Origin of the sequence: Prauserella salsuginis (assembly GCF_024648885.1) — a bacterium.
Lineage (GTDB): Bacteria > Actinomycetota > Actinomycetes > Mycobacteriales > Pseudonocardiaceae > Prauserella > Prauserella salsuginis.
Genome location: NZ_JANBBF010000009.1, coordinates 574,222 through 631,450, shown reverse-complemented (window position 1 = coordinate 631,450; position 57,229 = coordinate 574,222). Strand labels below are relative to the sequence as shown.

General features: G+C 68.7%; 53 protein-coding genes, 1 tRNA gene, 1 pseudogene and 1 riboswitch (2 of these 56 running past the window's edge). Of the genes and pseudogenes, 22 read left to right on the top strand and 33 right to left on the bottom strand.

Annotation, left to right across the window (positions count from 1 at the left end; translation table 11 throughout):
* On the top strand, positions 1-839 hold the 3' portion of the coding sequence (locus LY40_RS09670) for a DUF305 domain-containing protein (protein WP_183783623.1). 67 nt of this gene lie to the left of the window's left edge; 839 of the gene's 906 nt are visible here — the last part of the coding sequence; its start codon lies beyond the left edge, outside the window; the stop codon is at positions 837-839.
* Positions 840-862: 23 nt separating this feature from the next.
* Here the strand turns inward: LY40_RS09670 and LY40_RS09665 are convergent, their stop codons facing one another.
* Positions 863-1,783, bottom strand: coding sequence for a cation diffusion facilitator family transporter (locus tag LY40_RS09665; RefSeq protein ID WP_258936597.1), 921 nt, complete (start codon positions 1,781-1,783; stop codon positions 863-865).
* Between the two features lie 247 nt (positions 1,784-2,030).
* On the opposite strand from LY40_RS09665, the gene LY40_RS09660 reads away from it, so the two are divergent.
* The 3 genes from LY40_RS09660 (at position 2,031) to LY40_RS09650 (ending at position 4,887) form a co-directional block, all read left to right on the top strand.
* Positions 2,031-2,103: transfer RNA gene (locus LY40_RS09660), tRNA-Arg, on the top strand.
* Positions 2,104-2,377: 274 nt separating this feature from the next.
* Positions 2,378-3,133, top strand: coding sequence for a histidine utilization transcriptional repressor HutC (hutC, locus tag LY40_RS09655; RefSeq protein ID WP_258936596.1), 756 nt, complete (start codon positions 2,378-2,380; stop codon positions 3,131-3,133).
* Between the two features lie 338 nt (positions 3,134-3,471).
* Positions 3,472-4,887 carry an amino acid permease gene (locus LY40_RS09650; RefSeq protein WP_258936595.1) on the top strand — a complete coding sequence of 472 codons (1,416 nt, stop codon included), beginning with the start codon at positions 3,472-3,474 and terminating at the stop codon, positions 4,885-4,887.
* 101 nt (positions 4,888-4,988) lie between these two features.
* Here LY40_RS09650 and LY40_RS09645 read toward each other — a convergent pair whose 3' ends face one another.
* The 4 genes and pseudogenes from LY40_RS09645 to LY40_RS09630 form a co-directional block, all read right to left on the bottom strand.
* Complete coding sequence (locus tag LY40_RS09645) at positions 4,989-5,831, bottom strand: serine protease family protein (protein ID WP_183783617.1); 843 nt, start codon at positions 5,829-5,831, stop codon at positions 4,989-4,991.
* A gap of 627 nt (positions 5,832-6,458) precedes the next feature.
* A complete protein-coding gene (locus LY40_RS09640) occupies positions 6,459-6,830 on the bottom strand; it encodes a LapA family protein (protein ID WP_183783616.1) in 372 nt (123 codons plus the stop codon).
* Positions 6,831-7,141: 311 nt separating this feature from the next.
* On the bottom strand, positions 7,142-8,392 hold the full coding sequence (locus LY40_RS09635; RefSeq protein WP_258936594.1) for a glycosyltransferase family protein: 1,251 nt from the start codon (positions 8,390-8,392) through the stop codon (positions 7,142-7,144).
* A 213-nt stretch (positions 8,393-8,605) separates the two neighbouring features.
* Positions 8,606-8,779 (bottom strand): annotated as a pseudogene (locus LY40_RS09630) (response regulator transcription factor); the annotation flags it as partial.
* Positions 8,780-8,997: 218 nt separating this feature from the next.
* Here LY40_RS09630 and LY40_RS09625 point away from each other — a divergent pair.
* Complete coding sequence (locus LY40_RS09625) at positions 8,998-10,254, top strand: amidohydrolase (RefSeq protein WP_258936593.1); 1,257 nt, start codon at positions 8,998-9,000, stop codon at positions 10,252-10,254.
* 261 nt (positions 10,255-10,515) lie between these two features.
* Here LY40_RS09625 and LY40_RS09620 read toward each other — a convergent pair whose 3' ends face one another.
* From LY40_RS09620 to LY40_RS09605, 4 genes are read right to left on the bottom strand one after another with little or no spacing between them, the layout of a single operon-like run.
* Positions 10,516-11,271, bottom strand: coding sequence for a succinate dehydrogenase/fumarate reductase iron-sulfur subunit (locus LY40_RS09620; RefSeq protein WP_183783610.1), 756 nt, complete (start codon positions 11,269-11,271; stop codon positions 10,516-10,518).
* Between the two features lies 1 nt (position 11,272).
* Positions 11,273-13,186 carry a fumarate reductase/succinate dehydrogenase flavoprotein subunit gene (locus tag LY40_RS09615; RefSeq protein WP_183783608.1) on the bottom strand — a complete coding sequence of 638 codons (1,914 nt, stop codon included), beginning with the start codon at positions 13,184-13,186 and terminating at the stop codon, positions 11,273-11,275.
* Between the two features lie 24 nt (positions 13,187-13,210).
* Positions 13,211-14,020 (bottom strand): succinate dehydrogenase subunit SdhC, encoded by an 810-nt coding sequence (gene sdhC / locus LY40_RS09610; protein WP_258936758.1) that lies wholly within the window; start codon positions 14,018-14,020, stop codon positions 13,211-13,213.
* 19 nt (positions 14,021-14,039) lie between these two features.
* On the bottom strand, positions 14,040-14,342 hold the full coding sequence (locus tag LY40_RS09605) for an Rv0250c family protein (protein WP_183783604.1): 303 nt from the start codon (positions 14,340-14,342) through the stop codon (positions 14,040-14,042).
* A gap of 256 nt (positions 14,343-14,598) precedes the next feature.
* Here LY40_RS09605 and edd point away from each other — a divergent pair, with 256 nt between their 5' ends.
* Both edd and eda read left to right on the top strand, forming a co-directional pair.
* Positions 14,599-16,503, top strand: a complete 1,905-nt coding sequence (gene edd / locus LY40_RS09600; protein ID WP_258936592.1) for a phosphogluconate dehydratase — start codon at positions 14,599-14,601, stop codon at positions 16,501-16,503.
* Positions 16,500-17,126 (top strand): bifunctional 4-hydroxy-2-oxoglutarate aldolase/2-dehydro-3-deoxy-phosphogluconate aldolase, encoded by a 627-nt coding sequence (gene eda, locus LY40_RS09595; RefSeq protein ID WP_183783600.1) that lies wholly within the window; start codon positions 16,500-16,502, stop codon positions 17,124-17,126. The genes edd and eda overlap by 4 nt, the downstream gene beginning before the upstream one ends.
* Positions 17,127-17,240: 114 nt before the next feature.
* On the opposite strand, the gene LY40_RS09590 is transcribed toward eda, so the two are convergent.
* The 4 genes from LY40_RS09590 to LY40_RS09575 form a co-directional block, all read right to left on the bottom strand.
* Positions 17,241-18,602: an MFS transporter gene (locus tag LY40_RS09590; protein ID WP_258936591.1), complete on the bottom strand. Its 1,362-nt coding sequence runs from the start codon at positions 18,600-18,602 to the stop codon at positions 17,241-17,243.
* A 42-nt stretch (positions 18,603-18,644) separates the two neighbouring features.
* Entirely contained in the window at positions 18,645-19,865 is a 1,221-nt protein-coding gene (locus LY40_RS09585; RefSeq protein ID WP_183783597.1) for a cytochrome P450, read from the bottom strand.
* A 63-nt stretch (positions 19,866-19,928) separates the two neighbouring features.
* Positions 19,929-20,819 carry a PDR/VanB family oxidoreductase gene (locus LY40_RS09580; protein WP_183785581.1) on the bottom strand — a complete coding sequence of 297 codons (891 nt, stop codon included), beginning with the start codon at positions 20,817-20,819 and terminating at the stop codon, positions 19,929-19,931.
* Positions 20,820-20,998: 179 nt separating this feature from the next.
* Positions 20,999-21,754 carry an IclR family transcriptional regulator gene (locus tag LY40_RS09575; protein WP_258936590.1) on the bottom strand — a complete coding sequence of 252 codons (756 nt, stop codon included), beginning with the start codon at positions 21,752-21,754 and terminating at the stop codon, positions 20,999-21,001.
* Positions 21,755-21,783: 29 nt separating this feature from the next.
* Between LY40_RS09575 and LY40_RS09570 the strand changes: the two genes are divergently transcribed.
* Positions 21,784-22,509 carry a CPBP family intramembrane glutamic endopeptidase gene (locus LY40_RS09570; RefSeq protein WP_258936589.1) on the top strand — a complete coding sequence of 242 codons (726 nt, stop codon included), beginning with the start codon at positions 21,784-21,786 and terminating at the stop codon, positions 22,507-22,509.
* A 51-nt stretch (positions 22,510-22,560) separates the two neighbouring features.
* On the opposite strand, the gene LY40_RS09565 is transcribed toward LY40_RS09570, so the two are convergent.
* Positions 22,561-24,132, bottom strand: a complete 1,572-nt coding sequence (locus tag LY40_RS09565; RefSeq protein WP_258936588.1) for a PucR family transcriptional regulator — start codon at positions 24,130-24,132, stop codon at positions 22,561-22,563.
* Between the two features lie 160 nt (positions 24,133-24,292).
* Here LY40_RS09565 and LY40_RS09560 point away from each other — a divergent pair, with 160 nt between their 5' ends.
* The 6 genes from LY40_RS09560 to LY40_RS09535 all read left to right on the top strand — a co-directional run bounded on the left by LY40_RS09560 (position 24,293) and on the right by LY40_RS09535 (position 30,593).
* The gene (locus LY40_RS09560; protein ID WP_183783594.1) at positions 24,293-25,174 is read left to right on the top strand and encodes an FAD binding domain-containing protein; all 882 of its coding nucleotides are present in this window, start codon (positions 24,293-24,295) and stop codon (positions 25,172-25,174) included.
* A complete protein-coding gene (locus LY40_RS09555; RefSeq protein ID WP_183783593.1) occupies positions 25,165-25,635 on the top strand; it encodes a (2Fe-2S)-binding protein in 471 nt (156 codons plus the stop codon). The genes LY40_RS09560 and LY40_RS09555 overlap by 10 nt, the downstream gene beginning before the upstream one ends.
* Entirely contained in the window at positions 25,632-27,974 is a 2,343-nt protein-coding gene (locus LY40_RS09550) for a xanthine dehydrogenase family protein molybdopterin-binding subunit (protein ID WP_183783592.1), read from the top strand. The genes LY40_RS09555 and LY40_RS09550 overlap by 4 nt, the downstream gene beginning before the upstream one ends.
* 37 nt (positions 27,975-28,011) lie before the next feature.
* A complete protein-coding gene (locus LY40_RS09545; protein WP_183783590.1) occupies positions 28,012-28,506 on the top strand; it encodes a nucleoside deaminase in 495 nt (164 codons plus the stop codon).
* Between the two features lie 207 nt (positions 28,507-28,713).
* Positions 28,714-30,171, top strand: a complete 1,458-nt coding sequence (locus tag LY40_RS09540) for an NCS2 family permease (RefSeq protein WP_258936587.1) — start codon at positions 28,714-28,716, stop codon at positions 30,169-30,171.
* 44 nt (positions 30,172-30,215) lie between these two features.
* On the top strand, positions 30,216-30,593 hold the full coding sequence (locus LY40_RS09535; RefSeq protein WP_183783586.1) for an allophanate hydrolase-related protein: 378 nt from the start codon (positions 30,216-30,218) through the stop codon (positions 30,591-30,593).
* Between the two features lie 31 nt (positions 30,594-30,624).
* Here LY40_RS09535 and LY40_RS09530 read toward each other — a convergent pair whose 3' ends face one another.
* The gene (locus LY40_RS09530) at positions 30,625-31,425 is read right to left on the bottom strand and encodes a LysR family substrate-binding domain-containing protein (protein ID WP_258936586.1); all 801 of its coding nucleotides are present in this window, start codon (positions 31,423-31,425) and stop codon (positions 30,625-30,627) included.
* Positions 31,426-31,482: 57 nt separating this feature from the next.
* Between LY40_RS09530 and LY40_RS09525 the strand changes: the two genes are divergently transcribed.
* Complete coding sequence (locus tag LY40_RS09525) at positions 31,483-31,893, top strand: DUF5997 family protein (RefSeq protein WP_183783582.1); 411 nt, start codon at positions 31,483-31,485, stop codon at positions 31,891-31,893.
* 246 nt (positions 31,894-32,139) lie between these two features.
* Here the strand turns inward: LY40_RS09525 and LY40_RS09520 are convergent, their stop codons facing one another.
* The 3 genes from LY40_RS09520 to LY40_RS09510 all read right to left on the bottom strand — a co-directional run bounded on the left by LY40_RS09520 (position 32,140) and on the right by LY40_RS09510 (position 34,371).
* Positions 32,140-32,367: a DUF6480 family protein gene (locus tag LY40_RS09520; RefSeq protein ID WP_258936585.1), complete on the bottom strand. Its 228-nt coding sequence runs from the start codon at positions 32,365-32,367 to the stop codon at positions 32,140-32,142.
* A 295-nt stretch (positions 32,368-32,662) separates the two neighbouring features.
* Positions 32,663-33,289, bottom strand: coding sequence for an MBL fold metallo-hydrolase (locus LY40_RS09515; protein ID WP_183783579.1), 627 nt, complete (start codon positions 33,287-33,289; stop codon positions 32,663-32,665).
* Positions 33,286-34,371, bottom strand: coding sequence for an S-(hydroxymethyl)mycothiol dehydrogenase (locus LY40_RS09510; protein ID WP_183783577.1), 1,086 nt, complete (start codon positions 34,369-34,371; stop codon positions 33,286-33,288). The genes LY40_RS09515 and LY40_RS09510 overlap by 4 nt, the downstream gene beginning before the upstream one ends.
* A gap of 137 nt (positions 34,372-34,508) precedes the next feature.
* Between LY40_RS09510 and LY40_RS09505 the strand changes: the two genes are divergently transcribed.
* Together LY40_RS09505 and LY40_RS09500 are read left to right on the top strand one after the other, a co-directional pair.
* The gene (locus LY40_RS09505; RefSeq protein ID WP_183783575.1) at positions 34,509-35,780 is read left to right on the top strand and encodes a LuxR C-terminal-related transcriptional regulator; all 1,272 of its coding nucleotides are present in this window, start codon (positions 34,509-34,511) and stop codon (positions 35,778-35,780) included.
* Positions 35,781-35,848: 68 nt separating this feature from the next.
* Positions 35,849-36,295 carry a hypothetical protein gene (locus LY40_RS09500; protein WP_183783574.1) on the top strand — a complete coding sequence of 149 codons (447 nt, stop codon included), beginning with the start codon at positions 35,849-35,851 and terminating at the stop codon, positions 36,293-36,295.
* Positions 36,296-36,306: 11 nt separating this feature from the next.
* Here LY40_RS09500 and LY40_RS09495 read toward each other — a convergent pair whose 3' ends face one another.
* The 4 genes from LY40_RS09495 to LY40_RS09480 are packed head-to-tail and all read right to left on the bottom strand — an operon-like array spanning position 36,307 to position 40,331.
* The gene (locus LY40_RS09495) at positions 36,307-37,143 is read right to left on the bottom strand and encodes an ABC transporter ATP-binding protein (protein WP_258936584.1); all 837 of its coding nucleotides are present in this window, start codon (positions 37,141-37,143) and stop codon (positions 36,307-36,309) included.
* Entirely contained in the window at positions 37,140-38,189 is a 1,050-nt protein-coding gene (locus LY40_RS09490) for a FecCD family ABC transporter permease (protein WP_258936583.1), read from the bottom strand. Before LY40_RS09490 ends, LY40_RS09495 begins: the two co-directional genes overlap by 4 nt.
* Positions 38,186-39,337 (bottom strand): FecCD family ABC transporter permease, encoded by a 1,152-nt coding sequence (locus tag LY40_RS09485; protein ID WP_258936582.1) that lies wholly within the window; start codon positions 39,335-39,337, stop codon positions 38,186-38,188. The genes LY40_RS09490 and LY40_RS09485 overlap by 4 nt, the downstream gene beginning before the upstream one ends.
* A gap of 10 nt (positions 39,338-39,347) precedes the next feature.
* Positions 39,348-40,331, bottom strand: coding sequence for an ABC transporter substrate-binding protein (locus LY40_RS09480; protein ID WP_258936581.1), 984 nt, complete (start codon positions 40,329-40,331; stop codon positions 39,348-39,350).
* Between the two features lie 282 nt (positions 40,332-40,613).
* Positions 40,614-40,794, bottom strand: a riboswitch (cobalamin riboswitch).
* 128 nt (positions 40,795-40,922) lie between these two features.
* Here LY40_RS09480 and LY40_RS09475 point away from each other — a divergent pair.
* Together LY40_RS09475 and LY40_RS09470 are read left to right on the top strand one after the other, a co-directional pair.
* Positions 40,923-42,881 carry an aconitate hydratase gene (locus LY40_RS09475; RefSeq protein ID WP_258936580.1) on the top strand — a complete coding sequence of 653 codons (1,959 nt, stop codon included), beginning with the start codon at positions 40,923-40,925 and terminating at the stop codon, positions 42,879-42,881.
* A gap of 121 nt (positions 42,882-43,002) precedes the next feature.
* Positions 43,003-44,178, top strand: a complete 1,176-nt coding sequence (locus LY40_RS09470) for an AAA family ATPase (RefSeq protein WP_258936579.1) — start codon at positions 43,003-43,005, stop codon at positions 44,176-44,178.
* 208 nt (positions 44,179-44,386) lie between these two features.
* On the opposite strand, the gene LY40_RS09465 is transcribed toward LY40_RS09470, so the two are convergent.
* From LY40_RS09465 to LY40_RS09445, 5 genes are all read right to left on the bottom strand, one after another.
* On the bottom strand, positions 44,387-44,887 hold the full coding sequence (locus LY40_RS09465; protein WP_307876690.1) for an MmpS family transport accessory protein: 501 nt from the start codon (positions 44,885-44,887) through the stop codon (positions 44,387-44,389).
* Between the two features lie 274 nt (positions 44,888-45,161).
* Positions 45,162-45,710: an Rv1352/Rv1906c domain-containing protein gene (locus LY40_RS09460; RefSeq protein ID WP_258936577.1), complete on the bottom strand. Its 549-nt coding sequence runs from the start codon at positions 45,708-45,710 to the stop codon at positions 45,162-45,164.
* 328 nt (positions 45,711-46,038) lie between these two features.
* Positions 46,039-46,254 (bottom strand): hypothetical protein, encoded by a 216-nt coding sequence (locus tag LY40_RS09455; RefSeq protein ID WP_183783560.1) that lies wholly within the window; start codon positions 46,252-46,254, stop codon positions 46,039-46,041.
* Positions 46,255-46,745: 491 nt separating this feature from the next.
* Positions 46,746-47,294 carry an NUDIX domain-containing protein gene (locus LY40_RS09450; protein ID WP_258936576.1) on the bottom strand — a complete coding sequence of 183 codons (549 nt, stop codon included), beginning with the start codon at positions 47,292-47,294 and terminating at the stop codon, positions 46,746-46,748.
* Positions 47,295-47,728: 434 nt separating this feature from the next.
* Positions 47,729-48,664, bottom strand: coding sequence for a mechanosensitive ion channel family protein (locus tag LY40_RS09445; protein WP_183783553.1), 936 nt, complete (start codon positions 48,662-48,664; stop codon positions 47,729-47,731).
* 401 nt (positions 48,665-49,065) lie between these two features.
* Here LY40_RS09445 and LY40_RS09440 point away from each other — a divergent pair, with 401 nt between their 5' ends.
* The 3 genes from LY40_RS09440 to LY40_RS09430 are packed head-to-tail and all read left to right on the top strand — an operon-like array spanning position 49,066 to position 52,375.
* Positions 49,066-50,256, top strand: coding sequence for an iron-containing alcohol dehydrogenase (locus LY40_RS09440; RefSeq protein ID WP_183785573.1), 1,191 nt, complete (start codon positions 49,066-49,068; stop codon positions 50,254-50,256).
* A gap of 41 nt (positions 50,257-50,297) precedes the next feature.
* Complete coding sequence (locus tag LY40_RS09435) at positions 50,298-51,650, top strand: MadS family sensor histidine kinase (RefSeq protein ID WP_258936575.1); 1,353 nt, start codon at positions 50,298-50,300, stop codon at positions 51,648-51,650.
* A complete protein-coding gene (locus LY40_RS09430; RefSeq protein ID WP_258936574.1) occupies positions 51,647-52,375 on the top strand; it encodes a MadR family response regulator transcription factor in 729 nt (242 codons plus the stop codon). The genes LY40_RS09435 and LY40_RS09430 overlap by 4 nt, the downstream gene beginning before the upstream one ends.
* Positions 52,376-52,429: 54 nt before the next feature.
* Here the strand turns inward: LY40_RS09430 and LY40_RS09425 are convergent, their stop codons facing one another.
* From LY40_RS09425 to mftM, 6 genes are all read right to left on the bottom strand, one after another.
* The gene (locus LY40_RS09425) at positions 52,430-53,050 is read right to left on the bottom strand and encodes a hypothetical protein (RefSeq protein ID WP_258936573.1); all 621 of its coding nucleotides are present in this window, start codon (positions 53,048-53,050) and stop codon (positions 52,430-52,432) included.
* A gap of 9 nt (positions 53,051-53,059) precedes the next feature.
* Positions 53,060-54,130, bottom strand: a complete 1,071-nt coding sequence (locus LY40_RS09420) for a hypothetical protein (RefSeq protein ID WP_258936572.1) — start codon at positions 54,128-54,130, stop codon at positions 53,060-53,062.
* 184 nt (positions 54,131-54,314) lie between these two features.
* Positions 54,315-54,614 (bottom strand): hypothetical protein, encoded by a 300-nt coding sequence (locus LY40_RS09415; protein ID WP_183783546.1) that lies wholly within the window; start codon positions 54,612-54,614, stop codon positions 54,315-54,317.
* Positions 54,611-54,985 carry an SAV_915 family protein gene (locus LY40_RS09410; RefSeq protein WP_183783543.1) on the bottom strand — a complete coding sequence of 125 codons (375 nt, stop codon included), beginning with the start codon at positions 54,983-54,985 and terminating at the stop codon, positions 54,611-54,613. The genes LY40_RS09415 and LY40_RS09410 overlap by 4 nt, the downstream gene beginning before the upstream one ends.
* Positions 54,986-55,445: 460 nt before the next feature.
* Entirely contained in the window at positions 55,446-56,258 is an 813-nt protein-coding gene (locus LY40_RS09405) for an ATP-grasp domain-containing protein (protein ID WP_258936571.1), read from the bottom strand.
* Between the two features lie 143 nt (positions 56,259-56,401).
* Positions 56,402-57,229: the 3' portion of a mycofactocin oligosaccharide methyltransferase MftM gene (mftM, locus tag LY40_RS09400; RefSeq protein WP_258936570.1), read on the bottom strand. The gene runs 234 nt beyond the window's last position; only the last 828 of its 1,062 coding nucleotides appear in the window; its start codon lies beyond the right edge, outside the window — the gene reads right to left on this strand; it ends in the stop codon at positions 56,402-56,404.

Below are 57,229 nucleotides of genomic sequence, written 5' to 3'. Positions count from 1 at the left end.
AACCGCCCGCGGCGGCTGACGGTGAGCCGGAGTCCCCGGACGATTTCGGAACCGACGATTCGGCGTCGGACGATTGGGCCGCGAACGGTTCGGCGACCGCGGCAGCTCCCACGCGGCCGCCGCGGGAGCGCGAGTGGCCACGCTACGTGATCTTCGGTGCGGCGGCGCTGGCGTTGCTGCTGGTCGGCGCGACCGTGGGACTGCTGGTCGCCCGGGGCACCGACAGCGAGCCTGCGACGCGACCGGGGCCGGTGGACGTCGGGTTCGCGCAGGACATGTCGGTGCACCACCTGCAGGCCGTGACAATGGCGAACTGGGCGCGCGACCACAGCACGGATCCGGCGGTCAAACAGCTGGCGTTCGACATCGCGAGCACGCAGAACGAGCAGGTCGGCCGTATGAAGGGCTGGCTGATGCTCTGGGGCAAGCCGGAGGAGCCCGCGGGCGAGTACATGACGTGGATGTCCGAGCCGATGGGGCACGACCACGGCGGGGAGAGCGAGACGGCCTCGTCCGAGTCGGAGACGACCGAGCGGACGCCGTCGGGACCGTCGGGCGGCCAGGTCGGCGGCAGCAGGGCCATGCCGGGCATGGCTACCGAGCAGGAGCTGTCGAAACTGCGCTCGCTCGAGGGTGAGCGGCTGGACGTGTACTTCCTGCAGCTGATGCTGCGCCATCACCAGGGCGGCGTGGACATGGCCAAGTACGCGCGTGAACACGCGCGGCTCAGCGCGGTGAGCACGCTGGCCACGAGCATGCTGGCGTCGCAGTTGCCCGAGTCGGACACGATGCGGCAGATGCTGGCGCAGCGGGACGCGAAGCCGCTGCCGTTCTCGTGACGCTCTGACCCCGGCCCAACGACTCACCAGCTGAGTTCTTCGCAGCGCTGGGCGTGTTCGCGGGGTTCGACCTGCAGGGTGGCGTGCTCGATGCCGTAGCGGGTCGTCAGCAGGTCCTGGGCGGCGGCGAGGACGGCGGAGGTGTCGCCGTCGGGGCTGATCGTCAGGTGCGCGGAGGCGACTTCCATGCCGGACGTGAGCGTCCAGACATGCAGGTCGTGGACGTCGTCGACGCTGTCGAGCGCGGCGAGGTCTGCTTCGAGGGCGGCGACGTCGACACCTCGGGGCGCGTGCTGGAAGAGGATGCGCAGCGAGCGGGCGGCGAGCACGGCCGTGCGCGGGAGGATCCACACGCCGATGGCGACGCCCGCGACGGGGTCGGCGTAGCGCCATCCGGTCAGGAGTGTGAGCGCGGCGCTGACCAGTACGGCGACGGAGCCGACGAGGTCGGCGAGCACTTCGAGGTAGGCGCCCCGGATGTTGAGGCTTTCCTTGGCGCCCGAACGCAGGAGCATGAACGCGACGATGTTGGCGATCAGTCCGGCCGCGCCGGCGAGCAATACGGGAACGCCGGGCACCTCGGGGGCACCGCCGATGCGGTCGATCGCTTCGTAGATGACGTAGCCGCCGACACCGAACAGCAGGAACGCGTTGGCGAGCGCGGCGAGCACCTCTGCGCGGTAGAGACCGAAGGTGCGGGTGTACGTCGGGCCGCTCCGGCGGGCGAGCATGGCGGCGGCGAGCGCCATGCCGAGTCCGAGGACGTCGGTGAACATGTGCGCGGCGTCGGAGATGAGGGCCAGCGAGGCGGTCGCGAAGCCGACGACGAATTCGAGCACCATGAACGCGCCGCTGATCGCCAGGGCGGCGGTGAGCCTGCCCTGATGGGCGCCGGAGGCCGAGAGGTCGGCGTGCCCGTGACCATGGCCGTGTCCGTGGCCCATGTAGTCCCTCTCTCGTCGGCGGTTCTCCCGCGGATGCTGTCGCAGGCAGCGTTGTCGGCGGCGGTTGCGGCCACGCGCGGACGAACATATAGCGACATGCGCATGATTGCAATACAGGTAACCCTAACCTGCGGGCGCCGGGGACAGTACCGTGTCGCGGCGGACCTCACATGCCGGCGAACGGGGACCACGCGCACGGGCCGTGACGGGTATGCGATAGGCTTCTGACGTCACCGCGAGGTGGCGGGCCCTCGTAGCTCAGTGGATAGAGCACTGCCCTCCGGAGGCAGGTGTCGCAGGTTCGAATCCTGCCGAGGGCGCCCGATCAAGACATGCAGAAACGGCCCGTGACCAGCAGAAATGCCGGACGCGGGCCGTTCGCTTGTTACCCGGCCCAACCCGGCGAACCCCGGGCCTCTACGGGCAGCCGTGGACAATGTGTGGACAGAGCCTCGCCGCCTCGCCGCCTCGGAGACGACTACGCCGTGCGACTGCGGGAGCGATCCGCCGCCCCGCCTTCACCGGTGCGCGCTGTGTCCCGGATAAACTGTTCGTCTGATCCAGGCGTGATCGACGAACGGGATGGTGATCGGCGTGGCCATCGACGCTCTCGATTTCGCAGCGCTGTTCGGTGCGATCCGCCCCGATTCGGGCCCCGCGTACCGGCGCCTCAAGGATGTCATCACCGAGCAGATCGGCACCGGCCGGTGGCCGGAGGGCGAGATGCTGCCCTCGGAGAACCAGCTCGTGCATTCGCTGGGACTCTCGCGCATGACCATCAACCGGGCACTGCGGGAGCTCAGCACCGAAGGTGTTCTGGTGCGGATGCCGGGCGTGGGGACCTTCGTGGCCGAGCGCAAGAGCAGCTCTGCGCTCTACGGCGTGCGCAACATCGCCGAGGAGGTGAGCCGGCGCGGACGCCAGCACCGCACGGACGTGGTGTTCGTCCGGGAGGAAGCCGCCGACCTGCGAACGCACCGCCTGTTCGGCATCGCCGTGGGCAGTCCGATCTTCCACTCGTTGGTCGTCCACTTCGAGGACGACATCGCCATTCAGCTGGAGGACCGCCACGCCCACCCGGAGATCGCCCCGGAGTACCTCCAGCAGGACTTCACCCAGCGCACGCCGAACGACTACCTCTCGCGGATAGCTCCGATGGGCAAGGGCGAGCACATCGTGGAGGCCGTGCTGGGCACCGCCGAGGATTGCGAGCTGCTGGGCATCGACGAATCCGCGCCCTGCTTGCTGATCTACCGACGAACCTGGTCGGAGGGGCAGCTCGTCAGCGCGGCGCGGCTCCTGCACCCCGGATCACGCTTCCGGTTGGAAGGCACCTTCGACGGCGTCTGATCGCTGCGCTCGCGCACCCGCGGCTGCGAGCAGCACCCGGAGGCTGCAGGTCAGCTTCGCTGCCCGTCACACCTGGCCGACGCACTTCGGGCCATGCTCCCGCAGTGCCGCCACCAGGTAGTGCTCCGCGCGGCGGCCGGCACGCGCCGCACGGCCGGCGACGTCTCCGATCCTTACCCACGGATCTCATGTCACCCTCTTGACTGATTGTATATACAGCACTATACCTATCGGTCGTTGTGAGCGCGTCGCACGGCACACGCCGACGGGACCGCTCCGGATGCTCGCGAACCCAGCCGCCAGCGAAGGGAACAAGGAAGTTCCCGAGGGAGGACAAGGTGAAAGAACGCACGGCGGCGCTGAGTCGAGGTCTCAACGCACGACACATCCGCTTCATCGCCCTCGGCTCGGCGATCGGCACCGGGCTGTTCTACGGATCGTCCGAATCCATCAGCCAGGCGGGCCCCTCGGTGCTGCTGGCCTACCTGATCGGTGGCGCCGCGGTGTTCATGGTGCTGCGCGCACTCGGCGAGATGGCCGTCGACGACCCGGTTCCCGGGTCGTTCGGCGAGTACGCGAGCAGACACCTCGGCCGACTGCCCGGCTTCCTGACCGGGTGGACCTACACGTTCGAAATGATCATCGTGTGCATCGCCGACGTCACGGCATTGGCCGTCTACATGGGATTCTGGTTCCCTGACGTGCCGCGGTGGATCTGGGTGCTGGCCACGTTGTTCATCATCGGCGCGGCCAACCTGCTCAGCGTCAAGGTGTTCGGCGAGCTCGAGTTCTGGTTCTCGATCGCCAAGGTCGCGGCGATCATCGCGATGATCCTCGGCGGGATCGCCCTCCTGGTCTTCGGGTTCACCGGGGACCACGAGGCCGGTGTGAGCAACCTCTGGTCACACGGCGGGTTCTTCCCGATGGGCGTCGAGGGATTCGTGCTGTCGTTCGCGGTCGTGATGTTCGCCTTCGGCGGCACCGAGATCATCGGAGTCAGCGCAGGGGAGGCCGAAGAGCCGCACAAGACCATCCCCCGTGCGGTCAACACCGTCCCGGTGCGCGTGCTGCTGTTCCACGTGCTGACCCTCGCGGTGATCATGTCTATCGCACCGTGGCAGTCGATCGGCTCCTCGGGCAGCCCCTTCGTGCAGATCTTCGAAGGAATCGGGCTGAGCTCCGCGGCCGCGGTGCTCAACGTCGTGGTGATCACCGCAGCGCTGTCGGCCATCAACAGCGACATCTTCGGCGCAGGGCGGATGCTCTACGGGATGGCCCAGCGCGGACAGGCCCCACAGGCGATGCGCCGCGTCTCGCGCAACGGCGTGCCCTGGATGACCGTCGTCATCATGACCGCCGCCCTCCTGGTCGGCGTGGTGCTCAACTACGCCATGCCCGAAAGCGTCTTCGCGATCATCGCCTCCATCGCCACCTTCGCCACCGTGTGGGTGTGGCTGATGATCGTGCTCTCGCAGTACCGGGCGCGGCGGACGATGAACGCCGACCGGGCGGCCTCACTGCGCTTCCCCGCGCCCCTGTGGCCCTACGGCCAGATCATCACGATCACCTTCCTGATCTTCGTGTTCGTGGTGCTGGCCTTCTCGGCGGAAACACGGATTGCGCTCTACGTGGGAGCGGTATGGCTCGGCCTGCTCTCGGTGCTGTACCTGCTCCGCGTCCGCAAGAACGCCGAAGGCTACGAGACCGCGGGCGAGCACGGGATCGAAGCGCACTCCGAGGTCCCCGCTCGTTGATCGACTCCGGTGGTCGGCACGCACGTCCCCGCCCACCACCGGAGTCTCGCCCCGTCGCAACCGACACGGGTACCGAGCCGGTGCGCCGGACCTGCGTCGCCTCAGGGCAGCGGACCGCGGAACGGCTCGGTGCCGGCGACCAACTCGACACCGCCGTACGCGGAGTGATTCTGCAGATAGGCCAGCTCACGGCCCAGGTCGCCGACTCCGTTGCTGCCCGCAGTGGGCAGTACGGTCAATGTGGAGAGCACGCCGAGGGCCTGGCCCTGGTCGTCGAGGAAGGCGCTGCCGGAGTCGCCGGGAATGCCCGGCGTCGCCGTGTAGGCCTGATGGCTCCACCCGCCACCGCTGTCGCCGATGCTGGTGCCCTGCTTCGGGCTCAACTGGGTGATGCCACCGCGGAGACTGGAGTTGCCGTACGACAACACGGTGTCGCCCGCCGCGGTGCCCTCGGTGTTGAGTCCCGCCGGGCCACCCCAGAACGGAACCGAAGGGTTGACCCGGTCCACATCGGCCGGATCAATGCGGACGAGCGCGAAGTCGTTGTAGGCACAGGTATCGGGATCGGTCTCGCCGCTCTCCTGCATGGCCAGCCAGGAGTTGTACACCATCGTGCCCGGCTCGCTGGCGCCCTCGATCTCGACCTTCGTCCCCAACGGCAACGACCCGGACTCGCACCCGTCGGTCGCCGTACTCCCGCCCGTGCCCGAGCAGTGGGCGGCCTGACCGAGGAACACGTCGACGCCGTCCCTGAAGACGAAGTTCGCCGTGCACTGCGCCCCCTCGGTGTAGGTCATGACGCCGGGGTGCACCGTTGCGCTGTCGGCAGGAGCCCACGCCGACACGGCCGGAGCCGCAGCCACGGTCCCGCTGGAGGCGATCAGGGCAGCGGAGAAGACGCCGCCTGCGAGCCAAGCGGTTCTCCGGGAGACGAGTCGTCGCATGAGACCCTCCACGGCCGTCGAGATAAGCTACTCGTAAGTAAAATAAGACGGCGCCTGCACTGTTGAGCAGGACTGGACAGTGCAATCGTGTTGGTCCGTTTGCCGCATCCGGGGCCGAGTTCGCAGGTCGAGTTCTCAGTTCGCGTTCGCCGCGGGTTCGGCAGGAAGGCCGCGAGGGCGAGAAACGGTCACCCGCCACCGAGGAGTCGGTTGAGGAGGGGTGCACGTCGCGGTGGACGTGTACCGGTGCCGTCGGCCGCGCCGAGGCGTGCGAGGTCGGTCGCCAAGGGGTGCTCGCCGTCGGCCCAGCAGACACAGCTCGGGAAGCTCCTCGCAACGGGACGGGGGCTCGATACGCGCCCACCAACGCAGGTTCGGATCCTGCCGAGAGCGCCCAGTCTGAACCACAAAAAACCGGCCCCTACCAGCGGAAGCATGGTCGAGACCGATTCATGTCGTACCCGGCTCGCACCGGCTACACCTTGCGGCATGCGGCCGTCCACGTGCGATCCACGTGCACAGGCCCGCGGTTGCGAGCCTCCGAGAACCTCATCGATCCGTCCGGACCGGTCACCGACAGCACTCACGGCCACGATCCGTAACCGGAGCGTGGCCGTGTGGCGCGGGTCAGTGGCGGGTGGCCCGCGGCATGCGCCGACGCAGCTGACGAATGCGCAGTGAGCCGGCGATCGCGGTGAGCAGTACCCCGGCGACGGTGGAGAGCAGCATGGCCACGGCGAGCGAAACGCTGCCGCTGACGGTGAAGTAGGAGATCTCCACGGCTTGCGTGTTCTGCAGAATGAAGATCAGCAGGAGCGCAAGCACGGCGGCGAAGACGATGACACCGACCCACAGCGCGCTCGTGCGCGTCCTGCGTCGCGGGTCGGGAGTGGCCGAAGCCGCCGGTGGCTCGGTGGCGGCGCTCGGGCCGGCCGGTGGAGCCGAATTCGTAGGCGAAGGGTTGGACTGTACGGGCCCGGTGGCTGGCGTATCGGTCATGATGGCCCCCTCTCGATGGTGGGCCTGCCCCTCATCCTACGCCGGTTCGGTGTGGTCACGCGTGTGCAGACATGGGATGTCGAGTGGGCCCGGTGGGCTTCGACCCCATACGGGCCAGGACAAGGTTCCGCCCGAAATCGTGGCGTGCCGGTTGGCTTGTGCTGACGATGTTTCAGCAGGTCATCTCGCTGGTTCGGCACCTGCCGACACGGCGTCGTCTCTCGGCAACGCCCGGTGGTCGACGCCCGGAGTCCGGCCCGGGAAGCGAGCACGGCCGGCGGGTTCGGACGCCGAGACGAGGTTGGTCTCGATCAGATCGAATGCGGCTGTGCGACCAGCGCGTAGGCGCTGAACCACAAACCGAACGCGCCCATCAGAGCGATCGCCCCGACGCCGGTCGGGGAACGCTTCCGCCCGGACCAGACAGCGAGGAGCACCAGGAGAGGAAAGGCGGACAGCAGTTGCCGCACGCGGTCGTGCTCGGCGCCGGCATGACCGATCGTCAACAGCAGTACGAGCGCGGTGTATGCCCATACGGCCAATGGCAGGTGCCGCCATGCTGGAACCAGCGCGACAGCGACGACCAGGCACAGCAACGCGGAGAGCACGCTGTAGGCCTCACGGCCGGTGCCGAGGGTGTCGAAGATCCACCCGACATAACTCAGGTCCAGCTGATTACCCCAGCCCTCGCGGGTGATCGCGAAGTATCCACCGGGCACGCCGCTGGTGAACTGCACCCACAGCAGGTAGCCGCCGACGCCGACGGGCGCGATGGCCGCAGCGAGTGCCGGACGCCATCCGTTGCCCTCGCCCCGGTACGCGGCGATCAGCCCCGCCACCACGATCACGACCACCAGCGGCGCGCCCATCGGGTGGGTGTAGCCCGCGACCAACGCGCACAGCCCCGCGGTCAGCCACCGACGCTCGAGCATCGCGGCGAGCGCCCATGCGACCGCGGCGACGAGCAGCGCCTCCGGGTACGGCATCGAGTACACGATCGCCATCGGCGCCGCGGCGACCAGAGCGACGGCCGACAGCTCCGCAGATCGGTTCCCGCCGAGCGCGCGGGCCAATCTGGCGATCCCGTACGCCCCGACGATCCCGATGGCAGTCGACAGGATGACCGCGAACTCGAGGTACAGCTGCGGATCCTCGGGAAACAGCAGTCCGAGCAGCTGCGGGTAGGCGGGGAAGAACACCATCGCCGTGTACGAGTGGTGGGCGCCGTGAGCATCCGTCATTCCGGCGTCCACCTGCTCGTACCCGCCGGCGGCGATCTGCAGGTACCACCCGGCATCCCAGTGCTGCAGGGTGAAGTCCTGACCGTTCGCTGCGCTCATCACCCACAACAACGCGACGCCGGCCGCCCGCACGGCCAGGTAGATCAACGCGGGCGCCAGCAGCAACGCAACGCGGCGCCGATCGGCACTCGCCCGACGTTCCTGGTCGCGAATCAGCTTCGGCCCCTCGATCGATTTGGTGACCGGCGAATCGTATCGACCGGACGTAGCGGATGCAGAAGGCGGCCGGGCCACCATCCGGGCGAACGGTCGACGATGCATGACCGTTCCGATGGTCCACTGTGGCCCGAAACCGGGACAGCGACGTCTGGACCACGCGACGTGCCGTTGTCCGCTGCGCGCTCGCGAAATCGACACAGGTCGGCAGCACCCGCCGCGGGCGGCCGACTTCGCTATCGGCATCGTGGCATCGATCCCGGCACCGGCGGAGAACGCCGGGCTAGTAGTGCTGCGACGGTGGGTCGTCGAGGCGGATCAGGCGAAGGCGTACGGCCTCCGCACCGCCGCCATGCGGTTGTCGACACCGAGTTTGGTGTTGATGTGCACCAGGTGCGTCTTCACTGTCGCCTCGCTGATGAACAGCCTCCGTGCCATGTCCTGATTTCCCAAGCCCTGTGCCACCAGCTCCAGGATCTCGACCTCCCTGCCGCTGAGCGTGTCGCCCGCGTGGCTTCGACTCCGCCCACACCGTCGCCCAACTGGCGATCCATCAGCACCACGTCAGGCCGAAACGCTCCCGCCTGCTCTTGGTATACAAAACAGATGACAGGCGGGCCTCAGCCTTGCACCTCCCGGACACCGTGGCTGACCGCGAGCCTCCCCCGGATCGTCCGTCCCGAGCCCCCTTCGCCGACCAAGGAGCCCGCATGACCTCGCCCCGGTACGACGGAGCCCAGGGCACCGTCCCTGCCGACGACACCGCCGACGCCGTGGTCTTCCGCAACGTCCGCCCGTTCGGCACGGAATCGCCCGTGGACCTCACTGTGGTCGACGGCCGCTTCACGGACCACCCGGCGCCCGCTGCCGCCCGGGTCGTCGACGGCGGCGGGCGTGTCGCGCTCCCGGCGCTCGTCAACGCCCACGTCCACCCCGACAAGACCACGTGGGGCGGTCCGTGGGTCTCGCGCAGGCCCGCTCAGGGCATCGCCGACTACTCCGAGCAGGACGCCGAACTCTTCCGAAGCCAGGACCGCACCGTCGCGGAACGCGCCCTGGGCCTCATGTCCCATGCCGTGACCCGCGGTACCCGCGCCATGCGCGCCCACGCCGACGTGGCGCCGGCATACGGTCTCGCCTGCGTCGAAGGAGTCGCCGCAGTCCGGCAGCAGCTGCGGCACTCGCTCGACGTCGAGATCGTGGCGTTTCCCCAGCACGGGGTCCTCCGCACCCCCGGCACCGCGGAACTGCTGGAAGAGGCCGCACGCACCGGCACGATCGACATGATCGGCGGCATCGACCCGATCGACTTCGACCACGCCCTCGACGAACAACTCGACCTGATCTTCCGCCTCGCCGACCGCCACGCGCTGGGCGTCGACCTCCACCTCCACGACCGCGGCGACGCCGGCACAGCGGCTCTGCGCGCCGTCATCGACCGCACCCGCGCCCTGTCCCTGCAGGGCAGGGTGACCGTCAGCCACGTCTTCTGCCTGCTCGACCTCGACGAACGCGAACTCGACGCGATCGCCGCCGAACTGGGCCTGGCAGACATCGCACTGACCACGGTGGCGCCCTCCCCTTCCCGCGTGCTGCCGATCGCCCGGCTACGCGAACACGGCGTGCGCGTGGGCCTGGGCACCGACGGGGTGCGCGACGCGTGGAGCCCCTTCGGCAACGGGGACATGCTGCACCGGGCACATCAGCTGGGCCGGGTCACGGGCGCACGCACGGACGACGAACTGGAACGGTGTTACCACGTCGGAGCCCACGACGGCGCCGACGTCCTCGGCCTGCCCCGTGTCGATTTCACGACTGGATCCCCCGCCGACTTCGTCCTGGTGCACGGCGAATGCCTGCCGCAGATCGTCGTGGACACGCCTCCACCGGACCTGGTCGTGCGCGGCGGACGCGTCGTGGCCCGCGACGGCGAATCGGTCGACGCGACCGAGCAGTCACTCCCGTGAGAGGGCATCCGGTCGGCGCGACCGAGCAGCCACTCCCGTGAGAGGGCATCCGGTCGGCGCGACCGAGCAGCCACTCCCGTGAGAGTGCATCCGGTCGGCGCCGACAACGGGACCATCCGCTGACGACGCAGCCGATCCGGTCCTTGCCCGTCGCGGTAACTGCAGGCCGGTCGACAGCCGGTTCGCGCAGACGTTCGCCGGCGGTGGAGCCGGCATACCGCCCGTTACGCAGCGCTCGGCATGTTCAGGGCGCCGTTGCAGTCAGGCGCCGTTGCGCTTGAAGATCTTGTTGCCCAGCCAGACGATCGGGTCGTAGCGCCGGTCGGCGACCCGCTCCTTCATCGGGATGAGCGCGTTGTCGGTGATCTGGATGCCCTCGGGGCACACCTCCGTGCAGCATTTCGTGATGTTGCAGTAGCCCAGTCCGTGTGCGGACTGGGCCGCCTCGACCCGGTCGCCGGCATCGAGCGGATGCATCTCCAGTTCGGCCACGCGCATCAGGAACCGTGGTCCGGCGAAGGACTCCTTGTTCTCCTCGTGGTCCCGGATCACATGGCAGGTGTCCTGGCACAGGAAGCACTCGATGCACTTACGGAACTCCTGTGAGCGCTCGACGTCGACCTGCTGCATCCGGTACTCACCGGGCTCGAGCCCCTCCGGCGGAGTGAACGCCGGGATCTCACGAGCCTTCGTGTAGTTGTACGACACGTCCGTGACGAGGTCGCGGATCACGGGGAACGTGCGCATCGGCGTGACGCTGATGACCTCGTCCTCGGCGAACGTCGACATCCTGGTCATGCACAGCAGTTTCGGCTTGCCGTTCACCTCCGCCGAGCACGAGCCGCACTTGCCGGCCTTGCAGTTCCAGCGCACCGCCAGATCCGGTGCCTGCGTGGCCTGCAGCCGGTGGATCAGGTCGAGAACCACCTCGCCCTCGTTGGCCTCGACCTCGAAGTCCTGCAGCTCGCCGGCGGTCGCGTCGCCGCGCCACACGCGCAGTTTCGCCTGGTATGCCATCTCACGCGGTCCTTTCCGGGTGGCCGGCGAGTTCGTCCTCGGTGTAGTACTTCTCCAGTTCGGACAGTTCGAACAGTTCCAGCAGATCGGCACGCATCGGCTGCTGCTCCCTCGCCTCGACGTCCACCTCGGGCACCGGCTCATCACCGGTCGTCTGGCACACGAGCAACCGGTTGCGCCACTGCGCGTCCAGCTGCGGGTAGTCGTCGCGGGTGTGCCCACCCCTGCTCTCGGTGCGCCGCAGCGCCGCCCGCGCGACGCACTCACTGACCAGCAGCATGTTGCGCAGATCGACCGCGAGGTGCCAGCCGGGGTTGTACTGCCGATTCCCCTCGACCGTCACCCCGCGGATACGGCTGCGGATCTCCGCGAGCTTGTCGATCGCCTTCTCGATCTCGTCAGCCTTGCGGATGATGCCGACCAGCTCGTTCATCGTCTGCTGCAGCTCGGTGTGCAACGTGTAGGGATTCTCCGCGCTCGTCCCGTCCTCCGGACCGTCGAACGGGGCGAGCGCACGTTTCGCGGCGGCGGTGACCTCGGCGTCCGGCACCGACGGCCGCGCGCCGAGGGACTCGACGTACTCCGCGGCGCCCAGACCGGCGCGGCGGCCGAACACGAGCAGGTCCGACAACGAGTTGCCACCGAGCCTGTTGGACCCGTGCATACCACCGGAACACTCACCCGCGGCGAAAATCCCGGGGACCGTCGCAGCCGCCGTGTCCGGGTCGACCTCGATACCGCCCATCACGTAGTGGCATGTGGGGCCGACCTCCATCGGTTCGGCCGTGATGTCCACATCGGCCAGTTCCCTGAACTGGTGATACATGGACGGCAGGCGCTTGCGGATCTCCTCGGTCGGCAGCCGGCTGGCGATGTCGAGGAACATGCCGCCGTGCTCGGATCCCCGTCCTTCCTTGACCTCGGTGTTGATCGCCCTCGCCACCTCGTCGCGCGGCAGCAGGTCCGGGGTTCGCCGATTACCCTCCTGGTCGGAGTACCAGCGATCGGCTTCCTCTTCGCTGTCGGCGTACTGGCCTTTGAAGACGTCCGGGATGTAGCGGAACATGAACCGCTCCCCCTCGGCGTTCTTCAGCACACCGCCGTCGCCCCGCACCCCCTCGGTGACGAGGATGCCCTTCACACTCGGCGGCCAGACCATTCCGGTGGGATGGAACTGGACGAACTCCATGTTGATCAGGCCCGCACCGGCACGCAGCGCGAGCGCGTGTCCGTCACCGGTGTACTCCCACGAGTTGGAGGTGACCTTGAACGACTTGCCGATGCCACCCGTCGCGAGCACCACGGCCGGCGTCTCGAACAGCACGAACCGGCCGCTCTCGCGCCAGTACCCGAACGCCCCCGCGATGTGTCCGTCCTCTTTGATGAGTTCGGTGACGGTGCACTCGGCGAACACACGGAGTTTGGCCTCGTAGTCGCCGTAGCGCCGGTAGTCCTCCTGCTGCAGCGACACGATCTTCTGCTGCATCGTGCGGATCAGCTCGAGGCCGGTGCGGTCCCCGACGTGCGCGAGCCGGGGATAGGTGTGCCCGCCGAAGTTACGCTGGCTGATCCGCCCGTCCGGGGTGCGGTCGAACAACGCGCCATAGGTCTCCAGCTCCCACACCCGGTCGGGCGCCTCCTTGGCGTGCAGCTCGGCCATCCGCCAGTTGTTGAGGAACTTCCCGCCGCGCATGGTGTCGCGGAAATGCACCTGCCAGTTGTCGTGGGAGTTCGCGTTGCCCATCGACGCCGCACAGCCGCCCTCGGCCATCACCGTGTGCGCTTTGCCGAACAGCGACTTGCACACCACCGCGACGCTCAGCCCACGCTGTCGCGCCTCGATCACGGCACGCAGACCGGCGCCGCCGGCACCGATCACCACCACGTCGTAGTTGTGCCGTTCGACCTCGGTCATGAAATTGCCACCTTCGAGACGTGTTCAGTTGATGAAGCGCAGATCGGCGATCGCCCCACTGGAGACCAGCCACACGTAGAGGTCCGTGAGCACGAGCGTGCCCAGCGTGAGCCACGCGAACTGCATGTGCCGGGTGTTGAGCCTGCTGACCTGCGTCCAGGTCCAGTACCGCACCGGGTTGCGGGAGAAGTGTTTGAGCCTGCCGCCGGTGACGTGCCTGCACGAGTGGCAGGACAGCGTGTAGCACCACAGCAGCACGACGTTGAGCAACAGGACCACGTTGCCGAGACCGATGCCGAAGCCGTTCTCGCCGCCGAAGGCGAGGATCGCGTCGTAGGTGTTGATGATCGTGATGACGAGCGCGGCGTAGAAGAAGTACCGGTGCACGTTCTGCAGGATCAGCGGCAGGCGCGTCTCACCGGTGTAGCGCTCGTGCGGCTCGCCGACGCCACAGGCGGGCGGAGCCATCCAGATCGAACGATAGTAGGCCTTGCGGTAGTAGTAGCAGGTCAGGCGAAAGCCCAGCAGGAACGGCAGGGACAGGAACGCCAGCGGGATGAACCCCGGCAGCTCGCCGATCGGCGTGCCGAAGTGACTCGAACCCGCCACACACGAATCGCTCAGGCACGGCGAGTAGAACGGCGTCAGGTAGTGGTTCTCGGCATCCCAGTAGTCGCTGCGCATGAACGAGCGGACCGTCGCGTAGACGACGAACGTCGCCAGTCCCAGGGTGGTCAGCAGCGGCGGCAACCACCAGCGGTCCGTGCGGAGTGTTCGGGCCGGGATGCTCGCGCGGGCAGGGGGCGGGGTATCGGTGGAAGAAGGGCTTGCCACGTCGAACGCCACCGGCCCCTCAGTGCCGGTGGCCGTGGTAGCCGCCGACGCCCTCGTCGTCGGCGTCGTGCCACAGCGCCGGGTCGTACGGGGTGTCGGGCACGGGCACGACCTCGCTGCGGTCGATGATCGGGGCGCCGCGACCCTGCGCGGGCACGGCCGAACACTCGTCCAACTCCACCGCGTCGATGTCGAGCCGTTCGACGTCGTTGATCAACCGGTGCACGGCCGGAACCTCGCCGTAGCGCGTTCGCAGGTCGCCGACGCACTGCCTGAGCCGGCCTATAGTGCTGCGAAGCTCGCTCATCTCTCTGTTGGACATCTGCGCACCCTCCGGATCGGTTCGGTCGGCGGCGCCGCCGTGGTGACGCACCGCCAACTCTGCCCTGTCGATGTTCACTGTGACAACTACCACATTGCCACACGTTTCCGTGATGTGGATCACCTCTGGGCGTCCGATTCACCCCGCCCCACCAGCGCTTTTGAGTCAAAACTGAATCGATTTTGATTCCAGGTCGGCGCTTCTGTATCGTGTCAGTCTCCACGGAGGACAAGCGCCCAACCGACCGGAGACGCTCGTGAATCAAGCGCAAGAGCACGTCCACCCCGTCGTCGCCGAGGTCACCGACCGCATCGCGGAACGTAGCCGCGAGAGCCGGGCCGCGTATCTCGCCCGCATCTCGGCAGCCACCTCGGCCGCGGCCGGACAGCCCACCAGGGCCGCCATGGGCTGCGGCAACCTCGCGCACGGCTTCGCCGCCTGCGCGGGCGACGACCGACTTGCGATGCGCGGACTGCGCAAACCCGGCATCGCGATCGTGTCCGCCTACAACGACCTGCTGTCGGCACATCAGCCGCTGCACGAGTTCCCCGAGTGGATCAAGGATTCGGCCCGCGAAGCCGGCGGTGTCGCGCAGTTCGCCGGCGGCGTCCCCGCGATGTGCGACGGCATCACGCAGGGCCGCGCGGGCATGGAACTGTCACTGTTCAGCCGGGACGTGATCGCGATGGCCACCGGCGTCGCGCTGTCTCACGACATGTTCGACGGCACGCTGCTGCTCGGGGTGTGCGACAAGATCGTCCCGGGGCTGCTCATCGGCGCGTTGTCGTTCGGACACCTGCCCGCGATGCTCGTGCCTGCTGGCCCCATGACGTCCGGCCTTCCCAACAAGGAGAAGGCACGCATCCGCCAGCTCTACGCGGAGGGCAAGGCGAGCAGGGAGGACCTGCTGGAGGCCGAGTCCGCGTCGTACCACTCGCCCGGTACGTGCACCTTCTACGGCACGGCGAACTCCAACCAGCTCGTCGTCGAGGTCATGGGCCTGCACCTGCCGGGCGCCAGCTTCGTGCATCCCGGAACCCCGCTGCGCAAGGCTCTCACCGAGGAGGCGGGCCGCCGCATCGTCGAGATCTCCCGCGGCGAGGAGTACACGCCGCTCGGGCAGCTCGTCGACGAACGTTCCGTCGTGAACGGACTGGTCGCACTGCTGGCCACGGGCGGGTCGACCAACCACACGCTGCACCTCGTCGCCATCGCCGCCGCGGCCGGCATCCAGCTGACGTGGGACGACTTCGCCGACCTCTCCGCAGCCGTGCCGCTGCTGGCCAGCGTCTACCCCAACGGCAGCGCCGACATCAACCACTTCCACGCGGCGGGCGGCGTGCAGTTCCTCGTCCGCACACTGCTCGACGCGGGCCTGCTGCACCGCGACGTGAAGACCATCGCGGGCCCCGGCCTCGACCGGTACCGGCAGGAGCCGGTCCTCGACGGCGACACGCTGACGTGGCGTGAGGCGACCAGCCACAGTCTCGACGAATCGGTGCTGCGGCCGGTGGAGCGGCCGCTGGCCGACAACGGCGGGCTGCGCATGGTCGAGGGCAACCTCGGCAGGGCCGTCATCAAGGTCTCCGCGGTCGCACCCGAGAACCGCGCAGTGGAGGCGCCCGCACGGGTGTTCAGCACGCAGGCCGAGTTCGACGCCGCGTTCCGCGCGGGTGAACTGGACCGCGACGTCGTCGTGGTACTGCGCAACCAGGGCCCGCACGCCAACGGCATGCCCGAACTGCACGGACTCACACCTGCGCTCGGCGTGCTCATGGACCGTGGCTACCGCGTCGCGCTGCTCACCGACGGCCGGATGTCCGGTGCTTCGGGCAAGATCCCCGCGGCCATCCACCTCACCCCCGAGGCCGCGGCGGGCGGACCGCTCGCGCGTATCGCGGACGGGGACGTCGTCCGGCTGGACACCGAGGCCGGAACGCTGGAGATGCGGATCGACGCCGCGGAGCTCGACGCCAGGGAACCCTCCGACGGGGCTCCGGACGAGACGCAATGGAGCGGGACCGGACGCGAACTGTTCGCGGCGCTGCGCCGCAACGTGGGCCCCGCCGACGCCGGAGCGAGCGTGTTCGGGCCGATGACACCCGGCCATCTCGGCGTGACCGCACCGAGGACCGAAGCCAGCGTGGGAGGACCATCATGACGACCAGCTCGGAACTGCTCGACCTGTCACCGGTCATGCCCGTCGTGGTGCTCGACGACGCCGAGGCCGCACCGGATGTCGCACGGGCCCTGCTCGCAGGTGGTATTCGCACCATCGAGCTGACGCTGCGCACCCCCGCCGCGCTCGAAGCCATCGAGAAGGTCGCCTCACAGGTGCCCGACATCGTCGTCGGCGCCGGCACCGTGACCACGCCCGAACAGGCAGCCCAGGCCGCCGACGCGGGCGCGGCGTTCCTGGTCACCCCGGGTACCACGGACGCGCTGCTCGACGCGGTCGCCGCCACCCGGCTGCCGTTCCTGCCCGGCGCCGCGACGGTGTCGGAGGCCATGCGGCTGGCCGAACGCGGCCTCGACACGCTGAAGTTCTTCCCCGCGGAGGCGAGCGGCGGCCCGGCCGCGTTGAAGGCGTTCGCGGGCCCGCTCCCGCACCTGAAGTTCTGCCCCACCGGGGGTGTCAGCGTGGCCAACGCGCCGGAATACCTCGGGCTGTCCAATGTGGGCTGTGTCGGCGGAAGCTGGCTGACGCCCAAGGACGCGGTGGCCGCCCGTGACTTCGCGACGATCGAGCGGCTGGCGAAAGAATCCGCGGCGCTCGCGAGCTGAGCGACCGGCCGCGAGAACGGATTCGGCTGCGGCACCCCGAGCGCCTTCCGCGCTCAGGGTGCCGCAGCCGTCGGCCCGAACCGCACTACCGTGCAGCTGTGCCGTGCCCGGTCGTCATCCGGCCGTGCTCGATGCGCCGGCCGGGGACGAAGCCGCGGCGGGGGTTCCGGTCCGCTCGCCACGGAGCAGGGTCAGCGCCGCCGCGGTGAGCACGAAGACGGCTCCGAAGGCCAGGTAGAGGTGGTGCGGCGTCCACCCCGCGTCGAGGAGGGTACCGGCGATCGTGGGCGACAGGATGGCGCCGATCCTGCCGATACCGATGGCCGTGCCGACTCCGGTGGCGCGCACCCCGCCGTCGTAGACGTTTGGGGTCAGGGCGTAGAGGCCCGCGACACAGCCGTTGACGAACAGTCCGATCAACGCTCCCCCGGCGAACGCGGCGGCGAGTGAGCCCAGCGCGAGCAGGAACAGCGCAAGCATGGCGGCCGTCGTGACGAGGTAGACGACGAGGACGTTGCGCAACGACCAGCGGGCCGCGAGCACGCCCAGCGCGGTGGCACCGAAGATGCCGCCCAGGTTAAGCAGGGTTCCGCCGGTCAAGCCCTGGGTGGCGGACAGGCCCGCTTCCACGAGCAGGGTCGGCGTCCAGCTGGTCACGAAATAAAACCCTGCCATCACCAGGAAGAACGCCGTCCACAGGATCAGCGTGCCGCGCCGGAGCCGCGGCCCGAGCAGGGTGCGGAATCCCGCGGCGACCCCGGTCCGCCCCGGCCCGGTCGATACCGGCGGCAGTTCCTCCAGCGGTGCACGTCCGAACCTGCGGGCAACGCGGTTGATCTTGTCCAGCGCCCTGTTCGGGCGGCGACTGAGCAAGAAGTCGAGTGATTCCGGCATTCCGACGAGCACGAGCGGGATCGCGAACAGGGTGGCGACGCCGCCGAAGAGGAAGACCGACCGCCAGCCGAACTCGCCGATCAGCACGACGGCGAGCACGCCGCCGAGCGTGGCGCCGAGGGCGTAGCCGGTGGAGTTGAGACTCACCGCGAGACCTCGCCAGCGGCGCGAAGCGTACTCGGCCGCGATGGTGTTGCTGCAGGCGAGGATCCCGCCGATACCGAGTCCGGTCAGGACGCGCAGCAGCCCGAGCTCGATCGCCGAACCGCTGACTGAGGCCAGCAGCATGCCGAGACTCGCGATCCCGAGCGACACGAGGATCAGCGGGCGCCTGCCGAAGCGGTCCGCGAACGGTGCCAGCAGCAGTGACCCCGCGGCCATCCCGACCAGGCCCGCCGAGAGCAGCAGGCCGAGTTGGCCACCGTTGAGCCCGAACTCGGTGGAGACCGACTCGCCGGTGAAGGCCATGACGAGCACGTCGAACCCGTCGAGCATGTTGAGCAGGACACAGACGGCAACGGCAACCCATTGCGAACGGTGCATGGGGCCGCCGTCGAGGTCGGCACGCAGATCGTGGGACATCGTTGTCCTTTCGGTGCGGTGAAACGTCGGCTGCGGTGGACGTCAGGCGAGGTGGAGACGAAGTGGCAACGAGTCCCACGACCGCAGCGTGTTGTTGAGGTGCCGGCGCGGCGGCGCGGCGGGTTCGAGGTGCTCGACACGGCGTGCGAGCGCGGTGAGCAGCGCCTCGGCTTCGAGCCGGGCGACGTGCTGGCCGACGCACTGGTGGATCCCCATCCCGAACCCGACATGGCCGGAGGGATCGCGGCCGAGGTCGAACCGGTCGGCGTCGGCGCCCCAGCGTCGGTCGTCGCGGTTGGCCGCGCCGAGGAACATCAGGATCTTGTGCCCCTCGGGAACGGTCCGGCCGCCGATCTCGATGTCACGCGTGGCGGTGCGGAAGAAGACCTGGACCGGCGACTCCCAGCGGACGGCCTCGTCGAAAGCGACCCGTGCCGCTGCGGCGGGAGCCTCGCGGAACCGCGACCACTGCTCGGGATGGGTGGCCAGCGCGTGCAGCACGGCGGACAGCCCGTGCACGGTGGTGTCGACTCCTGCGGAGAGCAGGGACCGCACGATCAACGGCGCCTGGTCGAAAAGGATGTCACCACGGTCGGCGGCGGCCCAGATCTCGGCGCCGAACCCGTCGGGCGCAAGCACGTCACGCCGGCACTGCGCGCTCGTCCATTCCTGCAGCTCGCCCGCGCGGGACTCGCCCGCTTCGACGAGGTGGTTGCGCGGGCCGAAGCTGTTGAACAGGTGATCGCCGTAGGGAAGCAGGTTCTCCCGCCCCTGCTGCGGAATGCCGACCGCGTCGGGGAACACCCGCAGCGGAAACGCCTCGGCCAGTTCGGTGACGGCGTCGATCTCGACGATGTGGGTCCCGTCGGCCAGCACCTTTTCGACCAGGGCCTCGGCGTCGGCGAACCAGTCGTCCCGCAGCGTGCGCAGAGCCCGGGGAGACAGGATCTTCTGCAACACTCGTCGTGGTGCGTCGTGGTGCGGCGGGTCGGCCTCGAGGAGCAGGCTGGGCGGCCGCCACGGCTGCTCCGTACGGAAGTTCGCCAGTCCGACCCCTGCCGCGGACTGGAATCCCTGCCAGTCCACGAGAGCAGCACGGACCTGCTCGTAGCGGGCGAACGCGAGAATGTCGTAGCTGCCCAGGTGGACGACCGGACCTGCGGCACGCAGCTGTCGCTGCAGCGGGATCGGATCGGCGAGGACCTCGTCGCAGAACGGATCGACATCGATCGTCGGCGCATAGCCGAGCGTCGGTGCGCTCATGGTTTCACTCCATTGTGAACTAAGTCGTGTGGGACTTTCGGTGCGCTGTTGGGTGCGGAGCCGTCAGAGGTCGAGTACGAGCCGGTCGCCCGGAACGGCGCGCGAGACGCACGGGAACATGCAGTCCCCCGCCTGCCGATCGTCGTCGTCGAGAATGGAGTCGCGGTGGTCCGGACGGCCTACGAGCACGGTCGTCTCGCAGGTGCCGCACGTGCCCTGCCTGCAGGACGACAGCACGTCGACGCCCGCCGCGGCGACCGCCTCCAGCACCGTCTCGCTCCGGCCGACGACGATCGTGCGGCCGGACCGGGCGAGTGTCAGCTCGAAGGAGGTGTCGCTGCCTCCGTCGGAACGGTCGCGGGCGACGAACCGCTCGGTCCGCACCGAGCTCGATGGCCAACAGGCGGCCGCGGTGGCCAGCGCATCGAGCAGTGGAGCGGGCCCGCACGCGTAGATCCTGGTGTCCTCGCGCGGCTCACCCAGGAACGCGGGCAGGTCGAGCAGCCCGGACTCGTCCTGCGGCTCGACCCGGACCCGCTCGCCGTAGCGGCCCAGCTCGTCGAGGAACGCCATCGAGGTCCGGGTTCGGCCACCGTAGAGCAGGTTCCAGTCCGCGCCGAGCAACTCGGCCTGAGCGATCATCGGCAGTAACGGGGTGATGCCGATCCCGCCCGCGACGAAGAGGTACCGCGCGGCGGGCACGAGCGCGAAGTTGTTGCGCGGCCCGCCGATGCCGACCAGGTCGCCCTCGCGCAGCGAGTCGTGTACGAAGGCCGATCCCCCGCGGCTCGACGGTTCGCGCAACACGGCCACCCGGTACGAATGGGCGTCCCACCGGTCGCCGCACAGCGAGTACTGCCGGGTGGTCCCGTCCGGCAGCACGAGGTCGATGTGCGCGCCCGGCGCCCAGTCCGGCAGCCGGTCACCCACAGGGTCGGTGAGAACGAGGCCCATGACGCCGTCGGCTTCCCTGCGGATCTCCGTGACGCGCGCAGTACCCGCGCTCGCCTGTTCGGCCACGTGGCCGCGCTGGTGGATCGGAGCGACGTTGCTCACCGGTCAACCTCCCGAGGGGACGGATCCGAGACGCGGGAAAGCATGTGAGCCGGTGCGGCCGCGGCAGAAGAGCCTTCTCAATGATTGGAAGTACCGAGGGCACGTGACAACCCCCGTGCGGCCGTGCGCAGCACCGGGACCAGCGCGAAGGCGTCCGTCGACCGCGGCACGATGACCGAGAGGGCGGCGACGACGGCGTCCTCGCTCCCCCGGATCGGCACGGCGACGCTGGTGGCGTCGACGTGGATGTGGCCTTCGGAGATGACGTAGCCGGATCGGCGTGCTGCGGCGAGAGCTTGGCGCAACGTGTCGGCGTCGCCGATCGTGCGCTCGGTGTAGCGGTGCAGCGGGCGGTCGAGGATCCGCTGCTGGAACTCGGGGGACGAATGCGCCGCCAGCAGCACCCCGGACGAGGACGCGTGCGGTGGCAATCGGCCTGCGATCTCGGTGAAATTGATGATCGCGCCCGGCGCCGACAGGCGCTCGACACACAGCACCTCGTCGCGGTCGAGCACGCTCAGCTGGACGTGGTGACCGACCGCGTGGTGGACGTCCTCGAGGAACGGCATCGCCGCTTCCCGCAACGACAGCGCGGGCGAGGCCCGGTGGGCGAGCTCCCACAGCCGCATGCCGATCCGAACGTGCCCGCTGGAATCGCGCACGAGGAAACCGTGCCCGACGAGCTCGGCGACGAGCCGCGACGTCGTCGGCACCGGCAGCTCCGCCGCGCGGGCGATCTCGGTGATCGTCAACGAGCGGCGGCCGGAGGTGAAGACCTCGATGATCCGGACCACGCGGGCGAGGACCGATTCCCCCGTGGCGACCCTGGGCATGGTCGGCAGTCTGCCTCACCGGCGCCGCGGTGAGCGAGCCCTGCGCGGGGGTGTTCGCCGGTACGCTCGAACTCGTGCTGACCGACGATGCGATGCCGGTCGCCCACCGCGACTCGCCGTCCGCGGCGTATCGGGCCTACCTGGCGTTGGAGTTCCTGGCGCTGTTCTTCGGGGTCATCGCCGCGTTCGCGGTGCTGGCCGACGGTGTCAGCCCCGTCCCGTTCCTGGTCGTACTCGGCATCGCCAGCGTGGTCTACCTCCTGCGGGTGGGCGAGTTCGACCGCCGCGACCTGTGGCGCGCCTCGGCGGTGCGCGCTCGGCTCCTGTCGATTCTCGGCCTGTGGGCGGCGGCGTGCGTCGTCGCGGTGGCCGGGGTCGCGGTGTTCCTGCCCGGCGACCTGTTCTCGTTGCCGCGCGGGGAGCCCGTCCTGTGGGCGATCATCGCGGTGGGTTATCCCGTGCTGAGCGTGTACCCGCAGGAGTTGATCTTCCGCGCGTTCCTGTTCCGCCGCTACCGGCCCGTGTTCGGCTCGGGCGCGGGGATGATCCTGGCGAGCGCTGCCGCGTTCGGATTCGCCCACATCATCTTCGGCAACCTGTTCGCCGTACTCGCGACGACCGCCGGCGGGCTGCTGTTCGCGTGGCGGTACGCGCGCAGCCGCTCGCTGCTGGCCGTGTCGATCGAACACGGGCTCTACGGCGTCCTGCTGTTCACCGTCGGCCTCGGCCGCTTCGTCTACCACGGCGCCGGCTGACGCATCCGAGGCCGAGATCTGTCCGCCACGGGCCATCGCCGCCGCCGTTACCTAACCGAGTTGCAGGGCTAGGTAGAGGTCGACGCGGTCTGCGAAGCTCGCCAGGTCCTTACCGGTGATCTCCTCGATCCGGCGAATGCGGTACCGCAGCGTGTTGACATGGACGTGCAGTTCAGCAGCCGCCTTTGCCCAGGAACCCGACGTCTCCAGGAACAACCACAGGGTGTGCACGAGGTCCGACTGGTGCCGCGCATCGTAGGCACGCAGGTCCCGCAGCAGCCGCTCGTGGAAGGAGCTGCGCAGCTCGTCGGGTAACGCTGCGAGCAGCAGCGCGTGCGAGGACACCTCGTCGCCGGTGACCACCCGAACACCGCCGCGGGAGCCGGTCTCTCGCGCGAGCTGGTGCTCGGCGAGCAGGCGGGCGTGGCGGGCTTCCTCGATCGTCGAACGAAGCCGATCGGCCGGCGCCACCCCGCTCACCCCGAACGTCAACCGCCGCTTGCCGAGTGCCGGTTCGATGGCGGCGAGCTTCGCCCGCAGCGCGTCGACGATCTCCTGCTGAGCGGACGAATGGGTGGCCAGCACCGCTACCGTGTCCGCGTCGGCGGAGCCGATCAGCGTCGTTGGCGCCAGTTCGTCGCCGATCTCGGCCAGCAGCGCGGCAGCCAGACCCGCGTCCTCGCCTGCCTGGCAAGCGAGCACCCACACCGGGACGGCGGGGTCGTGCCCGAGGGTCCCGAGACGAGAAGCGATCTCGGCAGGCGGTGCCGAGCTGTCGAGCACCATCCGCAGGAACATGTCCGTTCCCTGGCGGGCGACCCGGCGCCCCTCGTCGAGCCGAGCGCGAAGCAACGCGACGGCCGTCCCGAGCTCCTGGACCACCGCCTGCTGCCCAGCGGAGAACTCGCGGTGGTCGGCACCGAGCACGACGCACCACTGCGCGGCTCTGCTGCCGGTGTCCGGACCGGCCGCCGTGACCGAATACGTGGTGGCCCGGTCGCCGAAGGTGAAGCTCGTGGGGAGTCGCTCGGTCCGGACGAAGCGGCGCACCGCGGTACGCCGGGTGGGCTCGGGCAGGTCGTCGACGTCCTGTCCGCCCGGGCTCGCCGCCGCGATGCTCCGGCCGGTCGTGGACAGCACCCAGCATCCGATGCCCAGTTCGGCCGCCGCCGAGCGCAGTACGTCCTCGAGATCCGCTCCCTCCGCGACGTCCGCGACGAGGCGTCGCGACCGGCCGAGCATGCCCGTGCGCTCGGCGGTCACGCCGAGCACCACCCGGTCGGAGATCTCGGCGAAGCTGACGTCCAGCGGAACCTCGATCAGGGGGAGATCGTGTCGTCCGCACGCCTCGATCAGGTCAGGCGGAGCCGCGCCGAGCCGAGCGGTGCCGGAGATCAGACCGGCGACCCCGGCATCGACGAGCGCGGCGACGAAGGTTTCCGAGTCGGCAGCCGACTCGTGCCACATCAACCCGGTCAGCACGACCTCGCCACCGGAGAGGTAGCGCCGCGGGTCACGCAGGTCGGTCGTGTACACCCAACGGACGACCCGGTCCAACCCGCCGGCCCCCGTCAGCAGCTCCAGCCGCAGATCGGGGTCGTCGAGAAGCGTGCGAAGCAGCATCGAGCACCTCCCTCAGCAGGTCGCGCGGCCTGCGCTTGTAGGAATCTACGATAGCCAGGTCGCCCGTGGCCGATGTTTTCGTCGGATCCACCGCTATCGCGGCGCCTCACGTCGGCTGTGTACTGAGTCACAGCAATCCGAACGCTAGGAGGCGCAGGACGTGGACTTTCTCCGCGCCGCATCACTGGACGATGCGCTGGCCACGAAGGCACAGCGACCCGACATCGCACCCATCGCAGGCGGCACCGACCTCATGGTGGGAATCAACTTCGACCATATCCGCCCGAGCGGGCTGCTCGACCTGACCTCGGTCCCCGAGCTGACCGAATGGTCCGAATCGGGCGACGTGGTCCGCGTCGGAGCCGGGGTGCCTTACGCACGAATCATCAGCGAACTCGGCGAACGCCTTCCGGGCCTGGCGATGGCCGCGCGAACGGTCGCGTCGCCACAGATCCGCAACCGTGGCACGGTCGGCGGCAATCTTGCGACCGCGTCTCCGTCCGGCGACGCTCACCCAGCCCTGCTGGCTTGTGACGCCGAAGTCGAACTGGCATCGACTCGCGGCACCAGGCGGATGCCGGTCACCGAGTTCTTCACCGGCGTCAAGCGCAACGCGGCCGAGCCGGACGAGCTGATCACCGCGGTGCATCTCCCGCGTGCCACCGGCCCGCAGCAGTTCGCCAAGGTCGGCACCCGCAACGCGATGGTGATCTCGGTGTGCGCGTTCTCGGTGGCGCTGCATCCGGATCGGGCAGCGGTCGGCACCGGTTTCGGCTCCGCGGCACCGACCCCGCGCAGGGCCGTCGAGGCCGAGCAGTTCCTGTCCGGCGAGCTGACCTCGCGAGGGATGTGGGCCGACCCGCGACCGTTGCCGGACACGGTGGTCGAGAGGTTCGGGGAGCTGGTCGCGGCCGCCTGCGCACCGATCGACGACGTACGGGGCACGGCGTCCTATCGCAGGCACGCGCTCGGTGTCCTCGCACGGCGAACGGTCCGCTGGACATGGGACGAGTACTCGATCGGGAGGCAAACATGCGCCTGAACCTGACTGTGAACGGCAGGCCGCACCAGGCGGACGAGGTATGGGAAGGCGAGAGTCTGCTTCACGCACTGCGTGAGCGGCTCGGCCTGCCCGGTTCGAAGAACGCGTGCGAGCAGGGGGAATGCGGTTCGTGCACCGTGTACCTGGACGACGTGCCGGTGTGCTCGTGCATGGTCGCCGCAGGGCAGGCGCAGGGGCGTGCGGTACGCACGGTCGAGGGACTGGCCGACGGCGAGCGGCTCGACCCCGTCCAGCAGTCCTTTGTCGACGCCGGTGCCGTGCAATGTGGATTCTGCACCCCTGGCCTGCTCGTGCAGGCACACGACCTCATCGAACGGAACCCGGAGCCGACCGACGCGGAGATTCGCGAGTCACTGGCGGGCAACCTCTGCCGCTGCACCGGCTACGAGAAGATCATGGACGCGGTCCGGCTCGCCGCACAGCGGAAGGCGGTGTCATGAACGCTCACGGCAATGCTCCGAGCAGGACCCCGCAGGATCTCAGCGAGTCGATCACGGGCGGGGTCGGCGAGTCCCCGTCCCGCCCGGACGGAAACCTGAAGGTCCGCGGCGACTACGCCTACTCCTCGGACCTCTGGGCCGAGGACATGCTGTGGGGCGCGACCCTGCGCAGCCCGCACCCGTACGCGCGGATCACCGGTATCGACATCGCACGGGCCCTCGCCTATCCCGGGGTGTACGCGGTGCTGACGCACGAGGACGTGCCCGGTGACAACCGCTACGGCCTCAAGATCACCGACCAGCCGGTGCTCGCCGAGGACGTCGTGCGGTTCCGGGGTGAAGCGGTCGCGCTGGTGGCCGCCGACCATCCGGAGACCGCGCGCCGGGCGCTGGAACTGATCGCGGTCGACTACGAAGTGTTGGAGCCGGTCACCGATCCGAAACGCGCCGCGCACGACGAGACGTTGCCGAAGCTCCATCCGGACTCGGGGCGCGAGAACAATCTTGTCCGCTACCAGCCGATCGTCCGGGGCCGGCAGGACGTGACGGCGGAGGTCGTCGTCTCCGGCACCTACACACTCGGTATGCAGGATCAGGCGTTCCTGGGCCCGGAATCGGGGTTGGCGATCCCGGCCGAGGACGGTGGGGTCGAACTGTTCCTCGCAACGCAGGACCTGCACTCGGACCGCAAGCAGACCGCACGGGCCCTCGGCCTGCCCCCGGACAAGGTGCGGATGACCATGTCCGGCGTCGGCGGCGCCTTCGGCGGGCGGGAGGACCTGTCCATCCAGGTTCACGTGTGCATGCTGGCGATGCACACCGGCAAGCCGGTGAAGATGGTGTACAACCGGGAAGAATCGTTCTACGGCCATGTGCACCGGCATCCGGCGGAGATGCACTTCGAGCACGGCGCGACCCGCGACGGCGATCTGGTCTACGTCAAGGCCCGGATGTACTTCGACGGCGGCGCCTACGCGTCCAAGACCCCGGTCGTCGTCGGTAACGCCACAACCCTGGGAACCGGCCCGTACGAGGTTCCCAATGTGGACATCGCAGGGTGGGGCGTGTACACGAACAACCCGCCGTGCGGGGCGATGCGCGGGCTCGGTGCGGTCCAGCCGGCGTTCGCCTACGAGGCACAGATGGACAAGCTGGCAAGGGCCCTCGACATGGACCCGGTGGAGTTGCGGCAACGCAACGCGGTCGCCCAGGGATCCGTCCTGCACACCGGGCAGCAACTGGACTACCCGGCGCCGGTCGGCGAATTGCTCGAGCGCGCCCGGAAGCTGCCGATGCCGCCGGAACGGGACCCGGCCGCCGAACCGGATATCCGGGACCTGCCCGGCGGTGCGGCCAACACCACGCACGGCGAGGACATCGCACGCGGGGTCGGTTACGCCGCGATCATCAAGAACGTCTCCTATGCGGAGGGAGCCGACGACTACTCGACCGCGCGGGTGAGCCTGCAGGCGGTCGGCGGCGAAGCGGTGGCGATGGTGCACACCGCTGCCGCGGAGGTCGGCCAGGGCCTGGTCACCGTGCAGCAGCAGATCGCACGAACCGAACTCGGGGTCGAGCGGGTGAACATCCACCCGAACGACACCAGCGTCGGTGAAGCCGGGTCGAGCTCGGCGTCCCGGCAGACCTACGTCACCGGTGGCGCGGTCAAGGCCGCGTGCGAAGCGGTTCGGGAGACGTTGTTCGACCGGGCCGCCGCCGCGCTCGGGCACACCCCGCCGGATCTCGCGGTCGTCGACGGAAAACTCGTCTCCGAATCGCACGGCGTACTGGCGGACGTGGTGGACGTCCTAGGCGACGGCGTAATCGAGTGCACGAGGGAGTATCACCACCGGCCGACCTACCCGCTCGACCCCGAGACCGGGCAGAGCGAACTGGTGCACGTGCAGCACGCCTTCTCCGTACACCGCGCCGTGGTGGACGTGGACACGCAGCTCGGTCTGGTCAAGGTCGTGGCGTTGGACTGTGTCCAGGATGTCGGCAAGGCGGTCAACCCGGACGCGATCGTGGGCCAGATCCAAGGGGGTGCCACCCAGGGCATGGGGTTGGCTGTAATGGAGGAGATCCAGGTCTCCGACGGCCTCATCCGCAACCCCTCGTTCACCGATTACCTCATACCGACCATTCTCGACACCCCGCCGATGAAGGTCGACATCATCGAGCGCGGGGATCCGCACGCCCCGTACGGAGTGCGCGGTGTCGGCGAACCGCCAACCATCTCCGCAGGGCCCGCCGTGCTCGCCGCGATCAGGGCGGCCACCGGCATCGACTTGACACACGCCCCGGCCGGCCCGGAACACATCACCGGCACGGCGCATTAAGCCTGCCGGTCTGCGATCGCGAAAGGACGAACCACGCATGACCCTGTCCACAACGGACCTGGATCTCGAGCGGTCCTGGATGGCCGAAGCGATACGGATCGCCACCGACAGCGTGAGAAGCGGCGGCGGACCTTTCGGCGCCGTCGTCGCACGGGACGGCGACATCGTTGCCACCGGCAACAACCAAGTCACCGCCACCTTGGATCCCACGGCGCACGCCGAGGTGACGGCGCTGCGTAACGCCTGCCGTGAACTCGGCACCTTCAGCCTCGCGGGCTGCATCCTGGTGACCTCGTGCGAGCCGTGCCCGATGTGCCTGTCCTCGGCGCTCTGGGCGCGGTTCGACCGGATCGTGTTCGCCGCGGACCGCGATGACGCCGCCGCGGGCGGCTTCGACGACAGAGCCTTCTACCAGCTCTTCGAGAAGAACCCTGCGGGCACCTGGCCCATCACCATGGACCGGATCGAGATGCCCAACCGTACCGAGCCGTTCGACACCTGGCTGACCAAGCCGGACCGGATCGAGTACTGATCCCATTCGGGTGGTGGCGCGGCGACCGGGCCGCACCACCGCCCGAGAGGCCGACTGCATGCGCACCGCCATCGCGGCTGCGCCGACAACCCACGGCCAACCGACGGACGGCGACGTTCTGGCGCCGATCCGCACTTCGAAACGCCCAGCAGTCCGGACAGGCCGAACGCGCCTGTCGGAGGGCGCCCACCGGCATGGGGAGGACTCATGACTCAACTGCGCACGGAGGCTGCGGGGTCCGGACGACCCGGTGATTCGTCCGGACCCCGCTCCCGGCTCGACCGGTTCTTCAAGATATCCGCCCGCGGCTCCACGGTGTCCCGTGAGCTCAGAGGCGGGCTCACCACATTCGTCGCGATGGCCTACATCGTCATCCTGAACCCGATGATTCTCGGCTCGTCCGCCGACATCACCGGCCGGGAACTGTCCACAGCGGAGCTGACCACCGCCACCGCTTTCACAGCTGCGTTCGCGACGATCCTGATGGGCGTCGTGGGTAACGCGCCTTTGGCACTGGCTTCCGGCCTCGGGGTGAACGCGATCGTGGCGTTCACGATCGCGCCGGTGATGACCTGGGAGCAGGCCTTCGGCCTGGTGGTGCTAGAGGGCATCTGCATCATCATCATGGCGGCCAGCGGGCTGCGGCAGAAGATCATCGACGCCATCCCGGACGCGTTGAAAACGTCCCTGACCGTCGGGATCGGACTCTACATCGCGCTGATCGGCCTGGTGCAGGCCGGTTTCGTGACGCGCAATCCCGATTCGGCGGACACGACGGTACCGGTCGGCATGGGTGACGGCGGCACCCTGCAGGGTTGGCCCATCACGGTGTTCTGCGTGACGCTGCTGCTGATGGTCGTCCTCGTGGCACGCAAGGTTTCCGGAGCCATCCTCATCAGTATCGCGACCGGCACCGTGCTCGGGGTCGTGGTGAACTATGCGTTCGGCCTCACCGAACAGGACTGGGGGTTGATCCAGCCGAACCTGCCGGACAAGGTGGTGGCCGCGCCCGACTTCGGACTCTTCGGAGATGTCGACCTCTTCGGCGGATTCGCTGCCGCAGGTGGCATCGCGGCCACGATGTTCCTGTTCACACTGGTACTTTCCGGGTTCTTCGATGCCATGGGCACGATCACCAGTGTGAGCAACCAGGCGGGGCTGGTCTCCGACGGCAAAGTGATCGGCATGGGTCGCATTCTGACCTCGGACGGGATCGCCGCCACCGCAGGCGGCATCACCGGTTCGTCGCCGAACACCGTGTTCATCGAATCCGCTGCGGGCGTGGGCGAGGGCGCGCGCACGGGGTTGGCGAGCGTACTGACCGGCGGCCTGTTCCTCGTGGCGCTGCTGTTCACGCCGTTCGTGTCCGTGGTGCCCGCGCAGGCGGCCGCGCCCGCGCTCGTCATCGTCGGCGGAATGATGATGGCCCAGTGCACAAAGCTGCCGTGGGACGACCCGGACTACACCATCCCGATGTTCGTGACCATCGCGCTGATTCCGTACACGTACGTGATCACCAACGGTGTCGGCGCCGGCATCATCGCCTTCGCGGTGATCAAGCTGGCGAGGGGGAAGGTCAGGGAGATCGGCTGGCTCGTCGGAATCCTGGCGATCGTGTTCGCGGTCTATTTCGGAATCGATGCTATCGAGATCCTGTTCGCCTGACTCGGGGCGAAACCATGCAAGTCGAACATGAAAGGAGCGAGGAGATGGCTTTGCTGTTCCTCAACGGCGGTGGCATGCGCGGAGGTCCGCTGAACCACCAGCTACAGGGTGCGCCCTTCGTGGGCAGGGCGACGTCGGCGCCGAAGTACCGGTACTACTCGGTCGGTGACCGGTTTCCCGCCATGGACGAGGTGGAGACCGACGGTCGGGCCGTGGTCGGTGAGGTCTACGACGTCTCGCTCGAGGTGCTGCGCGAACACCTGGTCCCGGCGGAGCCGCCGGAGCTGGAACTCGGCCTGATCGAGCTCGCCGATGGCGCCTCGTGCCTGGCGACGGTGCTGCGCAAGCCGTACCGGGGCGACAACGATCTGGTCGACATCTCGGACATCGGTGACTGGCGCCGCTACCACGGATGGGAGTGAGTCGCCGAGCGCGGCACTACTCCGCACGCAATCAGCGGCGGCGAGGTCTTCCGCCCTTGCCGCCGCTGCCGCGCTTGCCACCGCCCCCGGTGCCACCGCCCCTGCCGCCAGAGCGCTTGTCGCCGCCGCGCTTGCCCTGGTTGCCGGCACGGCCTCGCTGCGTCCCGCCGGTCGGCTGTTCGGTGGCGCGTTTCGGCTGCTTCGGGGTCGGGCCGCGGCCCCGGGTGCTGTTGACGGTCCGGCCGCGGACGATGCCGATGAACTCTTCCATCAGGTCGGTCGTCTCGCCCTCGGGCCACGACAGCGCGACCTGCGACTGCGGCGCGTCCGTGAGGGGCCGGTAGGTGAGGCTCTTGCGGTGGTGCAGCCGCGCGAGCGACTGCGGTACGGCGAGAACGCCCACCCCCGCCGCGACCAGCTCGATGGCCCCCGCGGTGGTGTCGGGGCGGGCGATCGCCGGCTGCCCGGGCAGCTGTTCCCAGGCGAGGGTGTCGTCGTGGGGGTGGAGCACGACGTCGTCGGCGAGATCGTCGACGGACAGCTCGTCGGCGACGGTGAGCAGGTGTTCCTTCTCGACGACCACCACGGTCGTCTCGGTGTAGAGCGGGATGGCGTGGAGGCCGGTCCGATCAGTCGGCAGCCGGAGCAGGACCGCGTCGGCGTGGCCCTCACGCACGTGGTCCGCCGCGTCGACCGCGGCGATGCCGTCCAGCTGCAGCGGGACGTCGGGCACACGTTCGCCCCATTTCCGGACCCATTTGTCCGGGATCACCCCCGGGACATACGCGAGCCGGAACGCCTGGGGCTCGTCACGCTCGTCAGGGGTGGTCACCGGCCCAGATTACCGGGTGCGGTCGACCGGCACGCCCAGCCGGATACGCTGGGGACCATGACGTCGCGCAAGACCACCCAGACGATGAAGCCCGCCACCGCGGCCAAGAAGCTGGGCGTTTACCTCGAAGCCACTCCTGCCGAGTTCCAGGAGGGTGTGGTCTCCCGCGACGAGCTGAACGAACTGCAGGCCTCCCCGCCGGAATGGCTGCGGGACCTGCGCCGCAACGGTCCGCATCCGCGCCAGGTCGTCGCGGCCAAACTCGGCATCTCGATCGGCGGGCTCGCCCGCGCAGGCCTGATGGATCCGCTCACGACCGAGCAGATCAACGCGATCAAGGACGAGAACCCGGAGTGGCTGCAGCGCGAACGCGCCACGCAGGCCGAGGTGAAGAAGGAAGCGGCCCGCGTTAAGAAGGAAGCCACGGCCAAGGAGAAGAACACCGAGGCCGAGCAGCGGCGTTCCTGAAGCCGGGAGGCGGGTCCCAGCGCCCGACCGCTACCACTTCCCGCAACCGCCGAGCTGACATCCCGATGGCGTGATCGCCTGCGGTATCGCTCCACCCGGTCCTGTCGCCGAGCCTGCCCTCGGCGCCGACGTCACCCCCACCACAGGCGGCCGACGCGGCGGCGGGGACGACTCCGCACGCGGATCGTCGTCGCCTCGACCTGGTGACCCTTTCGCCCCTGCCGGCGAAGACGGCGCGGGCCGCGGTCACCAGATCTGGAAGATCATGACGACGAAGATGCCCGCGATGAGCAGAGCCGCCAGGGCCGTCAGCGCGATCGTCACGATCGGCAGTACGCGTGGTGGTGTGGGTTCCCGGTGGGACAGCCCGGACGTCTGGCCCGACTCCGGCGGAGTGTCGCCGGGCCGGACGCCCCCACCGGGCTCGAGGCCCGGGGTCTCCTCCGGTGGCGGATCCGGGGGTTGAGCCGTCATCGGCACGCCTCGCATTCGGCCGAACTCACAACGTCCACACGTGGCCGGAGCCCCGTGAAGACCGGTCACGCCGGCCCTACCCGAGCGCGGCGCCGCCGAAACAAGCGCGGCGGACCGGCCGGCTGTGCGGACCGGCGTGGATCGACCCCGTCATGACCTACGCCCCGGGCGGGTTCGCGGTGTCGGCCTGATCGCCTGTCGCAGTGAGGCGGTCCCCGGAGTGAGAACGAGCCGGCATGGAAATGCCCCTTGCCGGGAGCCTGTGCGCTTCCGGCAAGGGGCATTCGACCGCTGCTCAGTAGCCGCGGGCGATCCACTCTTCGAGATGTGGCGCTTCGGTGCCGATCGTGGTGCCGTCGCCGTGTCCGGTGTGGACACGGGTGTCGGCGGGCAGGCTGAAGAGCCGGTCCCGGATCGAGCCGATGATCGTCGGGAAGTCCGAGAACGACCGGCCGGTGGCGCCCGGCCCTCCGGAGAACAGCGTGTCGCCGGAGAACAGCGCCTTCGCCTCGGGCAGGTGCAGGCACATCGACCCCGGCGAGTGTCCCGGCGTGTGGAGCGTCTCGATGTCGGTGCCGGCGACGGAGATCCGGCTGCCCTCCTCCAGCTCGCTGAACGGCACGCCGGGGTGGGTCATCTCCCACAGTTGCCGATCGGCGGGGTGCAGCAACACCGGGGCGTCGAACTTCTCGCCGAGCTGCGGGGCGTGGGTGACGTGGTCGTTGTGCCCGTGCGTGCACACCACCGCGACGACGTTGCGGCCCGCTACGGCCTCGGTGATCTTGTCGGCGTCGTGCGCGGCGTCGACGATCACCACGTCGCTGTCGTCGCCGATGAGCCAGACGTTGTTGTCGACCTCCCAGCTGCCGCCGTCGAGTTCGAAGACGCCGCTGGTGACGACCTGGTCGATGCGCGCGCTCACACGATCACCACCGAACGCAGCACCTCACCGGCGTGCATGGTGTGGAAGGCCTTCTCGACGTCGTCGAGCGTGATCCGCTCGGTGACGAACTTGTCGAGCGGGAGCCTGCCCTCCCGGTACAGGTTGACCAGCATGGGGAAGTCCCGCTCGGGCAGGCAGTCGCCGTACCAGGACGACTTCAGGGCGCCGCCGTGGGCGAAGACGTCGATCAGCGGCAGCTCCAGCCGCATGTCCGGCGTGGGCACGCCGACCAGCACCGCCGTGCCCGCGAGGTCCCGCGCGTAGAACGCCTGGGTCCACGTCTCGGGCCTTCCGACGGCGTCGATGACCACGTCGGCACCGAAACCGCCGGTCAGGCCCTGGATGGCTTCGACGGCGTCGGTCTCGGCGGCGTTGACGGTGTGGGTGGCTCCGAGGTCGACGGCCCACTCGAGCTTCTTGGGGTCGCGGTCGACCGCGATGATCGGCGACGCGCCGGCCAGGCGTGCGCCGGCGATGGCGGCGTCACCGACGCCGCCGCATCCGATCACGGCGACCGAGTCGCCGCGGCCGACCCCGCCGGTGTTGACGGCCGAACCGATGCCGGCCATGACGCCGCAGCCGAGCAGCCCGGCCACGGCGGGGTCGGTGTCGGGGTCGACCTTGGTGCACTGCCCCGCGTGCACCAGGGTCTTGTCGGCGAACGCGCCGATCCCCAGCGCAGGCGAGAGTTCCGTGCCGTCGGTGAGGGTCATCTTCTGCGTGGCGTTGAACGTGTCGAAGCAGTACTGCGAGCGGCCGCGCTTGCATGCCCGGCACTGTCCGCACACGGCGCGCCAGTTGAGCACGACGAAGTCGCCCGGTTGCACCGAGTCCACGCCCTCGCCGACACTCTCGACCGTGCCGGCGGCCTCGTGACCCAGCAGGAACGGATACTCGTCGTTGATCCCGCCGTCGCGGTAGGTCAGGTCGGTATGACAGACGCCGCACGCGGCGATCGCGACGACGACCTCACCGGGCCCGGGGTCGGGGATGACGATGTCGGTGAGCTCGACGGGAGCTCCCTCGGTGCGGGCGATCACGCCGCGGACTTGTTGTGGCATCGGGGCGGTTCCTTCGGATCGACGAACAAGACATGCGCATCACCGCATGCCTTGCCGACACTAGTGTGCTGCGCCATCCATATGACCTGTCCGGACGGACAGCAATACCTCGACCTCCGACGAGTTAGACTGGCGGAATGCCGGACGAACTGGATCCCGTCGCCGCCCTGACCGGGCTGCGGGAGGTCCTCGACGGGCCGCTCCACGAGATCGCCCGCCGCCTGTCGCACCTCGTCGCGTCGCGGTGGCCGCACACGGCGCTCATCGTCTTCACCCGCGAGTGCGCAGGCCGGCCCCGCAAGGTCGCCGGCGACGTCGACATGCTCAACAAGGTCACCATCGGTGAGCTGGAGCAGGTCAAACAGGAACTCGACCCCGGCACTCCGGTCTGCTCAACGTTCGCGATCGCGGGTGAGCAACGGGCGGTGTGGGCGGTGCGCGACCCCTCGGACATGCTGCTCGTCCTGGTTCCCCGGTCCCCGGGCCAACCGCTGCCCCAACCCGGCCTGCTGACGGCGCTGTTCGGCATCGTCGCGACGTCGATCCGCCAACAGGTGGCCCAAGCCAGTCCGGACTACCTCGCCGAGTCCCGCGCGGCCGCGCTCGAACGTGAACGCACCATCACCGAACTGGCCACCGCGCACGAGTCCACACTGGTCAGACTGCTGACGACATTGCGGTCGACGGAGCTCGACGACCATCGAGCGCGGGTCACCGCGACCGACGCGACGTCGTCGGCCCTGGTGGCACTGCGCACCGCCCAGCAATCGCAGCAGGCACTGTCCACCGAGGCCGCCCCGGCCGCGTTCACCGTGCTGCGCAACGAGATCCGGCAGATGTTGCGGCATCACGAGGCGCCGATCGAGTTCGCGGCACCGACCGCCGCAGGTAGCACCCTCCCCGGCGACATCGCGCACGCCGCGCGCGCGATGACCCGCACTGCGGTGCTGGCACTGACCGCCGATCCCGAGTTGGCCCGCCTGCGCGTCGCGTGGACCTGCGACGACGCAACGCTGCTGGTCGACGTCCGCGATCAGAGCACGGGAAACCTCGACGGGGCGTCGCTGCGCCGGCAGTTGCAGGGCCGCGCGCGGACGCTCGGCGCCACGGTCGGCGTCGACGCCACGCCCGGTTGGGGCAGCCGCGTCACGGTCGAACTGCCACTCGACGCGTCCGCCGACACCGGCGTGGAGACCCGGCTGACCAACCTCAACCGCCGCGAGCGCGAGGTGCTCGACCTGCTCGCACAGGGCAAACGCAACAAGGCCATCGCCGCAGACCTCGGTGTCACGGAGAGCACCGTCAAGTTCCACGTCACGCGGGTACTGCACAAACTCGACGTCAGCACCCGCGGCGAGGCGGCCGCGCTGGCTCTCACCGCGGGTGCCGACGCGGCGGCACGCACCTAGCGCAGACTCCGGCGCTACGCTGCTCACGGCCGGTCGGCAGCGACGCGGATCGTGAAGGGGTGGGCGGCATGGCAATGGTGACGCCGGCGGAACTGAGTCCCGACGCATCGTTCGCCCTCGGGTGCTGCACGAAGGTCAAAGGCGGCATCGTCGCCCCGCAGCGGATGACGTATGCGACCTACCGGTTCGCCACTCGCCGCCCGGAACGCGGCAAACAGCACGGAACCGTCGACTGTCCGCGGTGCGGCGCCACGATCCCGCTGTCGATCCTCGCGGTGTCCGACGTGCGCCGGCGGCGACGGAACTGCCGAACGGCCTGGACCGTGGCGAGCGTGATCTCGTTCGTGACACCGATCGCGATCATGCTCGCCACCGGCGACGACGAGTGGCTCGCGATCGGCCCGCTCCTGATCCCCGGGATCGGCCTCGCGATCGCGGCCGTCGTCCATCCGCCGTCGATGACCGGCATCAGCATCGCCCGGAAGGCGCGCGGCCAGCACATCGTCACGCGGTAGCCCGCCGGGAGTCAGCCGCCACGTCGATCGCCCGACGGTGGCCGGGGCAGGACGATCGGCGTCCCGGTGAGCGGGTCGTCGATGACGGCGCAGTTCAGCGAGAACACGGATTCGATGGTGTCGGGCTGCAGGACCTCGGCGGGTGGCCCCTCGGCGACGATGCGGCCGTCCTTGACGGCGACGAGGTGGTGGGCGTAGCGGCCCGCGAGGTTCAGGTCGTGCAGGACGAGCAGGGTGGTGCGGCCGAGCGCGGCGTTCAGGTCGGTGAGCAGTTCGAGCAGGTCGATCTGGTGGGCCAGGTCGAGGTGGGTGGTGGGCTCGTCGAGCAGCATGACGTCCGGATCCTGGGCGAGTGCGAGCGCGAGCCATGCCCGTTGCCGCTGACCGCCGGACAGTTCGTCGACCGGTCGCTCGGCGAGGTGGGTGATGCCAGTGGACTCCATCGCCGCCGTGATCGCGGCGTCGTCGGCACCGGTGTGGTGGCGGAACCAGCGCTGATGCGGGTGCCGTCCGCGGCCGACGAGGTCGGCCACGGTGATGCCATCGGGCGCGAGGGGCTGCTGGGGCAGCAGTCCGAGGCGCCGGGCAAGCGTTTTCGTGGCGAGCCGCGCGATGTCCTGTCCGTCGAGCAGGACGGCTCCGCGGCGTGGGCGCATCAGCTGAGCGAGCCCGCGCAGCAGAGTGGACTTGCCGCTGCCGTTGGCGCCGACGATGGCGGTGATCCGGCCGGGTGGCACGGTGACGGAGACGTCCCGGACGACGGGCTCTGCGTCGTAGCCGAGGGTGAGCCTGTCGGCCGACAGTTCCGTGGCCGGCGGCATGGCGGTCGCGGTCGCGTCAGGGTTCATCCGGTGTGTCCGATCCGGTTGGCACGAGCGAGGAGGTAGAGGAGAACGGGTGCGCCGAGGACTCCGGTCACGGCGCCGACGGGCAGTTCGGTCGGCGCGAACAGCAGCCGCGCGACGAGGTCGGCGCCGGTCACGAGCAGCGCGCCCGCCGCGGCGGCCGGGCCGAGCGTGACCGGCCTGCCCGCCAGCAGCCGCCGCGTGATCTGCGGGGCCACGAGTGCGATGAACCCGATCGGACCGGCCGCCGCGGTGGCCATGGCGGCGAGGACCACGGCGGTCGTGATCAGGGCGAGCCGGACCCGGGTCGTCCCGCCGCTGAGCGTTCTGGCCAGGTCGTCGCCGAGTTCGAGGATGCGAAGATGCCGGCCGAGCACCAGCAGCACGGGCACCGCCACCGCCAGTGCGACGAGGACGATGGTGACGTGCAGTGTGCCGCGGTTGGCGAGGCTGCCGGTGAGCCAGGACGCCGCACTCAGTACCTGGTGGTAGTCGGCCCGTACCAGCAGGTAGGAGATCGCGGACGAGAGCATGGCCGCGATACCGATGCCCACCAGCACGAGCCGATAGCCGTTCAAGCCCCGGTTGAGCGCGATGAGCACGATCGCCGCGGACGTCAGCAGCGCCCCGGCGAGCGCGCCCAGTACGAGGGACGCCCCGGCACCGCCCGCGACGGTCATCACGAGCAGCGCACCGAACGACGCGCCGGCGTTCACGCCGATCACGTCAGGGCTCACCAGCGGATTCGCGGCGATCCGCTGCAGGATCGCGCCCGACACGGCGAACGCCGCGCCGACCCCGAGGCCGGTCACCACGCGGGGCAGCCGGTCCCGCACCACCACGTCGTACTCGATGAGCGTTCCCCCGCCGCCGAGCACGCGCAGGGTGTCGGCGAGCCGCAGGTCGAACTCGCCGAGGCCGAGCGCTGCCACGGCGAGCGTCAAGGCGCACAGCCACAGCATCGACGTCAACAGCGCCGAGCGCCGCTGCAGCCGGAACACGACGGCTCCGCGGGCGACACGCACGGCGACGGTGTCCTTGGCCGTCACAGCTGTGCCACCTTCCGGCGGCGCACCAGGTAGAGGAACAGCGGTCCGCCCGCGAGCCCGGTCACGATGCCCACCTGCAGCTGCTCCGGCTGCACCAGCCACCGGCCCGCGACGTCGGCGAGGAGCAGCAGGATCGGGCCCAGCAGCGCCGACAGCGGCATGATCCACCGGTAATCCGGCCCGATCAGCAGGCGTGCGATGTGCGGGACCGCCAGACCGACGAAGGCGATGGGGCCTGCGATCACGGTCGCCGTACCGGCCAGTAGCAGCACCGACACCGCCGCGAGCACACGGATCGCCACCAGCCGTGTCCCCAGGCTGCGCGCCATGTCCTCGCCCAGCGCGATCGTGTTGAGGCTCCCGCTGACCGTCAGCGCCAGCAGGAAACCCGTGACCAGGAACGGTCCGACGGCGGCCGTGACCTCGGCCCCGGCGCGGGTGAGTGAGCCGACGGCCCAGAACCGGTACTCGTCCAGCGTGGCCGCGTCGAGCAGCGTGACGATGGTGGTCATCGAGCCGACCATGGCGGTGAGCGCCGCTCCGGCCAGCGCCAGTTTCACCGGCGTCGCTCCGCCCCGGCCGAGGGAACCGAGAACGTAGACGAAGAGGGCGGCGGCTCCGGCACCGGCGAACGCGAACCAGAGATGGCCACCGGCCGTGGTCACGCCGAGCGCGATCGCGGTCACCACGGCCAGCGACGCGCCGGCGTTGACGCCCAGAATTCCCGGGCCCGCCAGCGGGTTGCGCGTGAGTCCCTGCATCACCGCGCCGGCCACTCCCAGGGCACTGCCCGCCAGCAGGCCGGACACCGTTCGCGGGATGCGCACGTGCCACACGATCGTGTCCACGTCTGCCTGTCCCGGCGAGAGGACCGCCGACAGCACGCGGGCGGGCGAGGCCGGATAACTTCCGACCACAAGGGACAGTGCACAGGCGACGGCGAGCAGCGCCACCGCCGACGCCGTCCAGACCACTGTGGACCGCCACCCTGCCCGGCCTTCCCGCGGTCGCGGTGCCTGCGGCCGCGGCGATGCCGCCCGCTGCGACGGGATGCCGGCCACGTCGGCCGTCGTCGATGCGCGTTCCCCGGCCGACGAGACCCCCACGGCCACCCGGATCCTCTCGGTCGGCGAGCTCCGCTTGTTCACCCAGCTCGCCTCAGCCGACGCGGTCGGGGTGCAGCACCGACGCCACCAGTTCGACGCTGTGGGCGGCACGGACTCCCGCACTGCGGTCGGCGAACAGGAACGGGTGCACCGCCTTGTTCTCCACCGCGGTCAGACCGGACAGGGCCGGGTCGTGCAGGATGGCGTCGACCTCGGGCCGGGCGTCCTGTTCGGTCATGCTCGCGTCACAGCACGCGTCGGTGAGGATGACGTCGGGGTCACGCTTGACCAGTTCCTCGGCGCCGACATCGATGTTGCGTTTCTTCGACAGGTCGGCGAAGGCGTTCGTGCCGCCCGCCCGTTCGATGATGTGCGAACCGAAGTCGATACCGCTCGCGACGCCGTAGGTGCCGTCCTCGTTGGGCGACACGATGGCGACCGACGGCCGGTCGACGCCGGCGACCTGTTTCTCGACCGTGGCGATCCGTTCGCGCATGTCGCTGATCACGGCCTCCGCGTTGTCCTCGACGCCGAACAGGGCGCCGAGATCGCGCAGGTCCCGGTAGATGTTCTCGACCTTCACGGTGGCCGGGTCGATCGACTGGTCGGTGAGGCCGTCCTCGCTGGGGCAGAGCGGTGAGAGGATCCAGCTCTGCACGCCGACCTCACGAAGGCTGGCGCGCGTGCCGACCGAACTGTCGGCGCCCTGCTCGGCGAAGAATCCGTTGAAGCCGGACAGCACGAAGTCCGGGTTCGCCTGCAGCAGTGCCTCTCTGCTGGGGAGGCTGGGCAGGTAGTCCACATCGGCCTGACGGTCCGCGTACTCCGGCAGCACCTTCGCATCCAGGAACGCGGTTCCGGCGAGCCGGTCGCTCACCCCGAGAGCATGGGCCAGTTCGATGGCGGGCTGGTAGGCCGCGTAGATGCGCTGCGGGGGATCGCCGGTGGCCACGTCGATGCCGCAATTGGTCCGGCTGGTCGCACCGCCCGCTGCCGATACGGCATCCGGCGGTGGCGGTGCGCAGGCCGTCGCCACGGCAGTCAGAACTGCCGCGCACAGGGCCTTGGCACGCCGAGCTGTGGCGTGCGGAGAAGTGGTCGCGACGGAGTTGCGCCCACGGCGCAGAGTGGAAGTGGCGCGCCGACGGCGCAGAGCGCCAGTTGAACGCCTACGGCGCGGTGATACAGGGCGACTTCGGCGCGGTGATACAGAGTTGCGCCTTCGGCGCAGCGATACAGGGCGCCTTCGGCGCAGCGGCAATGACATCGTCAGCCCGCCCCTCCAGGTCCTCGTGGATCGGGTCATCGGTGTGCGATCGGGTCACACAGTGCCGTGGCCGGTCTCCTGGCTGACGGGTCGTACGCGCTGTGCCAGCCTTCCCGGAACGTTCGTTCCAGTGGCTCGCATGCTGAACGGCACAGCACTTCCCGAATCACAGTGGCGAGGGCCGCTCCGGTTTTCCACCGGATTCCCGTGCACCACGGCGGTGTGAACCTAACAGACCCGCGCGCCACCCGGGGTGTGTCGGCACCCACACGGCGCACGACGCAGTGGTCGACGTTTCGATCCGCCCCGCACCGGCAACCTCCACCCTGCAGACTCCCCGGGCCGAAGGAAGCGGAACGTATGCCTCGCAACGTTGCACAGAAGCTGATCGCCGACCACCTCGTGGACGGCACGATGACGCCGGGCGAGGAAATCGCGATCCGGATCGATCAGACCCTGACCCAGGACGCCACCGGAACGCTGGTCATGCAGGAGCTGGAGGCACTGGACCTGGACCGGACCCGCGCCGACGTCAGTGTCCAGTACGTCGACCACAACCTGCTGCAGGCCGACGAGCGCAACGCCGAGGACCACGCGTTCCTCCGTTCGGCGTGCCGCCGGTACGGCCTCTGGTACTCCAAACCGGGCAACGGCGTGTCGCACCCGACGCACATGCAGCGGTTCGGCGTGCCGGGTGCGAGCATGGTCGGCTCCGATTCGCACACGCCGGCGGCCGGGTCGTTGGGGATGCTGGCGATCGGGGTCGGCGGGCTGGACGTGGCCACGGCGATCACGGGCGAACCGATGTACGTGCGGATGCCGGAGATCTGGGGTGTGCGGCTGACCGGTGAGCTCCCACCGTGGGTGTCGGCCAAGGACGTCATCCTGGAGATGCTGCGCAGGCACACGGTGTCCGGGGCGGTGAACCGGATCATCGAGTACCACGGGCCGGGGCTGGCGACGTTGTCGGCGATGGACCGGCACGTGATCGCGAACATGGGCGCCGAGCTGGGCGCCACGACGACGGTGTTCCCGTCGGACGACGCGGTGCGGCGGTTCCTGCGGACCGAGGGCAGGGAGCAGGACTTCGTGGAGATCGCCGCCGACGAGGATGCCCAGTACGACGTCACCGACGAGATCGACCTGTCGACATTGGTGCCGCTGATCGCGAAGCCGTCGGCGCCGGACAACGTCGTCGAGGTGCGCGAGGTCGCCGGAACGCCGTTGGGGCAGGCGATCATCGGCTCGTCGGCCAACCCGGGGCTGCGTGACTTCGCGATCGCCGCCGCAATGGTCCGCGGCAAGCAGACGGCGGGCGGCGTCAGTTTCGACATCAACCCGACGTCGCGGGAGATCTTCGCCGACCTGACGAAGATGGGCGGCACATTCGACCTGGTGTCGGCGGGCGCGCGGATCCACCAGGCGGGCTGCATGGGGTGCATCGGCATGGGGCAGGCTCCCGCCGTGGGGCACAACTCGCTGCGCACCTTCCCGCGGAACTTCCCCGGTCGTTCGGGCACGCGGGAGGATTCGGTGTGGTTGTGCTCGCCGGAGACGGCCGCGGCCAGTGCGCTCAAGGGTGTGATCACCGATCCGCGCGATCTGGGGATGGAGGAGCCCGCACTGGGGCTTCCCGAGCACGCGACGATCAACCCGGACACGCTGGAGGAGCCACCTCCGCCCGAGGTGTCGCGCCGCGCGGAACTGACGAAGGGCCCGAACATCTCGGCGCTGCCGGACTTCCCGCCGTTGCCGGACCGGATCGAGGCGCCGGTGCTGCTGAAGGTAGGTGACGACGTGTCGACCGACGAGATCTCCCCCGCCGGGGCCGCCGCGTTGCCGTACCGGTCGAACATCCCGGCGCTGGCCGAGTTCACGTTCACGCGGATCGACCCGGACTATCCGGCGCGGGCGAAGGAGACGGTCGGCGGTTCGGGACATGTGATCGTCGGTGGTCGCAACTACGGTCAGGGTTCGTCGCGTGAGCACGCCGCGATCACGCCGCGCCACCTGGGGCTGCGCATGGTGATCGCGGTGTCGTTCGCGCGTATCCACTGGCAGAACCTGGCGAACTTCGGCATCCTTCCGGTCGAATTCGCCGACTCGGGCGACTACGCGAGCATCGACGCCGATGACACGCTGGTGGTCGAGGACCTGCGCCGGCTGCTGAGTGAGCCGGACGCGCGGCTGTCGGTGTTGAATGCCACGAAGGACCAGCGCTACGAGGTGCGGCACACCCTGTCGCAGCGGCAGCGGGATGCCGTGCTGGCGGGTGGGAAGATCCCGTTGTTGGCACAGGGTTCGGCGCCGGTGTCGTGAGTGGTGGGTGTCGGCCGTCTTGGGTCGCTGACCGGAGCCGGGTGGATGGTTCGTCGCGCGGTGCGGAACGTCCGCGCGCGACCGCCGGTGGGTGTCGGTGGTGGCGCTTACGGTCGTTCGCATGCTGACGACGCTGGCCGTGCAGAACTACCGTTCGCTGCGGGATCTCGTGCTGCCGCTGTCGCGGCTGACCGTGGTGACGGGCGCCAACGGGAGTGGCAAATCGAATCTGTACCGGGCGATGCGGCTGTTGGCGGATGCGGCGCGTAATGGTGCCGTCGGCGCGCTAGCACGCGAGGGCGGGTTGCCGTCGACGTTGTGGGCTGGGCCGGAGACGATCGGCCGCGCGGTGCGGGAGGGCAGCGCGCCGCCGCAGGGCACCGTGCGGACGAAGTCCGTCGGATTGCGGCTCGGCTTCACGGGCGACGAGTTCGGCTACGCACTCGATCTGGGGATGCCGGTGCCGGTCGAGAAGTCGGCGTTCAACCGGGATCCGGAGTTCAAGCGCGAATGCGTGTGGAGCGGCTCGGTGCTGCGCAAGGGCGCGTTGTTGGCCGACCGGGACGGCCCGGTGGTGCGTACCCGTGAGGCGGGCGGGGCGTGGGGCCGGCAGCCGCATCGGATCCCGGTGACCGACAGCATGCTGACGTCGTTCGCCGATCCGCGGGTATCACCGGAGGTGCTAGTGGTGCGGGAGCGGATCCGGTCGTGGCGGTTCTACGACCATTTCCGCACCGACGCCGATGCCCCGGCCCGGCAGGTGCGCATCGGAACCCGTACCCCGGTGCTCGACCACGACGGCGGCGACCTGGCCGCGGCGTTGCGGACGATCTCGGAGATCGGCGACAGAGACGCACTGAACACGGCGGTGGAGAACGCGTTCCCGGGGTCTCGGCTGTCGGTGGAGGTCGGTGAGGACGGCAGACTCGAGCTGCACGTGCACCAGTACGGGTTGTTGCGGCCGTTGTCGGTGGCGGAGTTGTCGGACGGTACGTTGCGGTATCTGTTGTGGGTAGCGGCGTTGTTGAGTCCGCGCCCGCCTGAGCTGCTCGTGTTGAACGAACCGGAGACCAGCCTGCATCCGAGTCTGCTGCCCGCGTTGGCGACGTTGATCGCGACGGCGGCGGAACACACGCAGGTCGTCGTGGTGACGCACGCACGGCCGCTCGTCCACGCGGTGCAGGCAGCGGCGGGCGAGGCGAACCTGGTGGAGTTGGAGAAGGAGTTCGGTGCGACGGTGTTGGCCGAGCGGCCTGGCGTGCTCGACCGTCCGGCATGGGAGTGGCCGAAACGCTGAGCTGCGGCGCAGTGGTCACGATTTGGTCTTGCACTAAGCAGTGACCACAGCCATGTCCCGGACTGCATCGACTCCGCTCGAGGTCCGTCGAGGAACTACCCCGGAGAAGACCGGGGCGAGCGACCGTCAGGTCGACATCGAATGTCTGACCCGGTAACCGGCCCGCGCAGAACGGCGCGGGCCGGTTCTCAGTTGCACCGAGTCCGGCTCAACCGCCGAAGCCGTCACAGGTTGCTGTCGCGAACTGACCGTTGGCGGTGCTGGTCTTGGCGTCCTCACCGTCGACGGCCACCGTGCAGGTCACACTGCCACCGTCCCCACCGGTCATGACGGTGAGATTGCCGCCCTTGAACAGACCCTTCGTCGTGAAGTCTTTCGACCACGGCAGTTCGGTGACGTTCTCCTCGCTCGTCGACGTGGTCCCGTCGCCGTACGTGGTGTAACTGATGGTGGCGTTCGGCGCGTCACCGGTGACCTCGTAGTGAATCGCGACTTCACGGTTGGCCTCTTTGTCGACCTCGTTGGCCGCGTTGCCGAAGGCAGTGAGCCACAAGATGCAGATGACCAGCCCGACAGCCGAAACCACGACTCCGGCGATCGAGAGGCCCTTGTTTGTCGCTTTCCCGCGCCGGGCCCTGCTGAGCCCAATCGACGACAGAATGAGCCCGATAATCACCAGCGGCCAGGCGACCACTCCGATCAGCGGCAAGGGCGAGAAGATCAAACCGATCAGGCCGACGACGAACCCACTGGTACCGAGTCCGTTGCGCGGCTCCCTAGGTGGAGGGTCGACGGCACCCGTCGAGGACGAGTAGGGCGTTGGAGTGGTCATGGCGACCTTCCTTCATGATTCGATTGCCGAACCGTTGAGCCGATGTCGACGTCGAGTGGGGACTGATGCGGTTCCACCCGCTCTCAGGTTTCGCCCAAGCAGGCGCGGCGAGCGACCGTCCGATAGGGACGGTCACCACCGGAACCACTGGTCATTCCTGAAACCACATGCATGAGCCGTCGACGTTGAAGAACTCACCCTCTTCAACAGTCACCGACGCCTTGCCCATCGGCGTTCCGTTCGTGATGACCGACTCGAACTCGCCGGAGTCGTCCCGGGTGCGCTCCCAGTAGCACCCCATCAGGTCGCCAGGGTCGGGCCCGTCCGTCACGTACCGACCCGGTGGCGTGTCGACGCCCACCTGGTACATGCCCATCGTCAATCCCGTCCCCTCCGGCTCGCCCGTGGCGGCATTCGGTGCCGGCTCGGCCGGGGCAGACTCAGTGACCGTCTCAGTGACCGGCGGGACAGACTCGGTCACCGTCTCGGTGCTCTTCTCGGTGCTCGGCGAAGCAGACTTGGTCACCGTCTCGAACACCGTCTTCGCGGGCGGCGCCACAGCAGCAGCCTGCTCCCCGCCTGCCAAGCCAACCGACGCGATACCGATCCCCACGCCCAACAGCAACGCCGCACTTACCGCGACCACCATCGGCCACCGCCGCCTACGCCGCGCCCTCACATCACCCGTGTACGCACTCATGCTCGTCCCTACCTTCTCCAGAGAATTACATCGTTGAGTTCGGCGGCGCCGCCGAGACCAGCGCAAGGACGACGAGTCCAGCAAGGTCGTTTCCGTTCAGCCGTCGTGAACATCCGACCTGCCGATTGTTTGCCTTGCTCCACCCCCAAGAATCGACCCAGTAAAGTCTCCGGATTCTCCAATAAACCCGAAGCCATACCCGTTCATCGTTTCCGGATCGCAAAACGCAACATCTACGTACAATTCGACCACGGAGAGGTCGATAATTCACCGAATTCAACAGCTTTAGGAAAATGGCAACGTTGGTGAGATGTAGTTGACTCGAGAATCAATACGTCCACTCCCAGCCTGCCGGACCGCCCATCAGAGCTCCGGGATCGAGCGCGAGTGTGCCGCTCGCCTCGGGGACGACGATCTCGATGGTGCCGCGGTACTTCTGGTTCACGCCGAACTGCCCTGACAGCTCGCCTTCGTAGCTGCGTTCTCCGGAGCCGCCGACACCGCGTTGGACATGGCACTGGCCGCTGGACAAACCGCAAGGCACGGCAACCTCCCGGCCCTGGCGTCAGAGATCCATGTCCCGGAAGCGCATGGCCATTCCGACGTGACCAACGTGAATGTCTGACCGCGCTCCGCAACAGTGAACGAGCCCTCGACCGAGCCACCGACGACCGGCCACACTGGCTCGCGTACTTCGACCACTCCTCCATGGCAGCCAAAGCAGCGCACGTATTCCGCGACCTCGGAGCTCCACCGGAAGCCGAGCGTTACGCACGTCGCTCACTCGAAATGAGCGACGGCTACGAGCGGGCCGCCTGTTCAACATCGCCTTGCTCGCCTCGACCTTGGCCGACCAACGACGGGTCGAGGAAGCGTGCGTGGAAGGCGCTCGCGCCGTCGGAATGATCAACCGCGTGCGATCCGTGCGGGCCACCAACTACCTGTCCGATCTCGCGCGCCGTCTCGCACCCTTCAGCGCAACACCTCAGGTCCCGCGACATGGATGACGTCGGCATCGCAACGCCACCCGTATAGTCAGCTCGGAGGGAAGGCCAGCACGTGCATGAGGCCCACCTGCGACGACGCACCCACGATCTCACCGCGATCCATCTTCTCGCGCACCGACGACAGCGGGAGCCAGGCGATCTCCTCGGCCTCGTTGATGTCGGTCGGGTCGCCGACGTACTCCGCACCGAGCGAGACGTACAGCCGGTTGTCCGCATCCGCCGAACCCACCATCGGCTGGGTCGACAACAACTTACGCACATCCCGCGGCCGCCAGCCCGTCTCCTCCTCGACCTCCCGCGCCACCGTCACCGCCGGATCCTCGTTCGGGTCGACATAGCCACCCGGCAACTCCCACACCCAACGGTCGAGAATCCACCGGTGCCGCCACATCATCAGCACATGCTCACGCGCGTCGTCGAGCACGACCATCATCGACGCCGTAGGCAACCGCAGCACGTACTGCTCGAACGTCACCCCGTCCGGCAACTCCACCGACGCGATCGACAACTTCAACTTCCGCGTGTCGTCGACCAGTCGCTCACCATGGATCGTCCACTGCGTCAGCCCGTTCCCCACGGCCCGCACCGTACCGGGCAGACGACGCTCCGGAGCCCAACGTCCACCGGCTGCGGTCGGGACTCGTGATGGCGCCACTCAGCGGTCCGACGCAGAAGCTGACATGACCACACGGAGCGGTCTGCCGATGCGAAGAGCCGCTCGCCGGTGCAAATCCGGCGAGCGGCTCAACCTACGCAAATCGCCCCGCAGGGCGCTCAGTTCGCAAGGCCCGCAGCCGCTCGGCCGCGTGCACGAATGCAGAACACGCGGTGCTGAGTGCAGGACATGCGACTCAGGTTATGTCGGTCCACACTCCACGAGGACTCAGAGCAGTCCCCGGAAAGCGCTACACGGACCCCTGAAACGTCAACACGAGCACTCAAGAACGCAACACGGGCCCCGAGGGTGCAACACGGCGCCCATCCCGGCGGCCGGCCAACCCGCCGGACTCGTCAGCCGGATTGGGAGGCGCCGGCGTTGGCCAGGGGGAGGATCGGGTAGGCGACGCGGACGCCGGCGGCGTCGAGGCCGGCCTTCAGGTGGCCACGCAGGTCGCGGCCGATCGACCACTGGTCGCCGGGCTGTGTCATGACCATGACCCGCACCGTGACGGCACCGTTGCCGATGCCGACCACACCGGTGATGTCCGGGCGCTCGATGATCTTCGGCGCGAACTCCGGGTTGTCGGCGAACTCGTCGATGCTGCGCTGGATGACGGCCTTCGCCTCCTCCAGGTTCACCGAGTAGTCCAGCGGCAGCTCCACGACCGCGTTCGCCCAGTCCTGGTTCATGTTGCAGACACGCATGATCTCGCCGTTGCGCACGTGCCACAGCCCGCCGTTGAGGTCGCGGATCTTCGTGATCCGCAGCGTGACCGCCTCGACCGTGCCGACCGCGTCGCCCACGTCGACGACGTCGCCGACGCCGTACTGGTCCTCGACCATCATGAAGATGCCGGACAGGAAGTCCTGAACCAGGCTCTGCGCACCGAAACCGATCGCCAGACCGATGACACCGGCGCTCGCGATGATCGGGCCGATGTTGATCCCGAACTGGCCGAGGATCGTCACGAACGCGATGCCGAAGATCACGAACGAGGCGACGCTCTTGAGCACCGACGCGATCGTGCCCGCCCGCTGGCGCTGCCGCTCGCCACGACTCTCGTTGTTCTGCTTGATGACCCGGCTCGCCGCCTTGGCCTTGGCCTTGTCGATCCGCTCCCGCGAGTTGACCATCCGCTTGGCCAGCTGGTCGATCACCCGGCCGACGATCGCGCGCAACACCAGCGCGATCACCACGATGATCACGACGTTGATCAGGCCGGACACGAACTCCGTGGAATTCTCCTCGAACCAATCCACGAACGCGTTCGCCTTGACAGGAGGCATGGGCACGGGTCTCCCCTCTTCCGCTGGCAGCGGACACGTACTCGGCGTCACCTGGCAGGGTAGGCAGCCACCCGCGCGTCGCCCGCACGCGGGGCGCCGCACTCCCCTGACCGGCCGGTCAGGTAGCCCGGCCGGCCGGGCTCCGACCACCGCGGCCCCCTGTCCGATCGGGTAGGTACCCGCTACCGCGAACGGAGGGTGTGCCCGCCGTCTGACCGGCACTAGCCTGGTGGCAGTCCAGCACCGCGGCTGGAGGTGAGGAGGCGTTCCGCGTGCTTCATCCGACCCGGGCCGCGCCGGAACTGTCCGATGACTTCGGGCCCCGCGCCCGGCTACCGCGACTGCCGGCCCCGCCACCCATCGAACCGGACGACCGTGGCGTTGAAGACCGGGGCGTCGAACTGGCAGGCCCCGGCAGCGCGCCCGCATACCCCGACCCGTCCACGGGTCTGGCGAAGTTCCACGTGCCCGAGATCGTGTTCGGGCCGCACGCGCTGGCCGAACTCGGTCACTGTGCGCTGCGCGTCGGCGCGCGCAGACCGTTCCTGGTCACCGACCCCGGCATCGTGGCCGCCGGATGGGCCGCCGAGGCCGTCGACCACCTCCGCGGCGCCGGGCTGCGGCCCGTCGTGTGGTCGGACGTGACGCCCAACCCCAAGGACGGCGAGATCGCCGCCGCCTACGAGCACTACCTCGACAGCGGTGCCGACGTGATCCTCGCCGTCGGCGGCGGCTCCTGCATCGACGCGGCCAAGGGCGTGGCGATCCTGTCCTCCAACGGCGGGACGATCCTCGGCTACGCCGGTGTCGACAAGGTGGTGCAGCCGATCCCGCCGCTGGTCATGGCGCCGTCGACGTCGGGAACGGGCGCTGACGTGTCCCAGTTCGCCGTCATCACCGACACCGACCGGCACATCAAGATCACGATCATCAGCCGGACGCTGGTGCCCGAGATCTCGATCATCGATCCGCGGTTGCTCACGACCATGCCGGAGGAGCTCAACGCGGCCACCGGACTCGATGCGCTCACCCACGCCGTCGAGGCCTACGTCTCGCGGGCGCACAATCGTCTCACCGACCACCACGCGCTGCACGCCGCGCACCTGATCACGAGCAATTTACGCGACACGACCCTCGAACCGAGGCGCGCCGCCCCGCGGATCGGGATGGCGCAGGGCGCGCTCGAAGCCGGCATGGCCTTCACCAACGCCATCCTCGGCATCACGCACGCGATGAGTCACCAGGTCGGCGGGCTGCTCGACGCCCCACACGGCGTCCTCAACGGCGTGCTGCTGCCCCACGCGATCCGGTTCAACGCCGCCGAGGATCCGCACCGCTACGTGCCCCTGGCAGCGGCCGTCGGCATCGACGTCGAAGGCAGGCCCGCCGACGAGGTGGCCGACGAGCTCGCCTCGTTCATCCGCACGCTGGCCGACGACGTCGGCGTCCCGAAAGGCCTGTCCGACCTGGGCGTCAGCGAGGCCGACGTGCCGACACTCGCCCGCACCACCCTCGCCGACGCCTGCCTGGCCACCAACCCGCGGGAGGTCGACGTCGCCGACGTGTTCGCCCTGTTCCGGCAGGCCCTCTGACCAGGGGACGCCGTGACTCTCATGAACGCTGTGAGGAACCGATGACCTCGTCCGCACACACCGGCTTCGGCCGTGACGAGGCCGACCTCGGCGCGCTCACCGGCGTGCGCTCGGGCAAACGTTCCTTCTATCCCGAGTACGTGCGCTCGGCCGAACGGCTGGAGAACGCGGTGCGCGCCCTCGACCGCATCTCGCGCGCGCTGGTCCGCACGGCCGAGGGCCCGCGCGAACTCGTCGAGGCCGTCGTTCACGCGGCAGCCGAACACCTGCACGCCGAGTGGCTGCTGGTGGCGGTCGCCGACGGGGCGCTGCAGGCTGCACGGCCGCGGTTCCTCGTGCTCCACGGTGGCGAACTGATCGACGACGAACGGTCCCTGCCCGCCGAGGCTCTGCCCCACCTGCACGTGCTGCGGGGCCGTCCGTGGGAGGCCGAGGACGAGCCCGGCGACGGCATCGTGCGCGTGTCGATGACCCTCGACGGCGAACCGATCGGCGGCATCGCCGGGCTGCCGGGCAAGACCGTCGACGTCGCCGACACCGACCTGGCGATCCTGCGGGTACTCGCCAACCAGGCAGCGGTCGCGCTGCACAACTCGTTCCTGCTGCACGCGGCGACCACGCTGCGCGGCAGGACCGAACAGCTCTCCGAGGCAGCCGAGCAGCAGGCCAAGGAGCTCGCCGAGACCCAGCAGCGCCTGATCGAGTCGATGCAGCGGCAGGCGCTGGACGACGAACGGCATCGCATCGCCCGCGAACTGCACGACAGTGTCACCCAGGACGTGCTCTCGGCGGGCATGACCGTGGAGGTGTGCCGGGCCGAGCTGGCGGCGAGCGGTGTACACGAGGAACTGGTCGACCAGCTCAGCGCAGCCAAGGACCTCACGGGCCACGCGGTGGAGCGGCTGCGCGCCGCGATCTACGCACTGCACAACGGCGCCGAGGAGCCTCCCGGGTCACTGCCCGTGCTGCTGGAACGACTGTCGTCGGTGCACCTTCCCAGCGACCTGAAGGTGCAGGTCCGCATCGCGGGTACGCCGGTGCCGCTGCCCGGTGAGGTCGAACATTCGCTGCTGCGGCTCGCGGGCGAGGCGCTGTTCAACACCGTCATGCACACGACAGCCGACGAGGCGCTGGTGCGGCTGCAGTACCTGCCGGAGCGGATCGTGCTGTCGATCTCGGACAACGGCGAGGGCGATCCGGCCCAGCTGCGCCGAACCCTCAAGCTCACCGCCGCGACCGACCTGGCCGGCGTGCACCGCGGTCTGGCGAACATGCAGGACCGGACCCGCGAACTGGGCGGCACGATGTCGATCCGGCGCTCCGAACTCGGCGGGATCATGCTGGTCCTCGACATTCCCCTCCCCCTGCGGAGGCACGGAAAGGCGGCGCCATGAACACACCACCGTCCCGGGTGATGCACCCGGATCCCGCTGGGGCGCAGCGGCCGAACCGGGAATCGGAACGACAACCCGGCAGCGGCAGGCACGACCAGCTGAGCATCGTGCTCGTCGACGACCACGCCATCGTCCGCCAGGGACTGCGATCCATTTTGGACCGCGAGGAGGACATGCGAGTGGTCGGCGAGGCCGCGACGGCCGCCGAGGCCCGCACGGCACTCGAACAGCTGCGCCCCGCCATCGTGCTGCTCGACCTCAAGCTCGGCACCGGGTCCGACACCGAGGGCCTCGACCTGTGCTCCGAGATCACGCGGCGCTATCCCGAGGTCGGCGTGCTCGTGCTGACCACGTTCCTCGACGATGCCTACGTGCTGGAGGCCGTGCACCGCGGCGCGAAGGGCTACGTCATCAAGGACGTCGACACGAGCGAGCTCGTCTCGTCGATCCGCACCGTCGCGCGCGACGAGAGCGCGTTCGACTCGCGGTCCGCGTCGGTCATGGCCCGTTCGCTCCGCACGACCCCGGAGGAGCCCGCGCTCACCGAACGGGAACACCGCGTACTCGAACTGCTCGCCTCCGGGCTGAGCAACCGCATCGTCGGCACGACGCTGTTCATCTCCGAGACCACGGTGAAGTTCCACGTCCGCAACATCATGCGCAAACTCGGCGCGTCCACGCGGGCCGAAGCGGTCTACGAGGCCAGCAAGCTGGATCTCATCTGAGGCAGACCCGCCTCGGCGCCCGACCACCGTGGTCCGACGCCGAACTGTTCGGACCTAAACACCAATGCCGCCCCGGCGAGACCGGGGAGGATTCGGATATTCGTCAAGCTTCAGTACGCGGTATGTCTCCGGGTCGATCGTTGCACCCGCAGCCACGGAATGACGAATTCCGTTGAAGACCAAGTCCCACAAGAGTGGATTCTGCTGATAGTCCGCTATATTACCGCGGTCGACGTTTCCTCGCTGATCTTTCAGGATTAGTTCCCAGCTACCCGGAGTTCCGGAAGTTCCGATCTCTACCAGTTCATACGTATAAATGGTGTCACCTCCGGCGTTTACCCAATCTGCGCCAGCGGCCATTTTGGTATTCCGAGGAAGAAACCAGAACGCAACACCCGCAGCCGCCATGAACAGCCACGTCGGCCAAGCGAACACCCAGTCCAGCCCCGATTTGAACGTAAGGAAAGCGATGATCAAGACAACCACCGTGGCTGCTGACCACCACCCGGATTTTCGAGTGCCGTAGAGCCATTCCAGCGCTGCAGTAGGGCCGCTTGGAACCTTGTTGGCGTCGTAGGGTTGCGGCTCCTTGAGGCCGTTGAAATGGCCGGGAGCGGCCGGGGGTCTAGGCTCTCCCGTCTGCGGGTCGGGCTTCGGCGGTAGGTCAGGATTCACAGCTACCTTCTACCAGTTTCCGGTGGCGAACTTGGACAGCAGCTTCAAGTCAGGTAGCCACGGGTTGGTTTCGGCATTCTGGTAGCCGTCCTGGGACATTACGTCGAGAGCTTCCTTGACATCGTCACTGGCGAAGTTCTCGATCAGGAAGCCGGTACCGGTCGCCGCGATGAACCCGGCCAGAGCCCCGGGCGGACCGCCGATGGCACTACCGGCGGCGGCCCCGGCCACGATGCTGCCGCCGTTAGACAGCACAGTGACCGCCGGGTCCTTGCCTTGTGCCAAGTCGTCAACGAGGCTGAACCCGCCCAGCGTCGTCCCGACCGCAGGAAGCTTCGACAGCAGTGGCTTCGCACCGGCCAGGTATTTCGCGTTCCTCGGTACAAAATTGGCGAGGGTGCTTGTGAGCGCCTTCTTGACCCCATCGGGCAGCTTGTTGAGCCATTTGCCGAACTTCTTGCCCTCGGCCTGGGCCGCTTGGACGTTGGCCTTCGAGTTCGCGACCAGGGAGGCAACCAGATAGCGCGCCTGGTTCGACGATCCACGGGTGGCGTCGTCGGCGAGGTCACCCAGTTTGCTGCCGAGCTGACGGAAGTTCGAGGCAGTTGTCTTGAAGCTGTTATGCGCGGCAATGTGCGCTGCCGCGAGCCCGGTGCCGAAGTCGGGCACGTTGATGTACCACTTTTGGCCGACGTTCTGTAGGTAGTCGAGAAGCATGCTCTGCGAGTCGGTCTCGATCTTCCGAGCTTCGGTCACCACGGTGCCCGCTTGCGTGTAGGCCTTGGCCTTCTTCATCCAGGCGGTGTAGGTGTCCCACTGGGCGTCGAAGCGCTCCTTGTCGTCGCTGCTGATCGCCCCACTCTTGGCGTGCCGATGCGCTGGTTCGGGCTTCGGCGGTGGCTCGCCAGGTCCCTGAATCTCCTTGTCCGTGACAGTCAGGCCGCCCTTCTTGGCGATCTCGACGGCCTGCCCCATCCGGGCGTTGGTCGTATCAATGTCGGCCGCGTGCAGATCGATCGCGTTCGCCAAGCCGCCGTACCCGGCACTCAGATCATCGATCTTGGGCTTGAAGTGCAACATGTTCCGACGGAACGCAGTGGCCCCTTCGCCATCCCACCCGTCCTCGGAGCTGTTTCGACGCACTCGTCACGTCCTCGTGACGAGCCGACACCTTCTTACCGGCCGTGCGCAGCCAGCCCGCGACCTCACGCAGACTGGCCGGTTGCGCCTCGACCTCAATGTTCAACGCCATGCTTCCCCCTCGTCAGACCGGCCGGTTGTCGCCCTGCTCCGGCTTCGGAAGGTGGTCGGTCGACCACTGTTCCTGCGCCTCGTAGTCGGTCCGACTTTGCTCGACCGCATCGCCAATCGAGTGCAACCCGGCCACCAACTGGCTCGACTGCTCGGCCAAGTGGGCGATCACCATGGCAATCGCCGCGCTCGGTTCCCCTGCTTTGACATCCTCCGGCGGCTGCTCGGTGGCGCCCAACTTGTCGGCCGCACTGTGGAACTTCGCCGACACGGTGTTCAGCGTGTCGGCCTCGACCCGGTAGCCCCCGGTCATGAGCCCTCCCCGTACTCGCCGTACTGCCGAATCTCCGGCGCCAACGTCGCATCCCACAACACCACGTCAGCGCCGACTTGATGCTGTAGCTCCTCCAGGCCAGCGGCGTGGAATCCGATCCACGGCTGTTCCTCGCCGCACCCCTCAACCAAGAGATCCAACGACGAGAACACCAACAACGCGAGCGACGCGTCCTCCAGCTCGCGCAACACCACCGTCAGGTCCTCGCCGCGCATCGGCGCCGCCGTCGGGATATAGACGACCTGCGGCGCCTCCTCGGTCATCTCCGCACCGAGCACGGGCCGAGACACCTCGGCCGTGACCTCGGGCTCCGGCACGTTGGCCTTCGTGCCATACCGCGACTCACGCAACGACTGACCTCCCCCGTCAAACGTGGCAATCGATTCTAGGAGCACAACGACAACCAGCCACCAAAACGGAGCAGAAAGTCACAGCCTCACCCGGACAGAGTACGGACCGGAAACCACTCAGGAGCCCTGATCAACGCACCGGACGCCGTCAGGCGCCCGCGGGTCCGCCGCCGAGTTGATCGCGCGGATCATCAACGGAAACCCTCCGAAGTACATCCGTTTCCGCGGGCTTCTGCCGAAACTCCATGCCCACCGAATGATCGCGAAGGAAGCCGTTGCGTCTTTGGGAGTCCGGTTCATCCCAGTGCGGCCGAAATGTCCGTCCCGTCGGTATGTAGGCCCAACCGGCTTCGCGATAAGGAGTCTCTGCCAGTTCATCCCGGCGGCGCTCCAGTGCGTCCGTACGCGCCCTGAGACGCTATCTGAGGCAGACCCGGCTCAGGGAAGGACACCCTGGTGGTTAGTGGCCTGGCAGATCGGCGGATGCAAGTTCCGACAGCGCGCCGGTCAGCTGCTTCACGAACCGCTGGCGGCGCTTTTCGCTGATGCTGTCCAGCGACAGGTAGGGGTTGAGGTCCTCCAGCTCGACCAGCAGCAACGTGCCCTCGGCAGTACGGCACGCGTCGACGCGCTGGATGCCGTGGCCCACCCCGTTCCAGTCAATGAAGCGCCGGGCGAAACCCAGGTCGGCCTGGGTCGGCTCATACGCCCTCAAATGCCAACGTTGCGCGGGATCGGGCGTGTACAACGCGTATTCGAAGGTGTGGTCGATGAAATAGAACGAGACTTCGTAATCGATCTCGACGTGCGGCTGGATCAGCACGTCGCCCTCGTCGATACCGCGGACCTGCGTCGGGTCCAGGATCCTCAGGCCCACCGAGTCGGCGCCGAATTTGGGCTTGACCACGTAGGCCTGGCAGTCCGGGAGCCGGTCCAAGCCCTCGGTGCCTTCCACGGTGGGGACCACCGGGTAACCGGCTTGAAACAGGTCGACGAGGTACTGTTTGCCGGCCATGTCGGCTTTGCCCGTCAGCTCGTTGAAGACCCGCGCACCGGTAGCCAGGGCATGTTCGCGGAACGCCTGGTACTGCTCCGGGTAGTAGATGACCGGACCACTGTTGCGGACGAGCACGACATCGAACCGGTCCATCAGCGCCACGGCGTCCCTGGGATGGCACAGCGCCACGTCGAAGGCCTCGCGCAATTGAGAGGACAGGTAGATGTCCTCATCGCAGTACCGGCGCCCGCGCGCTTCATACGACAGATCGGTCACGAAGAGCACACTGGGCCTGCCGGAAGACATGCCCCAATGTCTCACATACCTGCCTGACTCCCGCCGAACACAGCAGGCGTTCGCCTGCAGCACGCTGCCCCGTCACACGCACCCGACAGACGGCAGACGCGCCCTTGGAACCCTCACGCGCCGGGTGCGGTTTCGACGACGAGCCAGCCGCCGTGGTGTTCGGCCACGGTGAACGGCAGGCCCGTGCGGGTTCCCAGGCGGGCCAGTTCGGCGCTGTCGAATCGGCGCACGTGACCGAAGCAGGCCTCCGGTTCGTCCTCGAACGGCACGGCGACGACCACCCGGCGGGCCGCGAGCCGCATCGCCTCGGCCAGTACAGCCGCCCCGGCGTCGGCGTCGAGGTGCTCCAGCAGGTGCAACACGGTCACGGTGTCGGCCGCGCCGCCGCGCAACGGGACCGAGGCCGCATCGCAGGCCAGCGTCGACAGCGGGACTCCTTCGGCGCCGGCGATCCGCGACAGCAACCGCATGCTGCCGGGCACGACGTCGGACGCGGTCACCGCATACCCCGACTCGGCCGCGAGCAGCAGCGGGAAGAAACCGAAGCACGAACCGAGGTCGAGCACCCTGCCCGGCGGCACGAGCCTCCGGGCGTACTCGTACACCGGCGCGAGCCCGCGGGCGGGACCGTGCGCCGATCCGTGCAGGCGCGCGAACGTGTTGCGGTAGAAGGTCCGCCACGCTGCGAGCCCACCGGGCACCGTCGAGCGGACGAGTCCGACGAAGACCCGCTCGAACAGCTCCTGCTCGGCCACAAGGCCGGGGCGGAACAACTCCTCGGCGAGCAGCGCCGTCAGCGCGTCCTCGACGTCACCGCGGCCGAGCCGATGACTCACGACGAGCCGCGCCTCGTCCCGATGCAGCCGAAAATGCCGGGTACTCGCGACGACCGGCCCGAGTGGGCCCTCCGGCAGCCCGCCGCCGCGGTGCACCACCCGGAC

Excerpts from the sequence above, each read along its gene's own strand:
- LY40_RS09605 (WP_183783604.1), bottom strand. The coding sequence starts at position 14,342 with ATGTCCAACAGAGAGATGAGCGAGCTTCGCAGCACTATAGGCCGGCTC.
- LY40_RS09520 (WP_258936585.1), bottom strand. The coding sequence starts at position 32,367 with ATGACGGCTCAACCCCCGGATCCGCCACCGGAGGAGACCCCGGGCCTC.
- LY40_RS09505 (WP_183783575.1), top strand. The coding sequence starts at position 34,509 with ATGCCGGACGAACTGGATCCCGTCGCCGCCCTGACCGGGCTGCGGGAG.
- LY40_RS09500 (WP_183783574.1), top strand. The coding sequence starts at position 35,849 with ATGGCAATGGTGACGCCGGCGGAACTGAGTCCCGACGCATCGTTCGCC.
- LY40_RS09445 (WP_183783553.1), bottom strand. The coding sequence starts at position 48,664 with ATGCCTCCTGTCAAGGCGAACGCGTTCGTGGATTGGTTCGAGGAGAAT.
- LY40_RS09460 (WP_258936577.1), bottom strand. The coding sequence starts at position 45,710 with ATGAGTGCGTACACGGGTGATGTGAGGGCGCGGCGTAGGCGGCGGTGG.
- LY40_RS09620 (WP_183783610.1), bottom strand. The coding sequence starts at position 11,271 with ATGGCATACCAGGCGAAACTGCGCGTGTGGCGCGGCGACGCGACCGCC.
- LY40_RS09565 (WP_258936588.1), bottom strand. The coding sequence starts at position 24,132 with ATGCTGCTTCGCACGCTTCTCGACGACCCCGATCTGCGGCTGGAGCTG.
- LY40_RS09430 (WP_258936574.1), top strand. The coding sequence starts at position 51,647 with ATGAACACACCACCGTCCCGGGTGATGCACCCGGATCCCGCTGGGGCG.
- LY40_RS09555 (WP_183783593.1), top strand. The coding sequence starts at position 25,165 with ATGCGCCTGAACCTGACTGTGAACGGCAGGCCGCACCAGGCGGACGAG.
- LY40_RS09475 (WP_258936580.1), top strand. The coding sequence starts at position 40,923 with ATGCCTCGCAACGTTGCACAGAAGCTGATCGCCGACCACCTCGTGGAC.
- LY40_RS09575 (WP_258936590.1), bottom strand. The coding sequence starts at position 21,754 with ATGCCCAGGGTCGCCACGGGGGAATCGGTCCTCGCCCGCGTGGTCCGG.
- LY40_RS09470 (WP_258936579.1), top strand. The coding sequence starts at position 43,003 with ATGCTGACGACGCTGGCCGTGCAGAACTACCGTTCGCTGCGGGATCTC.
- LY40_RS09525 (WP_183783582.1), top strand. The coding sequence starts at position 31,483 with ATGACGTCGCGCAAGACCACCCAGACGATGAAGCCCGCCACCGCGGCC.
- LY40_RS09640 (WP_183783616.1), bottom strand. The coding sequence starts at position 6,830 with ATGACCGATACGCCAGCCACCGGGCCCGTACAGTCCAACCCTTCGCCT.
- LY40_RS09415 (WP_183783546.1), bottom strand. The coding sequence starts at position 54,614 with ATGACCGGGGGCTACCGGGTCGAGGCCGACACGCTGAACACCGTGTCG.
- LY40_RS09540 (WP_258936587.1), top strand. The coding sequence starts at position 28,714 with ATGACTCAACTGCGCACGGAGGCTGCGGGGTCCGGACGACCCGGTGAT.
- LY40_RS09585 (WP_183783597.1), bottom strand. The coding sequence starts at position 19,865 with ATGAGCGCACCGACGCTCGGCTATGCGCCGACGATCGATGTCGATCCG.
- LY40_RS09510 (WP_183783577.1), bottom strand. The coding sequence starts at position 34,371 with ATGCCACAACAAGTCCGCGGCGTGATCGCCCGCACCGAGGGAGCTCCC.
- LY40_RS09645 (WP_183783617.1), bottom strand. The coding sequence starts at position 5,831 with ATGCGACGACTCGTCTCCCGGAGAACCGCTTGGCTCGCAGGCGGCGTC.
- LY40_RS09550 (WP_183783592.1), top strand. The coding sequence starts at position 25,632 with ATGAACGCTCACGGCAATGCTCCGAGCAGGACCCCGCAGGATCTCAGC.
- LY40_RS09545 (WP_183783590.1), top strand. The coding sequence starts at position 28,012 with ATGACCCTGTCCACAACGGACCTGGATCTCGAGCGGTCCTGGATGGCC.
- LY40_RS09435 (WP_258936575.1), top strand. The coding sequence starts at position 50,298 with ATGACCTCGTCCGCACACACCGGCTTCGGCCGTGACGAGGCCGACCTC.
- LY40_RS09535 (WP_183783586.1), top strand. The coding sequence starts at position 30,216 with ATGGCTTTGCTGTTCCTCAACGGCGGTGGCATGCGCGGAGGTCCGCTG.
- LY40_RS09420 (WP_258936572.1), bottom strand. The coding sequence starts at position 54,130 with ATGTTGCACTTCAAGCCCAAGATCGATGATCTGAGTGCCGGGTACGGC.
- LY40_RS09590 (WP_258936591.1), bottom strand. The coding sequence starts at position 18,602 with ATGTCCCACGATCTGCGTGCCGACCTCGACGGCGGCCCCATGCACCGT.
- LY40_RS09635 (WP_258936594.1), bottom strand. The coding sequence starts at position 8,392 with ATGCATCGTCGACCGTTCGCCCGGATGGTGGCCCGGCCGCCTTCTGCA.
- LY40_RS09625 (WP_258936593.1), top strand. The coding sequence starts at position 8,998 with ATGACCTCGCCCCGGTACGACGGAGCCCAGGGCACCGTCCCTGCCGAC.
- LY40_RS09615 (WP_183783608.1), bottom strand. The coding sequence starts at position 13,186 with ATGACCGAGGTCGAACGGCACAACTACGACGTGGTGGTGATCGGTGCC.
- eda (WP_183783600.1), top strand. The coding sequence starts at position 16,500 with ATGACGACCAGCTCGGAACTGCTCGACCTGTCACCGGTCATGCCCGTC.
- LY40_RS09580 (WP_183785581.1), bottom strand. The coding sequence starts at position 20,819 with ATGGGCCTCGTTCTCACCGACCCTGTGGGTGACCGGCTGCCGGACTGG.
- LY40_RS09665 (WP_258936597.1), bottom strand. The coding sequence starts at position 1,783 with ATGGGCCACGGACACGGCCATGGTCACGGGCACGCCGACCTCTCGGCC.
- LY40_RS09495 (WP_258936584.1), bottom strand. The coding sequence starts at position 37,143 with ATGAACCCTGACGCGACCGCGACCGCCATGCCGCCGGCCACGGAACTG.